Source organism: Streptomyces sp. NPDC041968 (assembly GCF_055589025.1).
Genome location: NZ_JBVJCB010000002.1, coordinates 511,593 through 566,236, shown reverse-complemented (window position 1 = coordinate 566,236; position 54,644 = coordinate 511,593). Strand labels below are relative to the sequence as shown.

Sequence of the window (54,644 nt, the reverse complement as noted above, 5' to 3'; positions counted from 1 at the left end):
CCGCCCGGTGATCCGGGGTCCCTACAGTGACGTCCTGCGACGCGCCGCCCGTGCCCGCAGCGCCAGCGCGGTGGCGAGCAACACCCAGGCCACGGCGGAATAGGCCCAGGCGGTCCCGCCCCGGACGGCACCGACGGAGCTCCACACCGCCCACAGCGCGAGCACCACGCACAGCGCCGTCCAGGCGATGTCGGCGACGCGGCCGTGCAACTGCCCGCGCTGCCGGGTCCCCGGTTCCAGAGTGCCGAGCCCGTCGTCGACGGGTGCCTTCCCCTTGTTCACGTCAGGCTCCTTCGAAGGTCGCTGCGGAGTGAACTCCGCTTACCCCGGAGGAGGTTGCGCATGCGGTGCGGGTGGCACGGGTGCGCGGGAGCGGCCCGTCCGGACCGCTCCCGCGCCGTGGTCCCGGACGCTCAGCGTCGCGAGGTCTTCTGCAGTGCCTTGTCGAGGGCGGCCTTGAAGCCGTTCACCCACAGCTGGTTCACCCGGCTGCGTTCGGCTGCGTTCGGGTAGGCGTTGGTGCAGGACGGGCCGGGACCGCCGCCCGACATCAGCTCGCTGCACGGGCCGGAGTAGTGGTCGGGGAGGCCGAGCACGTGTCCGGTCTCGTGGGCGGTCACACGGGTCGAGTCGTACTGCTGGTTCTGCCGGTAGTCGAGGAAGATGTAGCCGCGCCCGTGCCCGTCCGTGGACGCGTACGAGCCGCGCGAGTCGTTGCCCTCGCGGTACGAGAAGTCCGCTCCCGAACTCCTCTCCGCGAGCCGCACGTTGGACACGGAGCTGTTCCAGATCTGGGTGGAGCGGGATATCTGCGTGCGGAAGCTGGGCGCGCCTGCGGCGCTGTAGTAGACGGTGACGGCGGCCGCCGAGGACGGGGCCGCGGCGCGCTTCTCGGCGACGGACCTGATGACCGCCTCGAAGAACGCCCGGTTGGCGGCGGCGTCCTCGCCCGAACCGGCCGCGGGCTGGTAGCCGACCTGCGCGGCCTGGGCCGGCGCCTGGGGAGCGGCGGTGGCGGCCGGACCGGTGCCGAGCACGGCCGCGGTGAGGCCGAGTCCGACCGCGGTGGACAGCAGGGGCAGACTGATGCGCATCGATGACTCCTTGTGTGGGGGAGTGGGGAGAAGTCGTCACCGGTGAGTGTGGGGCGCCCGTGAGCCGGTGTGATGATGGCAGGAGGGGATAGGCCGGGGCTATCACCGCCGGCGTACGCGGCTGTCACCGTCCTCGTGCGGGGCCGTCAAAGTCGCGGCCCGCCACCGGAGCGTCGCGACGCGGGCCTCGCCACCGGGCGGACGCGGTCGGGAACAGCTTCTCCCGCTGTGCAGAACTCGCCCTGATGCGCCGCCTTTTGTTCACCTGGCGCAAGCAACTGTTCCGCCCTACTCTCCCTGCATGGAGCTCGAGGTGAGGCACCTACGCGCGCTGTGCGCCATCGCCGACGCCGGCAGCCTGCACCGGGCGGCACGCCGACTCGGCGTCGCGCAGCCCACCTTGAGCACGCAGTTGAGCCGCATCGAACAGGCCCTGGGCGGGCCCCTGTTCGTCCGGGAACGCACCGGCTGCCGCCCCACCCCGCTCGGCCGGACCGTCCTCGGCAGAGCCCGTCCGCTCCTCGCCGACATGAGCACCCTCGTCCGCGAGGCCCGCGCCGAGGCGACCGCCGGCGACAGCCGGCTGCGCGTCGGCTCCACGGCCAGCCGCGCCCTGGCCGGCTGGCTGCGCCGGCTCAGACGGCCCGGGCCGGAGCCGACCCTCCAGATGGACGTCTCGGCCAACGCCCTGTTGCGCGGGGTCGCGGACGGCCGGCTCGACGTCGCCTTCGTGCACGAGGTGGAGGGCTGCCCGCTGCACGTCCCCGAGGGTCTGCGGCTGCGCGTGCTCGTCGAGCGCGAACCGCAGTTCGTCATGTTGCCCGCCGACCACCCCGCGGCAGCCCGGTCCGTCGTCCGTCTCGACGACCTGGCGCAGGACCGCTGGATGGTCGACCCCACCGTCGACGGCGAGTGGGACGGGGTGCACCGCATGCTGCGCGCCGTCGGCCTCGACCCGCGCGTCCTGCACGGGGACTACCACACCGCCGCGTCACTCGTCGCCACCGGCGAGGTCGTCACCGTCTGCCAGCCCAGCTCCCAGTCCCGCCCCGACACGGCGGTACGACGCCTCTGCGGCGACCCCCTGGGCGTACGCCTGCTGCTGGCCGCGCGCACCCGGGCCGAGCTGGACGCCGTCTACCCGGCGCTGGAGGAGGCGTACTGGGAGGTGGCCCGCCAGTCCACCGCGTACCGGGAGTGGCTGGAACAGACCGGCGCCCGCACCACCGTCCCGTGCCCGCCGGGCGCCCTCCCGGGGCAGGACCGGGAGGTGTGCGTACCGGCCCGCTGAGCGGATCGGCCATTGCGGTGGTTTCCCGACCGAATCGGTATGACAAGACGGTCATACGGTTACGGAGACGTGCATGAGCTCTGTGCGACGTCTCCCGCCTCTTCGTTCGATGGCCGCCATCTGCGCCCTGGGCAGTTCCGTGCTGCTGATGACCGGCTGTTCGAACGCCGACACGACACGCTCCAGTGTCGCCGAGGCGGCTCAGACCACCCCTGCCACCAATACCGCATCCGCCACCAACACCGCCTCCCCCTCTCCTTCCGCGTCCCTGACCGAGGACCAGGCCGAGCGCAAGGCCCTGGTGCCGCTGGCGAAGGTCACCTGGGACAAGGCGGCCGACACCGCCGTCAAGGAGGTCTCCGAGGGCAAGCTCGTCGACCTCGAACTGAAGCGCACCACCGCCGAGGCCACCGCGTCGACCGGTTCGCCCAGCCCGAGCATGCCCAACCCGGCGCCCAGCCAGGGTGCCCCGGAGTGGGAGGCCAAGGTCGCCGCCTCCGACGGCACCGTGACCCGGATCGACATCGACGCCGTCTCCGGCAAGATCTTCCGCACCCAGGCCGAGGACCAGGACGCGGACGACAAGCAGCAGGTCGCCGACATGCTCGAGAAGGCGACGCAGACGCCGCAGCAGGCCGTGAAGGTCGCCACCGACAACGCCAAGGGCACCGTGACCCACGTCGAGCTCGACGAGAGCGACGACCAGAAGGTCATGTGGTCCGTCGACGTCGTGTCGACCGACAACTGGGACAAGGCGACCGTGGACGTCGACGCGACGAACGGCAAGGTCCTGCGCGAGAACGTGGACAGCGACTGAGACCACGCGTCACCGCGGCGGGCGCCGCCGCAGGCACCGCGACAAGCGCGACGGGAGCAGCGGGTGGAGTGACCCCGCTGCTCCCGTCGCGCGTGCCCGAGGGGGTCAGGCCGCCGGCTCGGGGGCCTCGGCCCGGGCACCCGTCGACGTGCGCGGCAGAGTCGCGACGGCCAGGAAGCCGAGGACGGCCACCGCCGCGAAGAAGTAGAAACCCCACGGGTGACCGATCCCCGAGGAGACCAGGGCGCCCGTGATGGACGGGCCGACGATCGAGCCGATCCGGCCGATCCCGGACGCCGAACCGAGGGCGGTGCCGCGCACCGAGGCCGGGTAGAAGTTGGTCACGTAGGCGTAGACGAGCACCTGGGCCGAGAAGACGAACACGCCCGTGAGGAACACGACGGCGTTCAGCATGAGGTCGCTCTCCATCCTGACGCTCAGGCACGCCAGCATGACCACGGAGATCGCGAACCAGCCCATCGTGGTGCCCTTGATGCCCCTGCGGTCGGCGACGAACCCGCCGAGGACCAGCCCCACGACACCGCCGACGTTGAGCACGAGGAGCTGTGTGACGGCCGTGGGCACCGGGTAGCCGGCGTCGTTCATCAGCTTCGGCAGCCAGGTGTTCAGTCCGTAGACCAGCAGCAGGCCCATGAACGAGGCGACCCAGATGCCGATGCCCGCGCGCAGGTACGCCGGCTTGAGCAGTTCCGTGAACGGCACCCGCCGGGCCCCGTCCCGCTGGGCCCGGACGAAGGCCTCCGACTCCGGCAGCTTGAACCACTGGACGACGGCGACGACGAGACCGACCACGCCGAGCAGGTAGAAGAGGATCTCCCAGGCGTCGGTCACCTGCAGGGCCAGCAGCGAGGTGATGACCGCACCGGTGTGGTAGCCGGTCATGGTCAGCGTGCTGGCCCGCGCCCGGCGGTCGGCGGGCATGTTCTCGGCCATCATCGTGAGCGAGACGGGCATGCACGCGCCCAGGCCGAGACCGGCGACGAGGCGGAGCGCGGCGAACATCGTCACGGAGTTCGCCAGCGGCACCACGAGGGTGAAGAGCGAGAACAGCACCACCGAGCCGATGAGCAGACGGCGGCGTCCCAGCCGGTCGGCGAGCGGGCCGACGCAGACGGCGCCGATGGCCACGCCCACGAGCGAGAGCGTCGCGATGGTGGTCGCGTCGCCCGCGGTCATGCCGAGGTGCTGGGTCTTGAGCAGGGTGGGGATGATGGCGCCGAGGACGACGAGGTCGTAGCCCTCCAGCAGGACGGTGATCCAGCAGAGGATCACCGTCCAGGTGCTGCTGCCGGTCCGCGCGGGTGCGCCGGACGTGGTGGCGGAAGTCATGGTGACTCTCCCCCCGGGGGACGGGTGTGAGTGAGCGGAGCCGGAACGGCGGGGCGGCCGGGACGGCCGTACGGGGCGGCCGCGGGGGCCGGGGGGTCAGAACGGGTAGTCGGCGATGTCCGGGCGGACCGTGACCCACTGGGTCTCGGTGAACGCCTCGACGTTGGCCGCGGCGCCGCCGAAACGGGACCCGGTGCCGGAGGCCTTGACCCCGCCGAAGGGAGCGTTGGGCTCGTCGCTCACGGTCTGCTCGTTGATGTGGATCTTGCCGGAGTCGATCCGGTCGGCGAGCTTCATCGCCGTCCCCACGTCCCCGAGGATGCCGACCGACAGCCCGTACTCGCAGTCGTTGACGATCCGCGCGGCCTCCTCCAGCGTGGAGAAGGCGATGACCGGGGCAACCGGACCGAAGATCTCCTCCCGCCACGCCGGCATGCCGGTGGTCAGACCGGTCAGCACGGTGGCGCGGTAGCAGGCGCCGTCGATCTCGCCGCCCGCGGCGACCTTCGCGCCCGCCGCGACGCTGTCCTGGACGATGCCGTGCACCCGCTCCAGCTGCCGGCGGTCGATGATCGGTCCGAGCGCCACGTCCTCGCGGGCCGGGTCGCCGACCGGCAGGGAGTCGGCCTTCGCGGCGAGCGCGGCGGTGTACTCCTCCACCAGTGACTCGTGCACGATGTGCCGGCCGGTCGTCATGCAGATCTGCCCCTGGTGCAGGTACGAGCCGAACGCCCCCGCCGAGGCCGCCTTGGCCACGTCCGCGTCGGGCAGCACGACCAGCGCGTTGTTCCCGCCCAGCTCCAGATGGGCCCGCTTGAGCAGCCGCCCGGCCTGCTCGCCGATGATCCGGCCGACCGGCGTGGACCCGGTGAAGGAGATCACCCGCACTTCCGGAGCCTCGACCAGCGCCTCCCCGACCGCGCCGTCGCCCGGCAGCAGGTGCAGGACACCCGCAGGGAGCCCGGCCTCCTCGAAGACCCGGGCGATGACCACACCGCCGCTCACCGCGGTGCGCGGATCCGGCTTGAGCAGCACGGCGTTGCCGAGGGCCAGGGCGGGAGCCACCGAACGCAGGCCGAGGATGAGCGGGAAGTTGAAGGGGGCGATCACGCTCACGACCCCGGCCGGTCGCCGGCGGGAGAGCGACCAGCGGGCCTCCTCGGAGGTGAGGACCTCACCCTGCGGGTGCGTCGGCAGCCCGGCGCACTCGAAGCACTCGCCGATGGCGAGCTGCGCCTCGAAGCCCGCCTTGGACCGCACCGAGCCGGCCTCGCGCACCAGCCATTCCTGGATCTCCTCGGCGTGCTCGGTGAAGAGCTCCCCCGCGCGCCGCAGTACGGCGGCCCGCCGCTGCGGCGAGGTCGCGGCCCACTCGCGCTGGGCCTCGGCGGCCCGTGCGGCGGCGCGGCCCACGTCCTCCGGCGTGACCAGTCCCACCGCGCCGAGCCGTTCGCCCGTCGCCGGCTCGGTCACCGGGTGCTCGGTGGGGGAGTCCTGCCAGCCGTCGCTGAAGAACTTCCGGCCCCAGACGTCGCTGTCCAGGAGTGTCATCGTCGTTCCCTTCCTCGGGATCCTCGGGTGCCGGGCGCGTCAGCGGCTCCGCGCGCCCGGCCGGTCGGCGGGTCGTGTGTCAGGAGGGCGTGGTCAGGGCCGTGTCCACCTGGATCAGGCGGGGGTGGCCGGGCTGCTCGGCGAGTACGGCGCGCAGTTCCTCGGCGCCGCCGACGTGCCGGGCGCGCACCCCGTAGCCCTCCGCGACGCGGGTGAAGTCCAGTCCCGGGATGTCCAGCCCCGGGGCGTCCGGCACGCCGAGCAGGCCGCCGAACCAGCGCAGCGCCCCGTACGTGCCGTTGCGCAGCAGTACGATCGTCAACGGGACCCCGTGCTGCGCGGCCGTCCACAGGGCCGTGATGCCGTAGTTGGCCGAGCCGTCCCCGATCACGCCAACGACCGGGCGGTCGGGCTGCGCCATCGCCACCCCGACGGCGCCGGGCAGCCCGAAGCCGAGCCCGCCGGCGGCCGGGAAGTAGTAGGAGCCCGGTCGGCGCAGGTCCATCTGGCGCCACCACGCGGAGGTGGTCGACGTGGACTCGACGACGTACGCGGTGTCCGCGGGCAGTCCGTCGCGCAGGGCGGCGAAGACCTGCTCGGGGTGGAGGCCCGGTCCCCGGGCGGTGAGCGGCTCGGGCGCCGGCCGGTACGGGCCCGCGGGCTCACCGGGCGCGCCGAGCGCGTTCAGCAGCAGGCCGACGACGGCGCCGGGATCGGCGACCAGCGCCTCGCCCATCGGGGCCCGCGCGGCCGCCGAGGCGTCCTCGGTCACCTGGACCAGCCGGGTGCCCTCGGGCAGATACCGGCCGGGCAGGTACTCGTGGTACCGGAAGACGGGCGCGCCCAGCACGAGCACCAGGTCGTGGCCCTCGAAGGCCTCGCAGACCGGCGCGATCCCGGCGGGCAGCACACCCCGGAACAGAGGATGCCGGTTGGGGAAGGGCAGCCGGAAGAGGGAGGGGGCGGCCCACACCGGGCAGCCCAGCCGCTCGGCCAGCCGCACGGCGTCGTCGAAGAGACCGGGCGCGTCGATGTCGCCGCCGAGCACGAGCGCGGGACGCCGGGCGGCGGCGACCCGCTCGGCGAGCCGGCGGCCCTGCGCGGCGTCGGGCACCGAGGCCCGCTCCACCCGCCGGTCGAGCACGGCCAGGGCGTTGTCGTCGACCTCGGCCGACCAGTCGTCGTACGGCACGGACAGATAGGTGGGCCGCCGCTGGAGCCGCGCCTCGAAGACGGCCTGGGCCAGCGCGCGCGGTACGTCCTCGGCGCACGCCGGCTCCGCCGCCCAGCCGACCAGCGGCTTCATGAGGGTCTGCGCGTCGACGCTGGCCAGGTTGGCCTCCGGGCCGATGGCGGGCCGGACCTGCTGCCCCGCCACCACCACGAGCGGGGTGCGCGAGGCCACGGCGTTCGTCAGCGCGCCCATCGCGTTGCCCGAACCGGAGGCCGCGTGCAGGTTGACCAGGACCGGGCGGCCCGTCGCCTGGGCGTAGCCGTCGGCCATGCCGACGACCGCGCCCTCGTGCAGCCCGAGGACGTAGCGGAAGCCGTCGGGCAGCTCGGCGAGGAAGGGCAGCTCGTTGGAGCCCGGGTTGCCGAAGACGGTGGTGAGCCCCTGGCGCTCCAGGAGAGCGTGGGAGACACGGCGCACGGATGGCACGGTCGTTCCTTTCGAAGTGACGTCCGACACGCTAGGCACCCCGCGACATGGGCACCAATAGATGTTTCGGCACCCCGATATAGAGTCCGTCGATATGGGCACCTTCGACCTCAACCTGGCCCGCGTCTTCGTCCTCCTCTACGAGACCGGGAGCGTCACGGCCACCGCCGAGACGCTCCACGTCACGCAGCCGACCGTCAGCTACAGCCTGGGCAAGCTCCGACGGCACTTCGACGACGAGCTGTTCCGCCGCAACGGGCGCGGACTGACGCCCACGGCCGGTGCCCGGCGGCTGTACGAGCCGTTGCAGCGCGCGCTCGCGGAGATCGACGGAACGGTCCGGCAGGGCGACGCCTTCGACGCCGGGACCATGTCGGGCCGGTTCACCATCGCCCTCTCCGACCTCGGCGAGGCCACCCTCCTGCCGAGGCTGCTGGCCGCGGCCCGGGAGCGGGCGCCGGGGGTCTCGTTCACCGTGCGCCCGTTCGACGTGGAGGATGCCGAGAGCCAGCTGCGCCGCGGCGACCTCGACGTGTTCGTGGCGACCCCGGTGATCACCTCGCATCTGACCGTGCGGGTCCCGCTCTTCCGGGAACGCTACGTCCTCATGGTCGCCGCGGATCACCCCCGGGTCCGCGGGGACGAGGTGTCGCTGGCGGGTCTGGCCGCCGAGCACCATGCGACGGTCTTCGGGCCGAGCGGCCATGTCGCGCCCCGGGCGGTGCTGGCCGCGCACGGGCTCCTGGAGCGGGTCGCCGTGGACGCCACCCGCTTCTCGATGCTGCCCTACCTGCTGGAGCAGACCGATCTGGTCGCCATCGTCCCCGAGTACGTCGGCGAGGTGTTCACCGCGTCCCACCGGGTCCGCCTGGTGCGGCTGCCCTTCGAGACCCAGCCGATCGAGATCGCCCTGTACGCACGCCACGAGTCCTCGCGGAGCCCGGCGCAGCGGTGGTTGGTGCAGTTCATGGCGGAGGTGCTGGGCGAGCAGGTGAGCGCGGCCCAGCTGCCGCCGACCGCGGCACCGGCGTAGGCGCTCCCGGGTGGTGCGGTGCGGGTGTCTAGGATCGCGCCCATGACGGCAACCGAACCCACCATCCTCGCCACCTCGGGAGGGCACCGCGCGGGTGGCCGGACCATGGTGGCCTTCGACTCCCTGGTGCACCACGCGGTGGACCTCTCGGGCGCCCACGGGCGGCGCCCCCGGATCCTGTACGTGGGCACGGCCATCGGGGACGCCGAACACTTCACCGCCCGGATGACGGAGGCGGCCCGCGTGGCCGGCTTCGACCTGACGCCGCTGCACCTGTTCCCCATGCCGAACGTGGAGGACGTGGAGGAGACCGTGCTCGCCCAGGACGTCGTCTGGGTGATGGGCGGCTCGGTCGCCAACCTGCTGGCGGTGTGGCGCGTGCACGGCCTGGACCGCGTCATGCGCCGGGCCTGGGAGGCCGGGGTCGTGCTCAGCGGGGTGAGCGCGGGGTCCCTGTGCTGGTTCCGGGGCGGCGCGACCGACTCCTTCGGGCCCGAACTGCGCCCGATCACCGACGCCTTGGGCTTCCTGCCCTACGGCAACGGCGTGCACTACGACGTCGACGAGGGCCGCCGCCCGCTGATCCACCGGCTCGTCGCCGACGGCACCCTGCCCTCGGCCCACTGCACGGACGACGGAGTGGGCCTCGTCTACCGCGGGACGGAGCTGGTCGAGGCGGTGACGGAGGTGCCGGGCAAGGGCGCCTACGTGGTCGTGCGCGAGGGCGGCGCCGCGGTGGAGGAACGCATCGAGCCGCGCGTGCTGCCCGCGGCGTCAAGGCCCTGACGGTGGAAGCCCGGTGAGCATTCGGGAAACATCGTGTTTGCGGCCGGAGTGAGTGGCAAAGCGGTGTCCATGAGCGATCCGAACAAGGACACGAACCAGAAGACCACCACCACACGGACCGCCGGTTCCAAGGCCCGCGACGCCGCGGACAAGGCGACGGCCCCCGCCTCGCGTGCCGGGAAGGCGGCCACGGACAAGGCCGGTGACGGCGCGTCAGCGGCCAAGGCCGGTGCCCAGCGTTCCGCGGAGGCGGCGAACGGCGCCATGCAGACGGCGGCCAAGGGCGTGGAAGCAGGCCGCAAGGCGGTCATCACCACCTCCGGGCACGTCGCGGCCGGGGCGAAGACGGCGTGGACGGTCATCGCCCACCGCAAGCTCGTCGCCGCGGGTGTGGGCGCCGGCATCACCGCTCTGAGCGCCGCGTCCTACGCGGTGGGCCGCCGGGCGGGACGTCACACGCACGGGCCCCTGACCCGACTCACCGGCGGCCGCATCTGACGCGTTCCGCACGGCCGCACCACGGCGCCCGGTCCGGCGGCCCCCGAGCCCAGGGGGAACCGCAGGCCCGGGCTCGTGGTGTGCCGCCGTCGCGACGGCGGGCCCGGCGGTGACCGTCGGGCCGTGAGCGCGCGGCGCCTCCCCCTCGGCGCCGGGTCCGGCCCGCCTCGGCCGGGGTGTCCGGTACCGCTCGCCCGGACAGGAGAAGATGGTCCCGCGAGCCAATGCCCGACAAACGCGGAGGAGTGGACGCATGCAGCACGACCGAGCCGGGAAGCCGGCCGGCCCCGAGGACCTGATCGACGTGGCCCGGCTGGTGACGGCCTACTACGCCCTGCACCCGGACCCGGCCGACCCCGGCCAGCGGGTGGCGTTCGGCACGTCCGGTCACCGGGGATCGTCCCTCGCGGCGGCGTTCAACGAGGACCACATCGCCGCCACCAGCCAGGCCATCTGCGAGTACCGCTCGGCCCAGGGCACCGACGGCCCGCTCTTCCTGGGCGCCGACACCCACGCCCTGTCCGAGCCGGCGAGGATCACCGCCCTGGAGGTGTTCGCGGCGAACGACGTGACCGTCCTCGTCGACACCGCCGCCGGCTACACCCCCACCCCCGCGGTCTCGCACGCCATCCTCACCCACAACCGCGGGCGCACCTCGGCCCTCGCGGACGGCGTGGTCGTCACGCCGTCGCACAACCCGCCCGCCGACGGCGGCTTCAAGTACAACCCGCCGAGCGGCGGCCCCGCGGGCTCGGACGCCACCTCCTGGATCCAGGACCGCGCCAACGAGATCATCGCGGCCGGCCTCAAGGACGTACGGCGCGTCCCCTACGCCCGGGCGCTCGCCGCCCCCGGCACCGGGCGCCACGACTTCCTCGGCACCTACGTCTCCGACCTGCCGAGCGTCCTCGACCTCGACGCGATCCGGTCGGCCGGCGTGCGGATCGGCGCCGACCCGCTCGGCGGCGCCTCCGTCGCCTACTGGGGCCGGATCGCCGAGCAGCACCGCCTGGACCTGACGGTGGTCAATCCGCTGACCGACCCCACCTGGCGCTTCATGACGCTGGACTGGGACGGCAAGATCCGCATGGACTGCTCGTCACCGCACGCCATGGCCTCGCTCATCGAGCAGCGCGACCGCTTCACCATCGCGACCGGCAACGACGCCGACGCCGACCGGCACGGCATCGTCACCCCGGACGCCGGGCTGATGAACCCCAACCACTACCTCGCCACCGCCATCGCCTACCTCTACGCCCACCGCTCCGAGTGGCCCGCCGACGCGGGCGTGGGCAAGACGCTGGTGTCCTCCGGCATGATCGACCGGGTGGCGGCGGACCTGGACCGGCGCCTGGTGGAAGTGCCCGTCGGCTTCAAGTGGTTCGTGGACGGACTGGCCGGCGGCACGCTCGGCTTCGGCGGCGAGGAGTCGGCCGGTGCGTCCTTCCTGCGCCGGGACGGCTCGGTGTGGACCACCGACAAGGACGGCATCATCCTGGCGCTGCTCGCCTCCGAGATCACCGCCGTCACCGGGAAGACGCCCTCCGAGCACTACGCCGCCCTCACCGCCCGCTTCGGCGCACCCGCCTACGCCCGCATCGACGCCCCGGCGACCCGGGAGGAGAAGGCCCGCCTGGCCAAGCTGTCCCCGGCCCAGGTCACCGCCGACACCCTCGCCGGTGAGCCGGTCACCGCCGTGCTCACCGAGGCACCGGGCAACGGAGCGTCGATCGGCGGGATCAAGGTGAGCACCGAGAACGCCTGGTTCGCGGCCCGGCCGTCCGGCACCGAGGACGTCTACAAGATCTACGGGGAGTCGTTCCTCGGTGCGGACCACCTCCGCCAGGTGCAGGACGAGGCCAAGCTCGTCGTCCTCGGCGCCCTGGGCGGCTGACGCCGTACCCGTGCCCCCGGGCCGGTAGACGGCCGGGCCGGGGGAGCGCCACGGTCAGTCCGCGGATCTCGTAGCCGCCGATCGCCTCCTGGAAGGCGACGCGCGGCCTGCCGGTCATGCGGACGCCGTCCAGCGCGAACAGCCTGCTGAGGAAGACGTCGGTCTCCAGCCGGTCTGCCTGCGGTGTTCCCGGTGTTCGGCTCCGTCCCGGTAGAGCACGGGCCGACGGATCCGCCGGGGGAGCTTCTCCACCTTCTCGACCCCGAGCCCGGCCTGCACGGTGCCGGGGCCGCGCAGCAGCGCCCGTGCGACGGCGACGTCGTGCACCTGCCAGGTCCCGTCCGCCGCGCGGCTGACCGGGCACCGCGGCCGGGTCCGCCCCCCCCCGGTCGGTCCTCCGCGCGGAGTGCTGCTCGTCGCTCTGTACCACGGGGCCACCCCCAAGTCCCTCGCCCAGCGGCCCCGTCGGCCCCCGGCACGATGACCTGGTCACCGGACCGGGCACGGGCACGGCACCGGCCAGCCCTCGTCCGGCCGAACCGGCGGGGACGTCACGGCCGGGCGCTGTCGTCCCGCGGATGGCAGCGCAGCGCCCACGGCGGCGTCCAGACCTCCCCGTCGAGGCGCCCGGCCGGCCGGGCGGCGAGGTGTGCGCGCAGCGCGGCCAGCGCGGGATGCGGGTTGTCGGCGTGCCAGAGCAGGGAGTGCGGATAGACGGGGGTCGGGTCGCGCAGCGGAACGCGCCGCAGATCGTGGACGGCGGGCCAGACGAGGGGGGTGTGCTCGCTGAGGAAGGTCGCGATCGACGACGACCCGGCGATCGTGTCGAGGAGGCCCTCGACACCGAAGTTGGGGCCGAGCGCGTCGATGGTCAGCCCGAACTCCGCGGCGAGCGCGTCGTAGTAGGCCGCCCATTCGGTCCCCGGCAGGTTCCCCGGCATCCAGATGCGGTGACCGGCGAGCTGGGCCGGGGCCACCGACCGTGCCGACGCGAACGGGTGGCCGGGCCCGGTGAACAGCTGGAGCGGCTCGTCGAAGACGGGCGTGGCCTCGATCCCGGCGGGGATCTCCCGGCCCGGCACGGTGACACAGCGGAAGGACGCGTCGATCGCCCCGGAGCGGATGGCGGCCGCCGCCGCGTCCGCGTCCGAGTCGAAGAGGATGACGACGTCCAGATCGACGTCGGGATGGGCCCGGTGGAAGTCGCGCAGCAGGCCGGCCGTGGCGAGCCGGCGTCCGATCACGTCGACCCTGAGCGGGCGCCGTCCGGGCCGTACCGAGGCGGCCGCCCGCTCCTCGGCGTCGAGCAGCGCACGCGCGTGCGGGAGGAAGGCCTGGCCGTCGATGGTCAGCCGCGCGCCGCGCGCCGTGCGGGTGAACAGCGGCACCCCGAGGTGCCTCTCCAGGGCCGCGATCCGCTTGGAGACGGCCTGCTGGGTGATGGTCAGCTGCGCGGCGGCGAGCTGGAACTGACCCGCCTCCGCGACGGTGACGAAGGTGCGTACGGCGACGAGGTCCACGGCGGCCATCCTAGGGGGGTGCAGCGGCCGGGAATCCGCGTGCGCCGCTCGACCGGACGTGCCACCATCCGCCGATGGACCGTCAGACGATCTCCGCACTCGCCCACGCCGATCACCCGATCGCGGCCCCGCTCGACGACGACTCGGTGAACCGGCTGCTGGAACGCGGCATCCCGCACGGCGACGCACGCGTCCTGGACCTGGGCTGCGGCGGTGCGGAGTGGCTGCTGCGCGCCCTCGCCGCACATCCGCGGCTGACGGCCGAGGGCGTCGACGTCTCGGAGCGAGCCCTGGCGCGGGCCCGTGCGGCGGCGGGCCGGAGGGGCGTGGAGGACCGACTGGTCCTGCACCGTCGAAGCGCCGCGGACTTCACCGCCCCGCACCGTTTCGACCTCGTCCTGTGCGTCGGCTCCACGCACGCGTTCGGCGGCCTGTCCGCCACCCTCGCCGCGGCGCGCGAACACCTGGCACCCGGCGGACGCGTCCTGGTCGGTGACGGCTTCTGGACGGGGACCCCGTCCGCCGAGGCCGTCGAGATGCTCGGCGACCTCACCGACCTGCCGACCACGCTGGACCGGGTCGCCGCGGACGGCTGGACCCCGGTCGGCGGGCACATCAGCACCCGAGGGGAACTCGACGGCTACGAGTGGTCATGGACCGGGTCGCTCGCCTCCTGGGCCCTGGACCACCCCACCGATCCGGACCGTGCGCAAGCGCTCGAGGCGGCCGCCGCCCACCGCGACGGGTGGCTGCGGGCCTACCGGGACGTGATGGGCTTCCTGTGCCTCGTCCTGCGCCCCACGCACCCCTGGGAGCCGCCGGCCGCCGACGTCGCGTCCACCTCCGGTGCTTCCCGGAATTCGGGGTAGACGACCGGGGTAACGGTCAAGGCTCGGGAAGAGGGCGGATCGCATGGACGAGGCTGCCCGGAACAGGGACCAGTCGGCAGAAGAGCTGGTCAGGGTGTCCGCGGAGTACGAGGGGAGCCCCGGCGACATCGCCCGGGGCCGGGAGCTGGCCCGGCGGTTCCTGGCGCGGGTACGGGCGACCCGGAACCGTCCGGTGCCGGACCGCGCGGTGGACCTGGTGCAGCTGGTGGTCAGCGAGCTCCTCACGAACGCCTGCAAGTACGCGCCCGGCCCCTCGCTGGTCGACCTGGAGCTGGCGGAGGACCGGGTGGAGGTCACCGTGTGGGACACCGACCCGGTGCTGCCGGTGGCAGAGACGGCGGACCCCGGACGGATCGGCCGGCACGGACTGGAGATCGTCATGGCCGTCTGCCAGAGCTTCGAGGTGTGCCGGGAGCCGGTGGGCAAGCGGATGCGCGCCGCGGTGCGGCTCGCCGACGACCTGGGCGGTACGGCCCTCGGTCACGCGTCCTGACCCGCGGCGCGGCGACGGAACCACCGTGGCACCCGGCCGCCGGGACCACCGGCCGAGGCCGTCACCGGCCCGCCGCCACCGCACTCATCGTCCGGCCGGCCGCCCGGCCCCGGACCGGAGCCGGTACAGGACACTGCGGCGCAGCGGCCCTTCCGGCACACCCGGGTCGTCGAAGTCGTCGGCCGGGTCGCGGGTCATGCCGAGACGGCGCATCACCGCCTGCGAGCGGAGGTTGCCGGCCGCCGTCACCGCCAGGACCTCGGCGAGTTCCAGCTCCTCGAAAGCGAAGCCCACCACCGCCCGCGCGGCTTCGGTGGCGTAGCCGTTCCCCCAGGCGGGCCGCGCCAGCCGCCAGCCCGCCTCCACTCCGGTGAAGGGCATCCCGTCCTCGACGGGATCGAGCCCCGTGAACCCGACGAACTCGCCGGTGGCGGCGACCTCCACCGCCCACCATCCCCAGCCCCGCCGGTCCAGGTCGGCCTGGAAACGGGCCGCGGAAGCCTCGCTCTGCTCCCGGGTGAGCACCCCGGGGAAGTACGCGCGGACCACCGGGTCGGCGTTCAGGGCGGCCCAGGGGGCCATGTCGGAGGCGCGCCACCCGCGGAGCACGAGACGCTCCGTTCGCAGTTCGGTCATCGGGTCAACTTAAGGCGGGCAGCCTCCACGGGTCGACCGAAAAAGCGCCGCGACCGGCACCGCGCTCGGGCCCGGGGCGTCACCGCGGGGCGCCCTGCCCGTCGATCACCTCGGAAGGCTTCGGCGCCCGCACGTCCAGCGGCTCGTCGAAGCCGGCGAAGGACGTGGACGTGTCGTAGTCGGCGCCCTCGTACACCACCTTGAGGAGGTGCGGCTCGCCCTCCGTGGCGACGGAGAAGGTGTACCTCCCGCCCTGGGCCCCTTCGTCCCTGACGGTCAGCTCGACCGCCTCCCGGCCGCCGACACGGGTGGACCTCCCCTTCTCGGCGGTGCCGAAGGAGGCGAAAGGACGCGTGCAGGACGAGAGCCCGTCACCGGGCCGCGCCGCGTCGGCGGACGTCCTGACCCACAGCTTCTGCTCGCCGGTGACGCCACCGGGCCGCCGGCTCTCCAGGTAGGCGCGGTCGGGCCGGACGTAGTCGGTCCCGCCCACCCGGATCTGCTCGAGGCTGCCGCCCTGCGAGAACGTGGCCTTCGCGGTGCACCGGCTCTTCAGGTCGGTCACCAGCCGGACCGTCACCGTACCGCCCTTCGCCGCGGAGCTGGTGGAGTCGATCCGCACGGACTTCAGCGCCCGCATCGCGGCGTTGGCGTCCTCCAGCATCTCGTCGGCGGACGGGCTCCCGCCGCCGCTGCCGCACCCCGCGACGAGGACTCCCGCCAGCACACAGGTCAGTACGGCGGTCGTGGTCGTGGTGCGCACGCGTCCCCCCTGGGCAAGATCGGCACCGAGAGCCTACCCGACCTCCCCCTTCGGCCCTGGAGCGGTTCGCCCCCGCACTACGGGGGAACCTGGCGGGGTGGACGGCATCGGAAGGCTGTGAGGGTCGTGGCAGCACGCTGGGCGGGCCACCAGGAGAGCGGCGAGGAGCCGGGGCACGGGAGCGCGGACGGCGTCCCGGACCCCGGCTTCGCCCGGGCCGTCCTGCGCGCCCTCGGCGCCGGCGTCCTCACCCTCGACCCGTCCGCCCGGATCACCTCGGTGAACCCCTGGGCCGAACGGCTGCTGGGGCGGTCGGCGCGGGACATGATCGGCCGCGACGCGCACGACCTCCTGCACCGGCACGCCGACGGCAGCCCCGTCCCGCGCGAGCGGTGCGCGCTGCGCAACCCCCTGCACGGTGCGCCCGCCGAGGAGGGCAGCGAGGAGTACTTCCTGCGGGCCGACGGGTCCACGGTCCCGATCATCTGGGCGGCCACCCCGCTGGCCGGGGACGACCGCCAGGAGGGGCTGGTGCTGGTCTTCCACGACTTCAGCCTGCACCGCAGCGCCGCCGAGGAGACCGAGGCCCGCACCACCGCCCTGGAGACGCTCTCCGCCCAGCTGCACCTGGTGGCCGAGGTCTCCACCGTCCTGATCCCCACCGAGCACACCTCCGCCACGATCCGCCGGCTCCTGCGGCTGCTGGTGCCGGAACTGGGTCAGTGGGCCGCAGTCGACGTCTACCCGGGGCAGTCCGACCTCCTGGAGCGGGTCGCCGTCCGCAGCGGCGCGCACCCGCACCGGGCCGATCGGCTGAGGGGGCTGCTGACCTCCCTGCCGGACCCGGCGCGCGCCGCGCTGGCCCGGCTGGCGGGCAGCGACCGGCCCGTCCCCATCGCCGCCGACGACGTGCTCCACGACCCGCACAGCCCCCTCGCCGCGACGCACCGGGTGCTCTTCGAACGGCTCGGCGGGCACGCGGCCGTCGTCGTGCCGCTCCGCACCCGGCAGCGGTCGTACGGAACGCTCACCGTGGCCCGCGCGGGGGAGCACCCCGCGCACTCCGAGGCCGAGGCCGCCCTGCTCGCCGACATCGGCCGCCGCGTCGGACTGGTCCTGGACAACGCCCGCCTCTACCACGAGCAGCAGAACGTCGCCGAGACCATGCAGCGCCAGCTGCTGACCCCCCTCCCGCAGGTCGACCACGTCCGCATGGCCGCCCGGTACTGGGCCGCCGAGAGCGCCATGGAGATCGGCGGCGACTGGTACGACGCCTTCCTGCTCGCCGACGGTGTGCTGGCCCTCGTCATCGGGGACGTGGTCGGACACGACCTGCAGGCCGCCGCCCACATGGCCGAGGTGCGCAACATGCTGCGCGCTTTGGCCTGGGACCACCAGGAACCGCCCAGCGTGATCATGCGGCGGCTCGACGAGGCCGTGACCAACACCAGTGACGCCCCCATGGCCACGCTCGTCTTCGCCCGGATCGAGGGCCCGGAAGGCGGCCCGTGGACCTTCCACTGGGTCAACGCCGGTCACCCGCCGCCCCTGCTGATCGCGCGGGACGGCGAGGCCCGCTTCCTGGAGGCCGGGCACGGCCCGCTCATCGGCATGAGCGCCACGCTGCGCCTGGGACTCGACTGGCCCGACGCGCACGAGGACATGCCCCCCGAGAGCATCCTCCTGCTCTACACCGACGGTCTCGTGGAGAGCCGCGACCGTCCGATCGACCTGGGCATGGCCGAGCTCCGCCACCACGCCGGGGTCCTGGCCCGCCGACTGGAGGGACGGACCATCGACGAGTTCTGCGACGAACTGCTGGCCCGGATCACCCCCCGGGGCGACGACGTCGCCCTGCTCGCCCTGCGGCTGCCCGCCGCGGGGGTCGGCGCGCCCGGCGACACCTCGCCTCCTCCGCCGCCCCAGTCCGCGCACAGCGAGGCCACCCCCGACCGGGCCGCTCCGGGCGCACGCCGTCAGGATCCGGAGGTGCGGGACCCGACGGAGACCGACCCGGGCGATTGAGGCGCGCCCCTCCGGCGGGTCCGCGCGAGCGCCCCGGCCGCCCCTCCCGGATCGCCACCCCCTGCCGCCCTCGGACCCTCAACTCCACTGCCTCGAAGCGCCCTTGGACGTGCGCCGCCGCGTCCGCACGAACAGCCGCCGAGCACCGCTCGCCGGCTCGCGGGCGGCTCCCGTCCGCCGACCGGGGGAAGCCGTTCACCCCTCGCTGGGCCCGGTTCGCGGGTCCGTCCCCCGCACGTCCCCGGCCCGTCGGCGGGGCGCGGACGGGCGAACGTTTCACCCGGCTGAGCGCCTTGAGTGGTGCGAGACGGAGGGCTGGCTGACGGTGATTCACGTCGGGGCCGGGTCCCCTCGGCTGACGAAGCACCAGCTGCCCGGCCGTGACGGAAGGAACCACAGATGCGTTCTGCTCACATGCTCCTGACCACAGCGGCGGCCTCGGCCGTCCTGGTCCTCGGTGCTCCCGGTGCCTACGCGGCCGCCGGTGGCGACTGGGACCACGACGACTCTTCCTACAGCAAGGAGCACGACAAGGCCGGCAAGCACGACGAACCCCGCGGTGGAATGCACACGGGTGGCGGTGCGCTGACCGCGGTGAACGAGGGCGACTGGGAGGGCGGCTCCAAGCAGGACTCGGAGACGACCCGGAAGGACGAGGGTGAGAAGTCGCGGGGCGGCGAGCACGAGAAGTCCCGGGGCGACGAGCACGAGAAGCCGCACGGTGGAATGCACACGGGTGGCGGTGCGCTGACCGCGGTGAACGAGGGCGACTGGGAGGGCGGCTCCAAGCAGGGCTCGGAGACCTACAAGCAGGACGAGGGCGAGAAGTCCTGGGGCGGCGAGCACGAGAAGCCGCGCGGCGGGATGCACACCGGCGGCGGCGGGCTGGACACCCCGACCACGACCGCGGGCGGGCTGGCCGTCCTGGCCGTCGCCGGCACCGGTCTGTACGCCGTCCGGCGCAGGAAGTCGGCGCACGGAGCGGCGTGAGCCGTGCCGGGCGCGATAGCAGTCGGGCCGCCGCCCAGGCATCCTGCGGCGGCCCGGCTCGCTCCCGTCCACCCCACCCCGTCCGCCCTGCCGCCGTGCCCAAGTGAGGTGGTCCACCGATGGCAGTACCCCCGACGTCCCCCACCGACGACGACCCGGCGCCGACCGGACAGGGGTCCCGGTCGAGCCTGACGGTGATGTGCGCCGTGGCCCTGCTGGTGCTGGCGGTGAGCCTGGTCGGCGGCAACGACACGTCGGCCGACACCTCCCGCCCGCCGATCGCCGCACAGCCCGGAGCGACGGCTCCGTCCTCCGCCGGCCCCACGACCCCGTCCTCCGGCACTCCGGGGGGCGCGGGCCTGCCGCGGTCGAAGCCGGTGCGCCTGCTCATCCCGGAGATCTCCGTCGACGCTCCCTTCACCGACCTCGCCATCGGCGCGAACGGGCAGCTCCAGGCCCCGCCGCCGAACGACACCAACCTCGTCGGCTGGTACGCCAAGGGCGCCTCCCCCGGGGAGCGGGGCACCTCGATCATCGCGGGGCACGTGGACACCAAGACGTCCGCCGCCGTCTTCGCGGGGCTGGGCCGACTGGACGAGGGCGACGTGTTCCACGTCGAGCGGGCCGACGGACGCAGGGCGTCCTTCGTGGTCGACGACCTGGAGACCTTCGCCAAGGACGACTTCCCCAGCAAGCGCGTGTACGGCGACACGGACCGGGCCGAGGTGCGGCTCATCACCTGCGCGGGCGACTACGACCGCAAGGCCAAGGACTACACGGAGAACCTGGTGGTCTTCGCGCACCTCACCTGAGTCCGCACGCCGTCCCGGTACGGCGCAGGTCACCCGCCCAGTGCACACCGGTCGCGCGGCACCGGGGCCGGGCACAGGATCGAGGCACGCTGGCGGCGCGCCACCGCGGCCGACGTTCAGTTCCGCCCCCGCGAAGGAGATGTGCGCAGGATGACCACCACGTCCACCCCTGCTTCGGAACCGCTGACGCGACAGGTGTCGCACCATGTCTCCCAGTCCGTGTTCGACGGCTCCAGACTCCGGGTCGTCCTGCTGGTGGAGGTCTACGACGGAGCGCAGCAGCAGTTCCTCGAGACCTACGAGCAGCTGCGCAGCCACGTCGAGTCCGTCCCCGGGCACCTCGGCGAGCAGCTGTGCCAGTCCATCGAGAACCCCTCCCAGTGGCTCATCACCAGCGAGTGGGAGAGCGCCCCGCCGTTCCTGAACTGGGTGAGCAGCGAGGAGCACGTGCGGATGGTCAAGCCGCTGCACAGCTGCGTCCGCGACACCCGGTCGCTGCGCTTCCACGTCGTCCGCGAGACGAACAACGCGTCGGCGGGCGCCGACACCGCCCGCGAAGGCCTGCAGGCCTCCCCCCGGATCGGCGACGGCGTGATCCGGCACGCGCTCACCTTCACGGTGAAGCCGGGCAGCGAGGCGGCGGTCGCCAGGCTTCTCGCCGACTACGCGTCGCCCGAACCGAGGGTCGACGACACCACACGGCTGTGCCGCACGTCCCTGTTCCTGCACGGCAACCGGGTGGTTCGGGCCATCGAGGTGCGCGGCGACCTGCTCGCGGCCCTGCGCCACGTGGCGGAGCAGCCCGAGGTGCGGGCCGTCGAGGAGGCCGTCAACCCCTACCTGGAGCAGGACCGGGACCTCGCCGACCCGGAGTCCGCCCGGGTCTTCTACACACGGGCGGCACTGCCCGCCGTCCACCACGTGACCGCGGGGGAGGAGGACCCGGCGGCCCAGCGGCACGCGTTGTCGTACCCGGCGCGGCCGGGCCGCGGCATGCGGCTGGCCCAGCTGCTCGCCGAGCGGGACGAGGCGGCCGCGGACGATCCGCGCAGTCCGGTCCTGTGCAGCACCATCTTCCAGCGCGACGACGTCGTGGTGCGGCTGGTCGACGTACGGGGCGGTATCGACCCCGCGGGTGACCCGGCGGTGGCCCTCGGCCTCCCGGACCCCGGCCAGGTGGCCGAACTGACGACCCTCCTCGACGGCGCCGCCGACGGCCCGCCCGGCTCCCCGGCGGCCGGCGACGCACTTTCCCGCGCGCTCCGGGGCGCCCGCATGGACCTGGTCACCGACCGCCGCGCGCCCGACGCCTGACCCGAGCCCCGCACGGCGCGCACGCGTCGGCCGCCGTACCCCGCGGGGTACGGCGGCCGACGCGCGTCCACCGGTCAGCTCACCGGGGCACGGTGCAGTCGAACGCGTGCAGGTAGGGGTTGACCGGGCGGATGTCGTCGATGACGAGGCCCGCTTCGGTCAGCCGGCCGACCATGCTGTCGGTGGTGTGCTTGGCACCGCCGACGTTGAGGAGCAGCAACAGGTCCATGGCGGTGCTGAACCGCATGGAGGGTGTGTCGTCGACGAGGTTCTCGATGACCACGACGCGCGTGCCGGGCCCGCCCGCCTCGATGACGTTGCGCAGGGCCCGGGCGGTGCTGTCGTCGTCCCACTCCAGGATGTTCTTGATGACGTACACGTCGGCCCGGAAGGGGATCGCCTCACGGCAGTCGCCCGGCACGATGCGCACCCGGTCCGCGAGCGATCCGCCTTCGCGCAGCCGAGGGTCGGCGTTCTCCACGACCCGCGGGAGGTCGAGCAGGGTGCCCTGCATCGTGGGGTACTTCTCCAGCAGGCTCGCCACCACGTGTCCCTGGCCGCCGCCGATGTCCGCGACCGACGAGCAGCCCGACAGGTCCAGGAGCGCCGCGACGTCCTGGGCGGACTGCCGGCTGGACGTCGTCATGGCGCGGTTGAAGACCTCGGCCGACCGGGGCGCGTCCTCGTTGAGGTAGGTGAAGAACTCCTTGCCGTACAGGCCCTCCACGACGTTGCCGCCGGTGCGCACCGCCTCGTCGAGCAGGGGCCACGCGTCCCAGGTCCACGGCTCGGTGCACCACAGCGTGATGTAGCGCAGGCTGTGCGGGTCGTCCTCGCGCAGCAGCAGGGACATGTCGGTGTGCGCGAAGCTCCCGTCCTTGCCTTCGGCGAAGACGCCGTAGCAGGTCAGGGCGCGCAGCAGCCGGCGCAGCGGCTTGGGTTCGGTCTTGACGGCGGCCGCGAGGTCCGCCACGGTCATCGGGGTGTCACCGAGAGCGTCGGCGACACCGAGCCGGGCGGCGGCGCGGAGGGCGGCGGCACATGCCGCCCCGAACACGAGCTCCCTCAACCGCATGGGCGGGGGTGGGGCGGTCTGTGCGGTCGTCATGTGCCGCTTTCCTTCCTACGTCGGTCCACTGAGGGCTGGGGTGGTGGGTCAGCACATGCCGGCGGGCCGGGAGGCGCCGCAGGTGTTGCCTTCGAAGGTGTTGCTCTTGGCGGCGTCCCCGGTCTCGGTGCTGACCAGGTCGGCGGGGGAGTTGTCCCGCAGCGTGTTGCCGCTGACCTCGTTGTTCTCGCCGGTGACGCCCACCATGCTCTTGAAGAGGACGATGCCGCCCGACAGCGGGGACGTGCCGGAGTGGCCCTCGACGGTGTTGTCCGCGACCAGCACCTTCTCGGTCCCGGTGAGCACGACGCCGGAGCCCTGGAGGGCGGGCAGCCGCTCGGTCTTCGGGCAGGACTTGTTGTTGCGCACGATGTGGTTCTCGCGCACGACCAGGTCGCCGGCCTTGGGCTTGTTCTCGTCGCCGACGACGAAGACGCCCGCGCAGTTGCCGCTGATGTGGTTGTCGGCGACGGCGAGGTTGCGCAGGCGTCGGACGGTCACGCCGATCCGGTTGTCCTCGAGGCGGTTGTCCTCGACCACGGTGCCCTCGGTGTCCGCGGCGCCTTCCTCGGCCTTGATGGTGTTGGCGAGGAAGATACCGGCGTCGCCGTTCCCGCGGACGGTGTTGTCCCGGAAGGTGCCGTGGATCGACTGCTCCTGGGCGATGCCCCAGACGCCGTTCTTCTCAGCCGTGACGTTCCGTACGGTCAGTCCGTCGGTGGCCGTGGCGGACACCCCGGCGCGGGTGAAGCCGGTGACCGTGAGGCCGGCGACGGTGACGCCCTTGACCTTGGCGTCCTTCGTCCCGGTCACGCAGATCCCGTTGCCCTCCTTGGCGCAGGTGTCGTCCTCGGCGGCCTTCTCCGTGCTCGGCCTGATCACCGTGGCGCGGCCCACGCCGCGCAGGGTGAGCCCGGGCGTGCTCACCGTCACGCTCTCGCGGTAGGTGCCGGGCGTGACGAGCACGGTGTCGCCCGACCCGGCGGCGTCCACCGCCTTCTGGATCGACTCCCCACTGTGGACCACGTGGGTCATGTGGCCGGCGGATGCCGGAGCCGCACCGAGCCCCGTGCCGATCATCGCTGCGGTGCACACCAGGTACACGACATGGCATTTCTTCATATTCCGCACGTTATGCCCGAAAGATTCGCACGCTGGTGGGATGAGCCATCCGACGGCGTGTCATGAACCGCCGGTGAACCGGTGGTTCGCGGGCAGACGGCGTGAGTGATCTTGATGTCAGCCGCAAGGGAGGAACGACACCGTGACCGTGCCCGCACGCCGCACTCGTCCGATACGTCCCGGGCGCCGCTTCGACCTCCGGGCGACGGCCATGTTCTTCGGGCTGGCCGCCCTCGTCCTGTGCGTCGTGGGCTGGGCCCTGCGCATGGCGGTCGACGTCGCGGAGCGGCGTCCCGCCTGGGCCCTCGTCCTGGTGTCCGGGCTGGCGCTGGCCGTCGTCCTCCACCGGCGCGGGCGCTCCGGGTTCACCGCGCGGAGGCTGGCACGTCGCACCACGGGTGCCTTGCGGGAGGCCACCGCGACGGCCATGGAGGTGCTGGAGGAGGACCGGGCCCCGGTCGTGCCGACGGCACCGGCGCCCGGCGCCGAGGAGGCGGCGGTCACGGTGGTGGTCGTCGATCACGGGGAACTCAGTCCCGACGAGTTCGAGCAGGCGATAGCCGACCTGTGCGTGCGGGACGGTTGCGCCGACGTGGAGGTGGTGGGCGGGGCGGGCGACCTCGGCGCCGACGTGACGGCGACCGCTCCGGACGGCCGGCGCGTCGTGATCCAGTGCAAGCGCTACGGCGACGACAACAAGGTCGGTTCCCAGGATCTCCAGCGCTTCGGCGGCACCTGTTACACCGTCCACGGGGCCGACGTCGCCGTCCTCGTCACCACCAGCGACTTCACCGAACCGGCCACGGACTACGCCGCCCAGTGCGGCATAGTCTGCGTGAACGAGGGGCGGCTGCGCGAGTGGAGCGAGGGCCGGGCGCCGGCGCCCTGGGCGGGAGTCCCCTTCGCGGGGGAGGACGTGGCGCCGCCCCCGGACCGGGTCGTCCGGTGACCTCCGCGCCCGCTGCGCCCCGCCGCCGTCGCGAAAAAGGATTCTCCCTCGTCACAGTGGCAACCTGGGTTGCATGAGCAAGACCGCGCTGATCGTCATCGACATGATCAACACCTACGACCACGAGGACGCGGAGTCGCTGATTCCGGCCGTTGAGTCCGTGCTGCCGCAGGTGACCGGCCTGCTGGAGCGGGCGCGGCGGCAGGGCGTGCCCGTGATCTACGTCAACGACAACTTCGGCGAGTGGCGTTCGCACCACGGAGAGATCCTCGACAAGGCCCTCTCGGGACCGCACGCACGGCTCGTCGAGCCCTTGCAGCCCGACGAGTCGTCCCTCTTCGTGGTCAAGGCACGCCACTCGATCTTCTTCGAGACGCCGCTGACGTACCTGCTGCACCAGCAGGGGATCGACCGACTGGTGCTGTGCGGCCAGGTGACCGAGCAGTGCGTCCTGTACTCGGCTCTCGACGCCCACATCCGCCACCTGGAGGTCATCGTGCCGCGGGACGCGGTCGCCCACATCCACGCCGACCTCGCGGACGCCGCGCTGCGCATGATGGAGCGGAACATGGGAGCCCGGGTGTGCGACAGCGGTGAACTGTGGACGTGAGGTGCCCCGCCGTGAAACGGCATTCCGATGGCCGGGGTGCGCGCGCCGCCGCCCGCCCCGTCAGCTGCGCAGGCTGCGCACGGGGAGGATGACCTGCGCCGCGCCGGAGAGCGTGGCCTCGTCGTTGGCGAAGGCGGCGACCGCCTCGCCGTCGCCGGGCTCGCCCCCGGACCAGGGGCGGGTGGCGAAGATCAGGCAGGCGTACCCGCGCTCGTCGACCGCCTTGCGCCACTCGGGCGTGGGAACGAACTGGGCGTTGACGCCCCGCATGGTGAGCGCCGCGGCGCCCGGCACGACCAGCAGGGTGACGGGCAGGCCGGTCAGGCGGGTGGCGTCGAGGACGCCGTCGCCCACGGAGATCCCGGAGTGGCGCAGCAGCCGTTCGACGGCGTCCGGGACCGCCTCCGGGCCGCCCTCGCCGTCGCCCAGGGAGCAGGCGAGGAGGAAGGGGACGTCGCCGTCGGGGGTCTCGCGGCTCCAGGACATGATGACGAGCGTGCCGAGGTCGGCGGTCCGCAGGGGGCGTGTGTCAGGTGAGATCGAGGTCACCGCGAAACCGTAAGGGCGCGCCGGGAGGTGTCCGCGCGCCGCTCACCCGACTGGGGGACGTCCTCGCCCTTCTTCACACGAACGAGGGGGCTGGCTCAGCACCGGGACGGGCGGCCGCGCCGAGGAGGAATCGTCTGCTCCGACCGGCGTAGGGACGCGACGGGCGGGGCGGCGGCCCTCCGTCACGTGGTGTAACAGTCTCAGTATGATCTGTAGACGAAATGCTCATGTGAGCGCAACGCGCAGTTCGTACGGCCGTGGTGCCCGGACCGCGCTGGTGGTCCTGTTCACCGTGACCGCACTGGCCACCACCGGCCAGGCGGCCGCCTCGCCCGCGGCCGGCCTGCGCACCGACTGGGACGCCATCGCGGCCTGCGAATCCGGCGGCAACTGGCAGGCGAACACCGGCAACGGCTACTACGGCGGACTGCAGTTCGCGCCGTCGAGCTGGGCCGCGGCGGGCGGCCACAAGTACGCAGCCCGCGCGGACCTCGCCACCCGCAGGGAGCAGATCGCCGTCGCCAAGCGCCTCGCCCGGCTGCAGGGGATGTCGGCCTGGGGCTGCGCCTGATGTTCCCGCGCCCCGGACCCGGGCAGACGTAGTCATGTGAGCCGCCCGGCCGCAGTGGGCGAAGGAGGGCTCGGCAGCCATGAGACTTTTTCCCGGCGATCACCGCCCCGCCCTCCGCGCCCGGCTCGGCGAAATGATCTTCTCCCGGGTGGCGGGGCCCGAGGGACCGGGCAACCGGGCCCGCATCCACGACACACCGGGCCCACGCTGGTTCGGGCCGGAGCGCCCGATCAGGCGGGTGCACGGGGATGCCTCCATGTTCATCGGAGGCCTGTCCGCCCTGCTGCTCCAGTCGCTCCACCCCCTGGCCATGGCCGCGGTGGCCGCGCACTCCGGCTTCCGCGGCGACCCGTGGGGGCGGCTCCAGCGGACCAGTACCTTCCTGGCCGTCACCACCTACGGCCCCGCCGACCGCGCACAGGAGGCGTGCGAGCGGGTACGCGCCGTGCACGACACCGTGCGCGGTACCACCGCCGAGGGCCAGGCGTACGCCGCCGCCGATCCGCACCTGCTGTGCTGGGTGCACGTCGCCGAGGTCGACAGCTTCCTGCGCGCCCACCAGCGCTACGGCGCCCGTCCCCTGGACGAGGAGGAATGCGACGCCTACGTGGCCGACATGGCGCGCATCGCCACCGCACTCGGCGTCCCGGACCCTCCGGTGGACCGCGCCGGTCTCGCGGAGCGCCTCGCCGCCTACCGCGGCGAACTGCGCGCGACCGCCGAGGCGCGAAGCACCGCGCGGTTCCTGCTGCTCGATCCGCCCCTGCCGCTGCTCGCCCGCCTCCCCTACGGAGCCATCGCCGCCAACGCGGTCTCCCTGCTGCCCCTCTGGGCCTCGCGGGCCTTGCGGCTACCGCGTCTGCCTCCGGCGGAGGGCGTGTGCGTACGCCCGCTCGGGGTGGCGGTGACCGCCGGGATCCGCTGGGCCCTGACCCCGCCCCGCGACGCGGCCTAGGTCAGGCGCCCGGCCCGGGGTCCGGCTCCACCGGCGTACGGATGCCCGCCCGGGCCGCCTCCAGCTGGGCCGCGAACGCGATGCCGAGGAAGAGCGCCACGGCGGTCAGGTTGGCCCACAGCAGCAGGGCGATGAAGGCCGTGAGCGGACCGTACACGGCGCCGAAGGCCCCGCTCCGTCCGACGTACAGCGCGAGCAGCCAGGTCGCCGAGATCCACAGCACCAGGTGGACCGCCGAGCCGAAGGCCAGCCAGGTGTAGCCGGGCTGGTCGCGGCGGGGCGACCAGCGCAGGATCACCGCCGACGCGACCCAGGCCAGCAGCAGCCCGGCCGGTACGTCCAGCACGGCCCACCACGCGGCCCCGCCCGTTCCGTGGCCGAGCGTGCGGGCCACGGCGTCGCCGACCGTCTCACCCGCGACGAGCACGAGGAACCCCAGGACCATCGGCAGGCCGGCCGTGAAGGCGAGCGCCAGGGCCCGGCCGTACTTGCGGACGAAGGGGCGGTCGCGCTCGATGCCGTAGATGCGGTTGGCGCCCCGCTCGATCTGCGCCATGGCCGAGGCGAGGTTCAGCACCGCGAACCCGAGGCCCAGCCAGAGCGCGACCGTGCTCCACACGTCACTGCCGGCACTGCGCCGGGTGCCCTCGAAGGCCTTCTCCACGACGTCCGCGCTGGCGCCCGGCACGATCCGGCCGAGGGTCAGCTCGATGACCCGGCCCACGCTCTCCGTGTGCACCGACGTGGCGAGACCCACGAGCACGACGGTGAAGGGGACCAGGCCGAGCACGACCTGGAAGGCGAGGGCCCGGGCGTTGGTGAAGCCGTCCGCGTAGCGGAACCGGGTGAAGGAGTCGGCCAGCAGCCTGAGGCCCCCGTACCGCCGCAGGGCGGTGAGGGCTTCGTCGCCGGAGAGTTCGTCTCCGAGCATGTCCCGGGTCTGCGGGACGTGGACGGCGGTTCCCACGATGCGGCTGCTCCTCGTGTCGGGGGCGGGCGAGGACGGGGTCCTCCACCCGTGCGCATGCCCCGTCAACGAGACCGCAGCGCGCAGGGGACGGCTTTCGGTGTGGAGACCGGTGCGGTCCGCGTGCGGGTCCCTGCCGACGTCCGGGTCCGAACCCGCGTGCGCCGCCGCCGTGTTGACCGGGGTAACCCGTGGGTGTGGACCTGCGCCCGGCCGTCGTTCCGCTCGTTTTCCGCGTGGGGCGGGTGGGCAGTCCCCTGGGCGGGGGAGCCGGGGGGCGGCCCCGGACGGTCCGTTCGCCGACCCGTCCGGGGCCGCCCCCCGCACCGCGTCCTCCGGGCCTACGTCGCCGCCTGTCCCCGGTCCCGGGCGGAGAGTTCGTGCAGACGGGCCAGTTCGGCGGCGTGCTCGCTGACCCGCACGCCCAGCAGTCCGTAGGTGAGCAGCGCCGCGCCCGCCACGGACACCGGGACCGAGACACCGAGCAGGGCCAGAGCCTCGGGCCAGTCCCGTGCGTCACCGCACGGGTCCTTCGACGAACCCTCGTTCGCGGTCCCGTCGTCGGTGGACAACCGGGGCTCGCACTCCACCGCACGGGCGAAGTGCACCCGGTCGACCTCGTAGGGGGCGGTCAGCAGGACCGCGCACCACCCCCACAGGAGGGCCGCGACGGCCAGCAGGCCGAAGCCCCAGCTCATCGTCCGGCGGCCACGCTCACGGAACCGGGTGTCGAACACGTGTGGATGCACGGGAGCCGAACCTAGCAGCAGGAGCGGGACCGGTCCCCCGGGCCGGCCGGACCGCGGCCGGCCGGGGCAGACCGTAGTGCTGGCGCAACGTGTCGCCCTCGTACGCGGTGCGGAACAGGCCCCTCGCCCGCAGGAGGGGCACCACCTGGTCGGCGAACAGGTCGAATCCGCCGGTCAGCCAGGGCGGCATGATGTTGAACCCGTCGGCCGCGCCGTGCTCGAACCACTCCTGGATCCGGTCGGCGACCTGCTCGGGCGTGCCGGCCACGACACGGTGACCGCGGGCGCCCGCGAGACGGTGCAACAGCTCCCGGACCGTGGGCTGTTCGCGGTCGATGATGTCCAGGACGAGTCGGAAGCGGCTCCCGTTGCCGCGCTCGCCCCTGGTCTCGATGAGCCGGCGGGGCACGGGACCGTCCAGCTCGTCGGCGCTCAGCTCCAGTCCCAGCAGGCGCTGGAGCAGGTGGAGCGAGTACTCGGGCTGGGTGAGTTCGTCGAACTCGCGGTGCAGGGCGCGCGCCTTTGCCTCGGTCGAGCCGATGAAGGGGCTGATGCCCGGCAGGACGAGGAGCTGGTCCGGGTCACGGCCCAGCGCCGCGGCCCGCGTCTTGAGGTCGGCGTAGAACTCCTGGGCGCTGCCCAGGGTCTGGTGCGCGGTGAAGACGGCCTCGGCGTACGCGGCGGCGAAGGCGCGGCCGTCCTCGGACGATCCGGCCTGGACGTGGACGGGGCGGCCCTGCGGGGAGCGCGGGAGGTTCAACGGGCCGCGCACCTTCAGGTGGCGGCCCGCGTGGTTGATCTCGTGGATGCGGTCGGTGTCCGCGAACACGCCGGCCCGCTGGTCGACGACGAGTGCCTCGTCCTCCCAGCTGTCCCACAGCTGGTTCACGACGTCGACGAACTCGTGGGCGCGGTCGTACCGCTCGGCGTGCACCGGGTGCTCGTCGAGACCGAAGTTCCCGGCCGCCTGGGGGGCGCCGGTGGTGACGATGTTCCAGCCGGCCCGGCCGCCGCTGAGGTGGTCCAGCGAGGCGAGGAGGCGGGCGAGGTTGTACGGCTCGGTGTAGGTGGTCGAGGCGGTGGCGATCAGGCCGATGCGTTCGGTGGCCGCGGCGATGGCGGACAGCCAGGTGAAGGGCTCGAGCCGGAAGCGGCTGGCGTAGCGGACGTTGTCCGCGAGGGAGGGGCCGTCGGCGAAGAACACGGCGTCGAAGGCGGCCGCCTCCGCCCGGCGGGCGAGATCCTGGTAGAAGCGGATGTCCAGGAGCCGACCGGGGTCGGTGTGGGGGTGGCGCCATGCCGCTTCGTGGTGGCCGCCCGGGTACACGAACAGGTTCAGGTGCAGCTTCCGAGTGCTCATGCCGCCTTCTCCTCGCCGGTGATCCGGGGACCCCGCTCGGTGGTGGTCCCGGCGGTGCCGGGGGTAGCGGGGGTCTCCGGGGTCGCGTCGGAGTCCACCCCCAGCCGGGCGAGCAGGCGGCCGCGCAGCGCCGAGTACGCGGTGCTGCCCTGGCGGCGCGGTGCCGGCACGTCCACCGGCAGGTCGGCCGCGATCCGGCCCCGGTCCAGCACGACGATCCGGTCCGCCAGCGCGATGGCCTCGTCGACGTCGTGCGTGACCAGCAGCACGGCGGGACGGTGCCGCTCGCAGAGCCGCCGCAGCAGGGCGTGCATCCTAAGCCGGGTCAGCGCGTCCAGCGCGCCGAACGGCTCGTCCGCCAGCAGCAGTTGCGGCTCGCGTACGAGGGACCGGGCGAGCGACACGCGCTGCTGCTCGCCGCCCGAGAGCTCCACCGGCCACCCCCGTTCGCGCCCGGCGAGGCCGACCTCGGCGAGCGCGGCCCGGCCCCGCTCCTCGGCGAAGGGGCCGGACAGCCCGAGGACGACATTGTCGAGGAGCCGCTTCCAGGGGAGCAGCCGTGCGTCCTGGAAGACGACGGACACGTGGTCGGGGGCGGTCAGGTCGCCGCTGCCCGCCACCTCGTGGTCGAGTCCGGCCAGCGCCCGCAGCAGCGTGCTCTTTCCCGAGCCGCTGCGCCCCAGCAGCGCCACGAACTCGCCCGGCGCGATCGACAGGTCCAGCCCGTCCAGCACCGTGCGCCCGTCGAAGGAGCGCACCAGGTTCTCAATGCGGACCGCCGTGCGGTCCTCGGTCGTGTTCAGCCCGCCAGAGTGCGTCGCCATGACAGGGCCCTCCTCTCCACGAGTCGTACCAGGGCGTCGGAGACGAGTCCGAGCAGGCCGTACACGACCAGGCCGACGATGATGACGTCGGTCTGCCCGTAGGTCCGCGCGAGTTCCATCATGTAGCCGATGCCGCTGGTGGCGTTGACCTGTTCCACGACGACCAGGGCGAGCCAGGCGCCGGTGACCGCGAAGCGCATGCCCAGCAGGAAGCCGGGAAGCGCCCCGGGGAGGACGACGTGCCGGACGAAGGCGAGCCGGCCCAGGCGCACCGTCTCGGCGAGTTCCGCGTAACGGCTGTCGATGGAGCGCAGTCCGTTGTGCGTGTGGATGTAGACCGGCACGAAGACCCCGAGCGCGATCGTGATGACCTTCATGGTCTCACCGATGCCGAACCAGAGGATCAGCAGCGGGATCAACGCCAGCGAGGGAATGGCCCGTTTGATCTGCACTGGACCGTCGATCACCGCCTCGCCGACGCGGCTCAGCCCGGCGACGAGCGCGAGGAGCAGTCCCCCCGCGACGCCGAACAGCAGGCCGAGCACCGCGCGTTGGGCGGAAGTGGCCAGATGGGAGGGGAGTCTGCCGTTGTCGATCAGTCGGCCCGCGGTGTCGGCGATGGTCCACGGTGCGGGCAGACTGCGGACGTCGATCAGGCCGAGCCCGGTGCCCGCCGTCCAGAGCACGAGGAGCAGCACCGGGCCGATCGCCCAGCCGTAGGGGACGGGCCGGCCGGGACCCAGACGCCTGCGGCGCGGCCGGGCGCGGCGGGCCGTGACGGGCCGGGGCTTCGCCGCCGTCGCCGCGGCCGCCTGTTCGTCGAAGACGGTGGTGCTCATGAGGACGTCCCTTCGCCGGCCACGGCCTCGGCGGCCACGGTCTCGTAGCGGCGGTCGAAGAGCAGATCCGCCTCGAACGGCTCCCGGTCCTGCTCCCGGGCCAGCAGGTCGATGGTGGCCTGCTGGCGTCGGATGGCGTCGGTCCAGTCCGCCGGCAGGTCCGGGTGGCCCGTGCGCCGGACGAGGTACTCGCCGTCCGCCCGGCTGAGTCCCTGGTCCTTGACGTAATAGCCCGCGACCCATTCCTTCGGGTGCTTGTCGATCCATATCTGGGCCCGCGCCCAGAACTTCACGAGTTCCCGGATGGCGGACGACTTTCCCGCGTCGGCGACGCTTTCCGTCAGGGCCCACAGATGCGCGGGATCGTCCCGGAGACCGTGTTTGACGGTGGCGCCGCCCTCTTTTCCGTAACGCGCGAGATAACGCTTGATGTTGACGTCCGCGATGGGGGCGGCGTCGACCTGCCGATTCCCGAGCGCCGTGGGATAGACGTCTCCGGTGCTCGCGAGTTCCACCAGTTCGACGTCCTGCTGGCTGAGGCCGGCCTTCTCGAGGATGCGCAGGACCAGCGCGCCCTGGGCCTGGCCCGGGCTGTAGGCGATCTTCTTGCCCCGCAGGTCGGCCAAGGTACGGATGCCGGAGCCGGGGGCGGTGCCCAGCTCGTAGATGGGGTTGCCGAGGGGGTTCGAGCGGAACTTCACCGCCACGAGCTTCGTGTCCAGGCCCGTCCAGTGCGCGTTGATCGACGGGATGTCGGCGGCCGAGCAGACGTCGAGGGCGTCGGCACGGAAGGCCTCGGAGCACTGCGGGCCGCCGCTGATGTTGGCCCACTTCACCTTGAAGGGCAGGTCGTCGATCTGCCCCGACAGCTCCAGGGCGACCTCGAGGTCCGGTGCGCCGACGGTGAGCGTCGTGTCGGCGGAGACGGCGGCCGGGATCTTCTCGCCGGAGACGTCCTTGCTGCTCGCGGTGGACTGCGGTGGGGCCACGCAGGCGGTGAGGAGGAGGGGGAGGGCCATTACGGCCGACACGGCCGACAGGGAAATGCTGCGGAGTCCGGGCATGCGTGTGCGAGGGGTCATTGCGACCTTCACGGGAAGGGGAGGAAAGGGCAGTGGGGCGGTGGAGGCTTAGCTACACACCGCGGTGGCGACGCGCATCAGATCGATGGCCCGCCTCTTGGTGAACTGCCGGAATTTCCGCATGCCGTGGACGCTATCGGGGGGCAAATGGGGGGTCAAGGCCCGTCGGTGGGCTGCGCCGGTGCTGCAACGGCGCATTCGTCGGGTGTCACGTTGCGGAAACACGTCATGTTTCCGCAACGGACGGCACCGGCGCGTCCCGGCCGGGCTAGCCGCGGCCGCGGAGTCCCGAGTAGGCCGACCAGCGGCCGTCGCGCCGTACCACCGTGATGTCCCGGCCGAAGCAGGCCGTCAGGAGCGGGTCGGTGAGGACGCCGTCCACGGCACCGCGGGACAGGACCCGGCCCTCGCGCAGCAGCAGGGCGTGGCTGACGGCGGGGAACAGCTCCTCCAGGTGATGGGTGACCGTCACCGTGGCCAACCGCGGCCGGTTGTCCGCCAGGTGGTTCATGGCCTCGACGAGGTCCTCGCGGGACGGCAGGTCCAGGGCGTTGAACGGCTCGTCCAGGAGCAGCAGGGCCGGATCGGCCATCAGCGCCCTGGCGATGAGCACGCGGGCCCGCTGCCCGCCCGAGCAGACGCCGTAGGGCCGGTCGGCCAGTTCCTTGACGCCGAGTTCGGTCAGGAGGTCGCGGGCACGGAGCCGGACCTCGGCGCCGTACGTCCGCCACAGGGGCTGAACGGTGCCGCTGTGGCCGGTGAGCACGACCGCGTGGGCCGTCAGTTCCCGCGGCACGCGCTGGGCGGAGGTGACGTGGCCGATGCGCGCCCTCAGCTCGCGCACGTCCACCCGGCCGAGCCGGCTGCCGAGGATCTCCACCGTGCCGCTCGTGGGGTGCATGAGGGCGCCGAGCAGCCGCAGCACAGTGGTCTTCCCCGCGCCGTTGGCCCCCAGCAGGGCCCAGTGCTCGCCCGGTCGGACCGTCCAGTCGATCCCGTCGAGGATCAGCTGGTCCGTCGTGTGGCGGCGGACGGTCGCGTCCCGGAGCCGGAGAACGGCCGTCTCGCGTCCGTTCTCCGGTTGCTCGGCTGTCTGCCCGGTCATACCGGACCTCCTTCGCGCGGCTGCCGTTCGTTCCCGGTGAACGGTAGATGCAACCACCACGCGCTTGCCGGACGGTCCGGGTCGTGGACGGCGGCCCGCTCTGTCCACCGAGGCCCGCGTACGTCCGGTCCCGCGCACGTCCGTCTCCGCAGGGAAGTGACGGACGCGCGCGGGACCGGAGCGTGGGGCGGTCGCGGGGGAGAGGGATCAGACGCCCGCGACCGACTGGATCCAGGAGCGGTAGGCGGTCACGTTCGTGTAAGCCGTGGTGGTCTGGCGGTCGCTGGTGGAGGCGACGCCCACCTGGACGCCGTCGGCCATCATCGGGCCGCCGGAGTCGCCGCCCGCCGTGATGCCGTCCACGGCGCGGGCACAGATCGCCGAGCCGTTGTAGGCGTCGCGGCACCCCTGGGTCACGCTGACGTTCGCGACCTTCAGATAGCGGGACTGGCAGTTGATCTCCGAACCGCACCGGGAGGTGGCGCCCCAGCCGTAGACCTGCACGGTCTGGCCGACCCGTACCGTGCCCGGTTGTCCGAGGGGCGCGTAGGTGGCGGAGACGGAGCGGTCGAGCCGGACCAGCGCGAGGTCCGAGGAGGAGTGGGCGACGGTCTGGACGCCGCCCGCCACGGTGCCGCCGGACTGCTGGTCGAGACTGCCGACGCGGAAGGACAGCCCTCCTCCGGTCACGCAGTGCTTCGCGGTCAGGATCCAGGTGGGGGAGATGATGGTCGAGCTGCAGGTCTGGGTGCCGTTGGAGAACAGTCGCGCGGCCCAGGGGGCGTTCTGCGCGTAACCGCCGCCGATGATCGGCTGGGGGCCGCCGCCACCGGGCCGGGGTTCTGCCGCGGAGGTGCTCGGTGCCAGTGCGAGGGCGGACAGCAGGGCGGCCATGAGGGCGGCCGCCAGGGTGGGGACGGGTCTGGATATGCGCAAGGCTCCTCGATTCCGACGACGCGCGTCGCGGCGCGTGCGGGTGTGGGGGCGCTCAGCATGTCCGGAGGCGGGACGCTGCCACCAGTCCCGCTCGGGCATAACACGCCGTTATGCCCGACGGCCCGGGCCGGCCGTACGGTCCACCGCCGGCCCGGCACGTCGGCTCAACCGGTGGACGGGCTCCGCGGCTCGGTCCTGTCGCGCACGGTCATCCGCAGGGTCCGGGGGCGGACCGTGGCCGCGGCGACGGGTCGCACCGTCCGGCCGGGGGCGAGGTCCAGGCGCACCCGCCGGGTGATCGTGGCGATGGCGGTGAGGAGTTCGGTGAGGGCGTACCGGTCACCGATGCACTTGTGCTTGCCCGCCCCGAAGGGCAGGAAGGCGTGTGTGGGCCGGGGCCGGTCGCCGTCCAGCCAGCGATCGGGGTCGAAGGCCAGGGGGTCGGGGAACAGCGCGGGGTCGCGGTGCAGAGCGTGCTGGCAGTAGGCGAGTTCGGTGCCGGCGGGCACGGTCCAGGGGCCCAGCCGGGTCTCGGTGACGGTACGGCGGGTGACGAGCCACCCGGTGTGGTGCAGCCGCAGCGTCTCGTCGATCACCCGCCTCAGGTACGGGAGCCGGCCGAGGTCGTCGAACGTCACCGGACGGTCGCCGAGGGCCTCGTCGAGCTCGGCCAGCATCCGGGCCCGGACCTCCGGGTGCCGGGCCAGTTCGTACAGCACCCAGGACAGTACCGAGGCGGTGGTCTCGGTGCCGGCCACGGCCAGGGTGAGGATCTCGGAGGAGATCTGGTGCCCCGTCAGCGGACGGCCGGTCTCCTCGTCGGTGGTGCGCAGGAGCAGGGACAGCATGTCGCCGGTGTCGTGGCCGGAGACCCGCAGGTCGGTCACGGCCCGGTCGATGGTCGCCCGTACGGCGTCGCGTGCCGCGGTGAAGCGGCGGTTGACCGGCAGCGGCAGCCGCTCGGCCCAGTCGGGCAGCATGACACGGGCGCCGACGCCGTTCATCACCACCGACAGGTCCGCGCGCAGCCGGCGGAAGGTGGCCGCGTCGAGGCTGCCGGAGAACACGGTCTTGGCCAGCATGTTCAGACTGAGCCCCACCATGGCTTCGCGGACGTCGATCTCCCGTCCCCGGGTCCAGCCGTCGACGGCCGTCTCGGTCTCGCCGCGCATGGTGTCGACGTAGCGGGCGATCTCCTCGCGGCCGAAGGCCGGTTGGAGCTGGCGGCGCTTGCGGACGTGGGTCTGGCCGGCGGCGGTGACGACGGAGTCGCCCAGCAACTGGCCCATCTTCTCGAAGAACCGGCCCTTGTCGAGGCTCGGCCCCAGTTCGGTCAGCATGGTGCGGATGAGGTCCGGGTCCTGCACGACGAGGGTGCGGGTGCCGGGCTGGAGGGTGATCTCGACGAGCGGTCCGTAGTGGGCGCGGAGCGAGGCGATGAAGCCGAGGTTGTCGCGCAGGAGCTGTACCGCGTGACCCAGCAGCGGCAGCGAGCCCGCTGCCCTGGGTATGGGGGGAGGCGCTACGAGCGTCACGAGGGCGGTTCCCTTCGATTCGATCTTGGGCGCCTCCATGGCTTCCCTGATCACGCCCGCCGGCAATCCGGGCGGGAGCGTGGCGTATCCCACGTGCGCCCTCGGCCCGGACCGGTGTGGAAGAGGGAGCGGCGGGGAAGATTCCGCTTCCGTCGCGGCCTTGAACCCGGGCTCAGCGCAGCAGCAGTTGCACCAGGGCGACCGTCCCCACGGCCACCACCAGTGTCCGCAGCACCGCGGGGCTGAAGCGGCGGCCCACCTTGGCCCCCGCGTAACCGCCGAGCGCCGAACCGGCGGCGATGAGGGCGACGGCCGTCCAGTCGAAGTCCGCGGCGAAGAGGAAGAAGAGCGCGGCGACCGTGTTGACGAGGGCGGAGAGGACGTTCTTCACGGCGTTCAGGCGCTGCAGCGGTTCGTCGAGCAGCGTGCCCATGAGGGAGAGGTAGATGATGCCCTGCGCGGCGGCGAAGTAGCCGCCGTAGACGCTGGCGAGGGCGAGGCCGGTGAAGAGCAGGGGGCCGCCGTCGCGACGCGGGGAGGTGCCGGTGCGTTCGCGGCGCCGCTGCACCAGCCGGTTGATGCGGGGCTGGAAGGCGACCAGGACCAGGGCGAGGCCCACCAGGACGGGCACGATCGTCTCGAAGGCGTCGGCCGGCAGGGACAGCAGCAGGGTGGCGCCCGCGAGGCCGCCCAGCAGCGCGCCGACGCTCAATCTGAGGACCCGCCGGCGCTGGCCGCGCAGTTCCTTCCGGTAGCCGACGGCCCCGCTGACGGACCCGGGGATGAGCCCGAGCGCGTTGGAGACGGTGGCGGTGACGGGGGACAGCCCGGTCGCCAGCAGCACCGGAAAGGTGATCAGCGTCCCGGAGCCGACGACGCTGTTGATGGCACCGGCCCCGAACCCCGCGGTGAACACCGCCGCCATGGCCTCGGGCGTCACACCGAGCCGTCCCGGGCCGGCCGCGCACCCGGCGGGAAGGTGTCTTGTGCATCGTTCACGGGGCCGACTGTACCCACCGCCGTAGCGTGTCCCGACTCCGGTCTCAACCGGTCTTGTATGAACGGTTCTTGACGTCAATTCACCTGATCATGCGGTGATACGATCACCGCGTTTGCGGAGCGGGCGGATGGGTGAAAGACGGCATCCCCGACTTCAGGGACAGCCCGGGCAGCAACCCCGGTGCGGGCGGTCCACCGGACCGCCCGCGTAGACGGACATGCGGCACGCCGGCCGTCAGTCGCCTGAAGAGAGTCTTATGACGGAATACTTGGGGAACCCACTGCTCTGGGTCCTTGTCGTCGCCCTGGTCGCCGCCGCCGCGCTCATCGGGCGCCAGCGCCGGGCGGCACGATCCCTGCGGCAGGAGATCAAGGGGCTCAAGGACCACTACACGGAGCTGGAGAACGACTACGGGAAGTCCGTGCTGGCCGCTCAGGAACGGGCCGAGGACGAGACGAAGACCGTTCTGAAGTCAGCCATGCGAACCCTGCAGGGCCTCGCCGCCGAACAGCAGCTGGTGCTGACCCGGCTGCAGACCAAGTACGGCGACTCCGCCCTCCTGCAGGACCTGCTGGAGATCGACCACACCAACTCGCAGTTCGGGCGTCGGGCCCAGTCCATCGCGGTGCTGTGCGACGGCTGGCTGGGCGGCCGGCGCGACACCGCCTCGGTGTACGACGTGGTCCGCAGCGCCCAGGGCCGCATCCGGCACTTCCGCCGGGTGGAGATCCTCTCCCAGGTCGACTTCGGCATCACCAGCCGCGCCGTCGAACCCGTCGCCCTGGCCCTCGCCGAACTCCTCGACAACGCCACCAGCTACTCCAGCCCGGACACCGTCGTCGAGATCAACATCCGGACCGTGCCGAAGGGCATCTGCGTCGTCGTCGACGACGCCGGCGTCGGCATGAGCGACGAGGAGCGCGCCCGCGCCGACCGGCTGCTCGCCACCGAGCGCGCCTCGGGCGTGGCGGGCCTCGGCAACCCACCGCAGTTCGGCTTCGCGGTCATCGGGCTGCTGTGCGAGCGCTTCGGCTTCGAGGTGTCGGTGGACTCCTCCTCCCCCTACGGAGGTGTGCGCGCGGTGGTCCTCCTTCCGCACGAACTGCTCACCGCCATGCCGGAGCGGAAGGCACCCTCCCCGGCCGGCCACACCGCGGCCCGCCCGGCCCCGGACGGAGGGCCGGAGGCGTCGCCCGCCCCGTCCCGGACCGGCGACGGCCTGCCCCGGCGGCGCCGCAAGCGGCCGATGGCCATCGTGCCCGGCAGTGCCTCCACCCCGCGCTCCGCCGGCCGCTCCGACTCCGAGCAGGCCCAGATCATGGCCGCCTTCCAACGGGGCACGCAGACCGGCCGCGTCACCCGGCCCGAGGACCCGGACCGGACGAGCAGAACACCCGGTGCAAGCAGAGAAGGACATGAGGACTCGTGAACGACGATCTGTCATGGATGCTCGACAGCGCCCTGGAGATTCCCGGGGCCCTGCACGCGGTCCTGATTTCGGCCGACGGACTGCTGATGGCCCGGACGCAGGACTTCGACAAGGACGACGCGGACCGCGTCGCGGCCGCGATGAGCGGCGTGCAGTCGCTCAGCCGCACCCTCGCCTTCTTCTGTGAGGACCCGCACCAGGCGTGGCGGCAGACCCTGGTCGAGTTCGACGGCGGCTGGGTCTTCCTGATCTCCGCCGGCGAGGGCGCCTACCTCGGTGTCTCCGCCTCCCCGGAGGTCGACATGGCGGACATCACCTTCCGGATGCAGCAGCTCGTCGCCCAGCTCGGCAAGCGGCTGACGACGCCGCCGCGCGAGAACCTCGGCACCCGCTCATGACCGGCCACGACGGCTGGGAGCCGGAGGCCGCCGAGTTAGTACGGCCGTACGTCATCACCAAGGGCCGCGGCCTGCCCGACGAGGAGCACCTGTCCCTCATCACCCTGGTGACCGCGGCCGCCGGGAACCCGCAGCGGCCGCCCCGGCTGTCCCCCGAGGAACAGAGCCTGCTGGACCTCTGCTCCGCCGGCTACCTCTCGGTCGCCGAGATCGCCGGACACACCCACTTCCCGCTGGGCGTGGTGCGGATCCTGCTGGCCTCCCTCATGGAAGGCGGGCACCTCATGACCCGCCCGCCGGTGGCCCGCGCCCGCCTCGCGGACAAGGAGATCCTGGAGGAGGTGCTCAATGGTCTCCGCGCCAAGTTTGGATGAGCAGGACTACGTACGCGGTGGAGCGACCCAGACCGCGGTGAAGATCCTCGTCGTCGGGCACTTCGCGGTGGGCAAGACCACCCTCATCGGCTCCATCTCGGAGATCGAGCCGCTGTCCACCGAGGAGACGATGACGCAGGCCGCCGAGTCGGTCGACGACCTCAAGGGGGTCCAGGGCAAGACCACCACCACGGTCGCCATGGACTTCGGGCGCCTGACCATCAGCGACCGCGTCGTGCTCTACCTGTTCGGGACACCCGGTCAGCAGCGCTTCGTCCAGATGTGGGAGGACATGGCCCGCGGCGCGCTCGGCGCCCTGGTGCTGGTCGACCCCGAGCGGCTGGCCGACTCCTTCCCCGTCATCGACCTCATCGAGCAGTACGGCCTCGACTACGCCATCGCGGTCAACCACTTCGACGGGGCACCGCTGCGCGACGAGCGGGCGCTGCGCGAGGCACTGGACCTGCTCGACGACACGCCCGTCGTCACCTGCGACGCCCGCGACGAGAAGTCGTCGGCAGCCGCACTGACCACCCTCGTCCGCTACTTGCTGGACCGCACCCGCTAGGAGCTGGGAGCAGACATGAACCCCCACGACACCTTCCCGGTGCCGCCACCCGGGTGCCCCGCCCACGGCTCCGGTGCCCGAGTGCCCCTGCACGGACCGGAGTTCGCCGCCGATCCGCAGGCCTACTACGAGTACCTGCGCCACTACGGGGCCGCCGCCCCGGTCGAGCTGGCCCCGGGCGTCGAGGCGACGCTGGTGACGGACTACTCGGCGGCCCTCCAACTGCTCCAGGACTCCGGTACGTTCCGTAAGGACGCGCGGCGGTGGCGGGCCTTCAACGAGGGCAAGGTGGGGCCGGACAGCCCGGTCGCACCGCTGCTGGCCTACCGGCCCAACTGCATGTTCGCCGACGGCGCCGACCACCTCAGGCTGCGGCAGGCGGTCACCGACAGCATGGCGCGGGTGGACACCCGGCGGCTGACCCGGAGCACCGAGCAGATCTCCGGCTACCTCATCTCGCAGTTCGGCGGACGGGGTTCGGCCGACCTGCTGAGCGACTACGCACGGCAGTTGCCGCTGTTCGTGTTCAACGAGCTCTTCGGCTGCCCCGCCGACATCGGCGACCGGGTGCTCTTCGGGATCTCCGGGATGTTCGACGGGATCAACGCCGACAAGGCCACCGCCGTGCTGTTCCAGGCGGTGGGGGAGCTGGTCGCGCTCAAGCGGAGCAAGCCCGGCGACGACGTCACCTCCTGGCTGATGCGGCACGAGGCGGACCTCAGCGACGAGGAGATGGTCCACCAGCTGGCCCTGCTGCTGGGCGCGGGCGCCGAACCGCTGCGCAACCTCATCGGCAACACCCTGCACCGGCTCCTCACCCACGAGCGGTACGCCCGGGAGGGCGGCCTGATCGACGAGGCGCTCGACGACACGCTGTGGGAGAACCCGCCCATGGCCAACTACGCGCCGCACTACCCGGCCGCCGACACCGAACTCGCCGGGCAGCAGCTGCACTCCGGCGACCTGGTCCTGGTCAGCTTCGCCGCCGCCAACACCGGGCCGGCCCTCAAGGCCTCCCGCCAGGCCGGCAGCAACCGCGCGCACCTCGCCTGGAGCGCGGGGCCGCACGCCTGCCCCTCCAAGGAACCGGCCCGGCACATCACCGTCACCGCCATCGAGCACCTGTTCAACGAACTGCCCGACGTCGCACTGGCCGTCCCCGAGGACAGCCTGACCTGGCGGCCCGGCCCCTTCAACCGGGCCCTGGCCACGCTGCCCGCCCGCTTCACGCCCGCGCGGACCGGGCGCCGCTCCACGGCGCAGCCGGACGCCGCGGCACCCGAGCGGGAACAGGCGCCGAACCCGGCCCGCCCGGCCGAACGAGGAGGCATGTGGAGCCAGTTCCTCAACTGGCTCACACGGTGACCTGCGCAACATCCGCCCAACCTGCCCCTTTCGCATGAAGGATGAACGGCACGGGTAGTGAGCAACGCGGCATCCAAGTTGCTCACGAGGAGAAGGAGGTGTCGTGGACCACATATCCACGAACGCCGCTCTGCCGCCGCCGATCCCGCCGATACCCGCCTCCCCAGGCGGGTATCTCTCTGTGCGGCCCGGGCGAGGGACCGGCCGGTGACCGCAGTACGGATCGGCGCGGAACCGGGGGGCGCACCGACCCTCGGCGCCCATACCGGCGGCCAGTTGCGAAGACTCGGCGCGGTCGCCGGTCTCCGTGAAGCCGACATCGAGACCTATGCCCGTGTCCTGACCGACACACTGGGCCCGGTGGCCGCGCGCCCGCTGCACCTGCCGCCCCCCACCCGGTCCTTCCTGTCCGACGACCACACCCCCGTCGAGTTCTCGTTCTCCTTGCAGGCCGACGCGGCCCCCGTCCTGCGGGTGCTCCTGGAGCCGGGCTGCGGCGCAGACAGCCTGGCTCTCGGCGGGCGGGCGGGACTCGAGACGGTCCGGGGGATGGCGCGTCGCTGGGACTTCACCACCGGTGCGCTCGACGCAGTCGAGGACCTCTTCCTCCCGCCCGCTCCGCAGGGCCCCCTGGCCCTGTGGAGCGCCCTGGAGCTGAGGCCCGGCGGAGTGCCCAAGGTCAAGGTCTACCTGAACCCGGCCGCGAACGGGGCGGAACGTTCCGCCGCGACGGTGCGCGAGGCCCTGCGCCGACTGGGCCACCGGCGGGCCTACGACAGCCTGCCGCGTGGCAGCGGTCATCCGTTCCTCGCCCTGGACCTGGGGGACTGGGAGACCCCCCGGGTGAAGGTCTACGTGCGCCACGACAACCTCACGGCCCGCCAGGCGGGTCTGCTGCCGCGCACGGGGGCGGGGCCCGGACCCGCGGCGGTCGAGGACTTCTTCCGGGCGGCGGTGGGCGTCGGTCCGGACCGGGCGGTGCTCGGCAGACGGCCCGGCCTGAGCTGCCACTCCTTCACCGACACCGGGTCCGGACGGCCCAGCGGCTTCACCCTGCACATCCCCGTCAGGGACTACGCCCGGCACGACGGTGAGGCGCTGGAGCGCGCCGCGAGCGTGTTGCGCCACCACGGGATGGACGCGGACGTGCTGCCCCGGGCCTTCGCCGCCCTGACCCGGCGGCGGCCCGAGGACGGCGTCGGGCTGGTCGCCTACCTCGCGCTGGCCCATCAGCGGGGCCGCCCGCCGCGGGTGACGGCGTACCTCTCCTCGGAGGCGTACGCGGTCAGGCCGCCGGCCGTCGCGGCCGTCCGCCACCCGGTGGCGGCGCGCTGAGCGGACCGTCCCGCCACCGCGGGGCTCCCGGCGCGTGCCACCGGGAGCCCCGGGCGGGGAAGCGGCCCGGCGCCCGGCCGGGGCCGCCGGGCGGAGCGCCCTACACGGCCAGCGACTCCCGGAACTCCGCCAGGTACGGGCCCACGTCGACCTGGATGGAGGCGCCCTGGGTGCGCCCGTAACGCTCGACCACGCCGGCGAGGTACGTGCCGATCTCCTCGCGCATCTCCTCGGCCGGGGGCAGCGCGGCCGCGCCGTCGATGATGCGCGCCACCCACTGGGCCTGGGCCTCCACCAGCCGGGTGATCGCGCCCACGGGCCGGACCAGCCCGACGAAGTACAGGCCCGGCCGGTCCGCGGGGACCACTCGCCGGTACAGCTCGACCGAACCGTCCGCCGCCACCGGGCACCCGGCGGGCAGGAACGGGAAGGTCATGCGGAAGCCGGTGCAGTAGACGACCGCGTCCGCGGCAGTGGAGGTGCCGTCGGTGAAGACGACGCGGTCGCCGTCGAACGCGGTGATCGCCGGCTTGGGGGTGACCGCGCCGTGGCGTATCCGGCTGAGGATCTCGTCCGAGAGGGTCACCGCCGAGGAGAAGACCGGATGGTCCGGCTCGGGCAGGCCGTAGTCGGCCAGTCTGCCGCGCGCGACGAGCAGCGCCTGCTCCACCCACGCGCGCCGCTCGGCGAAGGACATCTCGTTCCACCAGGGGGCTTCGGCGATCTCGTCGACCGACATGCCGAACAGCTGCTTGGGCACGATGTGCAGCCCCCGGCGCACCGACAGCACGGTCTGCGCGGCGTGCCGGGAGAGGTCCGCGGCGATGTCCACCGCCGAGGCGCCCAGGCCGACCACGACGACGCGCCGGCCCGCGAAGTCGCCCCCGTCGTGGTAGTCGAGGGAGTGCAGGATCCGCCCGGTGAAGGAGTCGGCGCCCGCCGGGAGCGGGTCGGGCAGCGCGGGGTCGGTGTGGTGCCCCGAGGCGACGATCACCTGCTCGAACCGCCGGGCCGACACGGCGCCGTGCGCGTCCCGGCTGACGACCGACCACATCCCGTCCGCCTCGCGCCGCACCGCCACCACCTCGGTCCGCAGCTCGACGTGGTCCAGCACACCGGACCGCTCGGCGAAGGACCGCAGGTAGGCGGCGACCTGGTCGTGCCGGGGGTAGAGCGGGTAGGAGTCCGACATCGGCCAGCCGGTGTATCCCGTCAGCTGCTTGGCGGTGTTGAGGTGCAGGGACAGGTATCCCGGGCCCCGCTCGCCGGCCCCCGGCCCGCGCCAGATCCCGCCGACGTCGGGCGCCTTCTCCAGGCAGACGAAGCCGATGCCGCGCTCCCTGAGGGCGTGGGCCACCGCCAGTCCGGACAGCCCTGCACCGATCACGCACACACGCACGGATTTCCCCCCCAGGACGTACTCGACCTCCCCCGATCACGCATTCCCTGCCCACCCGTGTCACCGCGCACACCAGCACGAGGGGCGAACGGACGTGTCCGTGCTCACGTTTCGCCCCGTGCGGCGCTCAGGTACCGCGCAGGTCCCTGACCCGGCGGAGCTTGCCGAGGGAGCGCTCCAGCGTCTCCGGCTCGACGATCTCCACCTCGACCGTGACTCCCACACCGTCCTTGACGCCCTGGCCGATCGCCCTGGCGGCGGCCTCCCGGCGCTCCGGCCCCGCGTCGGGGCGGGCCTCGACCCGCACCACCATGTGGTCCATGCGGCCCTGCGCGGTGAGCAGGATCTGGAAATGCGGGGAGACGCCGGGCGTGCGCAGCACGATCTCCTCGATCTGGGTGGGGAAGACGTTGACCCCGCGCAGGATGATCATGTCGTCGCAGCGGCCGGTCACCTTCTGCATCCGGCGGAAGGCGGGCCGGGCGGTGCCCGGCAGCAGCCGGGACAGGTCGCGCGTGCGGTAGCGGACGACCGGCAGCGCCTCCTTGGTGAGGGAGGTGAAGACGACCTCGCCCTCCTCGCCCTCGCCCAGCACGGCGTCCGTGAGCGGGTCGACCACCTCCGGGTAGAAGTGGTCCTCCCACACGTGCAGCCCGTCCTTGGTCTCCACGCACTCCTGCGCCACGCCCGGGCCGATCACCTCCGAGAGGCCGTATATGTCCACGGCGTGGATGCCCGTGCGCTGCTCGATCTCCCGGCGCATCTCCTCGGTCCACGGCTCGGCGCCGAAGACGCCGACCTCCAGGGAGGTGGAGCGCGGGTCGACGCCCTGCCGCTCGAACTCGTCGAGCAGGGTGAGCATGTAGGACGGGGTGACCATGATGATCTCGGGCCGGAAGTCCTGGATGATCTGCACCTGCCGCGCCGTCATGCCGCCGGAGGCCGGGATCACGGTGCACCCGGCGCGTTCGGCGCCGTAGTGGGCGCCGAGGCCTCCGGTGAACAGGCCGTAGCCGTAGGAGACGTGCACCTTGTGGCCGGGCCGGGCGCCCGCCGCGCGCAGGGAGCGGGCGACGACGTCCGCCCACATGGACAGGTCGCGGTCGGTGTACCCGACGACGGTGGGGCGGCCGGTGGTGCCGCTGGAGGCGTGGACGCGCCGCACGTCGGCCATCGGGACGGCGAACATGCCGAAGGGGTAGGTGTCCCGCAGGTCGGCCTTGGTGGTGAAGGGGAACCGGGACAGGTCCGCCAGGCTGCGGCAGTCGTCGGGCTTCACCCCGGCGGCGTCGAACTTCTTCCGGTACAGCTCCACGTTCTCGTACGCGTGCCGCAGCGTCGTGCGCAGCCGGTCGAGCTGGAGCTCCTGGAGCTGCTCCCGGGACAGGCGCTCGGCGTCGTCCAGCAGGTGGCGGGGGAGGGGCTCGCCCCGGCGGGGTGCCGGAGCCGCTCCGGTCGTCGGCTCGCTGCTCATCGCGACTCCTTCGTCGTCGTGTCCGGCGTCTCGCGCGCCGTGCCGTCCCGGACGCTGCGGCTGCGTCCGCGGAACTCCGCGATCACTTCGCCGTCGCGCCGTCCGCTCACGTCGTACACGCCGCTGCGGCCGAACCGGGCCCGTTCCTCGGCGCGCGCCACGAGCACGTCGCCCTCGCGGGCCGGCGCGACGAACACGATGTCGGCGCCCGCCGCCACGGTCACCGGGCCGTGGCTGTTGCACGCGCACGCGAAGGCCGTGTCGGCCAGCAGGAACAGGTAGCCGCCGTGGGCGATCCCGTGTCCGTTCACCATCGCCGGGGTCACGGTCATGCGGAGCACGGCGGTGCCCGCGCCGTGCTCGACCAGTTCGATGCCCAGCCCCCGGGACGCCTCGTCCGCGGCGAGCATGGTCTCCGTGGGCGCCGGCTCAGTGGTCCGAGACACCTTCCCACCACCTCGTTTCCCGACCGACCATTCGGTCAGCTCCTCGCACGGCCCAGTAATCCAGGCACGGGGCGGCGCTGTCAAGGGTGCGCGCGCCAGGTGCGCGGGGGTCTTGCCCGGCGCCCGGAAAGGCGTCACACTGATACCGAACGAATGGTCGGTTGGGAAGCTGGTGACGATGACCACGACACACGCCGCCGAGGCGCCGCCCCCGCCGGGGCTGCAGGAGCACTTCGACGCGACGATCGCGCACGACCAGCGCGTCGAGCCGCGCGACTGGATGCCGGACGGCTACCGGAAGACGCTGATCCGGCAGATCGCCCAGCACGCGCACTCGGAGATCATCGGCATGCAGCCGGAGGGCGAGTGGATCACGCGGGCGCCGTCCCTGCGCCGCAAGGCGATCCTGTTCGCCAAGGTCCAGGACGAGGCCGGCCACGGGCTCTACCTCTACTCGGCGGCCGAGACCCTCGGCGCGGACCGCGACGACCTCACCGAGCGGCTGATCGAGGGGCGCCAGAAGTACTCGTCCATCTTCAACTACCCGACGCTGAGCTTCGCGGACGTCGGCGTGATCGGCTGGTTCGTGGACGGCGCGGCGATCTGCAACCAGGTGCCGCTGTGCCGCAGCTCCTACGGGCCCTACGCGCGCGCGATGGTGCGCATCTGCAAGGAGGAGTCCTTCCACCAGCGACAGGGCTACGAGCTGCTGATGACGATGATGCGCGGCACCGACGCCCAGCGCGACATGGTCCAGGACGCCGTGAACCGCTGGTGGTGGCCCTCCCTGATGATGTTCGGCCCGCCCGACGACGCCTCGCCCAACTCGGCGCGGTCCATGGCCTGGAAGATCAAGCGGCACAGCAACGACGAGCTGCGCCGCCGCTTCGTCGACATGACCGTCCCGCAGGCCGAGAAGCTCGGCGTCACCCTGCCCGACCCGGAGCTGCGCTGGAACGAGGAGACCGGGCACCACGACTTCGGCACCCCGGACTGGGACGAGCTGATGCGCGTCATCAAGGGCGACGGCCCGTGCAACGAGCAGCGGATGGAGCGGCGGCGGACCGCCCACGAGGAGGGCGCCTGGGTGCGCGAGGCGGCCACCGCCCACGCCGCCAAGCAGGCCGCCCGCGCGCGGAAGGGAACGGCGGCATGACCTCCGACAAGCAGGGCTGGCCGCTCTACGAGGTGTTCGTGCGCGGCAAGCGGGGCCTCAACCACGTCCACGTCGGCTCGCTGCACGCCGCCGACGACGCGATGGCTCTCACCCACGCCCGCGACCTGTACACCCGGCGCAACGAGGGCGTGAGCATCTGGGTCGTGCGCTCCGAGCACATCGCCGCCTCCACCCGCGACGAGAAGGACCCCTTCTTCGCCCCCAGCGCGGACAAGGTCTACCGCCATCCGACCTTCTACGACATCCCCGAAGACGTCCCCCACATCTAGGAGCAGGGCATGAGTGACGACCACGTCTACCTGAGCCTGGCCGAGGGGCACGAGGACGACACCCGCTGGGCCTACGGCACCGGCTTCGAGGACCCGCTGCACGGCGTCGACACCACCGTGCCCGAGGGCGTCGACGCGGGCGAACTGGCCGCTCAGTGCGTGGCGCTCGCCGACGACGCCCTGGTCTCGGCGCAGCGGCTCGCCGAGTGGGTCACCCGGGCACCGGAGCTGGAGGAGGAGGTGGCGCTGGCCAACATCGGCCTCGACCTCCTCGGCCAGGCCCGCCTGCTCTACTCGCGGGCGGGCCAGGTCGACGGCACCGGCCGGGGCGAGGACGCCTACGCCTACTTCCGGGACGCCACCGACTTCCGCAACGTCACCCTGGCCGAACTGCCCGGCGGGGACTTCGCCTTCGCCGTCGTGCGGCTGCTGGTCCTCTCCAGCTGGCGCCTCGCCCACTTCCAGCGGCTGGCGTCCCACCCCGACCCGGTTCTCGCGGCGGTCGCGGCCAAGGGCGTCAAGGAACTGACGTACCACCGGCAGTACGCGGCCGAGTGGGCCGTGCGCCTCGGCGACGGCACGGACGAGTCGCACCGCAGGATGCGCGAGGCGTTGGAGCGGGTCGCCCCGTACCTCGGCGAGCTGCACACGGCGTACGACGCCCGGGACGAGGTCGCCGACGTGCTGCGCCAGGTCACCGAGGCGGCCGGACTGCCCATGCCGGTGTACCGGCCGCTGCCCGGATCGGGCCGCGCCGGTGAGCACACCGAACACCTCGCGCCGCTCCTCGCCGAGTTGCAGGGCGTCGCCCGCGCCCACCCGGAGGCGACATGGTGACCGCTCCCCTGGACGCCCGCCGGGCCCGGCGCGTCGCCGAGCGGGTCCCCGACCCGGAGCTGCCCATGCTGACCCTGGCCGACCTCGGCGTGCTGCGCGCCGTCGAGGTGACCGGCGACGGCACCGTGGTGGCGAGCCTGACCCCGACCTACTCCGGATGCCCGGCCATGGCCGAGATGCGGGCGGACGTCGCCGCGCGGCTGCGGGAGGCGGGGTACGCGCGCGTGGAGATCCGTACGGTCCTCGACCCGCCCTGGACCAGTGACTGGATCACCGAGTCCGGCCGCCGCAAACTGACCGCACACGGCATCGCCCCACCCGGCGCCGCACCTCGCGGCCCGGTCCCCCTGGTGCTCTCGCCCACCCGGCCCGTGGTGCCCTGCCCCCGGTGCGGCTCGGCGGACACCGAGGAGACGTCCCGGTTCGCCGCCACGTCCTGCAAGGCGCTGTGGCGCTGCCGTGCCTGCCGTGAGCCGTTCGAGTACGTCAAGGAGATCTGATGGCCCCGACCGCCCCCGCCTCGGCGCCGCCGGCGCGCATCCGCCGCCGCCCGGCCTTCCACCGTCTGCGGGTCGCCGCCGTCGAGCGGCTGTGCGCCGACGCGGCGGCCGTGAGCTTCGAGATCCCGGACGAGCTGGCCGGGGAGTTCGCCTTCTCGCCCGGTCAGTCGCTCACCCTGCGGCGCGAGATCGACGGCCGGGACGAGCGCCGCTCGTATTCCATCTGCGCACCGGCCGGTTCGCTCCCGCGGATCGGTGTCCGCGTCGTGCCGGGTGGCCTGTTCTCGTCGTGGCTGGTGAACGGGGTGCGTCCGGGCGACACGGTCGAGGTGATGGCCCCCACCGGCTTCTTCACGCCCGACCTGACCACGCCGGGTCACCATGTGCTGATCGCGGCCGGCTCGGGCATCACGCCCATGGTGTCCATCGCCGAGTCGGTGCTGGCCGCCGACGACCGCTCGGCCGTCACGCTGTTCTACGGCAACCGCCGCACCGACACGGTGATGTTCGCCGACGAACTGGCCGACCTGAAGGACCTCCACCCGGCCCGCTTCCAGCTCGCCCACGTGCTCTCCCGTGAACCCCGCGAGGCCGAGGTGCTCTCCGGCCGCCTGGACGCCGATCGGCTCGCGGCGCTCGTGGACTCGCTGGTGGACGTGGAGCGTGCGGACCACTGGTGGCTGTGCGGTCCGCAGGGCATGGTCGCCGACGCCCAGCAGGTCCTGGCCGGCCTCGGCGTCCCGGCGGAACGCGTCCACCGCGAGCTGTTCTTCGCCGAGGACGAGCCCGTGCGGGAGGTGCGCCACGAGGAGGCCGGCCCGCAGGGGCCCGTCAGCGAGGTCGTCATCACCCTGGACGGCCGCTCCACGACCTCCTCCCTGTCCCGGGAGCGGACCATCCTGGACGGGGCCCAGCAGACCAGGCCCGACCTTCCCTTCGCCTGCAAGGGCGGCGTCTGCGGCACCTGCCGGGCCCTGGTCACGGACGGCCGTGCGGACATGCGCCGCAACTTCGCCCTCGAAGCGGCCGAGGTCGACGCCGGCTACGTCCTGACCTGCCAGTCGTACCCCGTCTCCGAGAAGCTGGCCGTGGACTACGACTGCTGAGGGGCGTCACCCCGGTGGCGGGCTCAGGCCGGGTTGTCGCCGTGGGTCAGGGTCTCCCAGGCGACGAAGAGGTTGTTCGTGCCGGACGGGCGGGTGCGCTCGGTCAGCGCCTGGGTGTTGGTCATGGCGAAGCCGAGGCGGTGGTGCAGGGCGTTGTAGCCGACCTCGGTGACCGGCCCGAGGCCGAGGTGGACCGAGCCCCCGCACAGCCAGTCGGGCACGGCCGCCCCCTGTTCGTACGTCGCCTGGAAGCCGAGGGCGTGCCGCAGCCGCTCGCCCACGTCGGTGCCGTACAGGTCCTGCCCCTGGATGCGGCTGGTCTCGGCGATGTGCGAGATGGAGGAGATGCCGTATCCGGTGTGGGTGAAGTCCCGGCAGGTCTCCTGGGTGAGGCCGGTGACGAAGGTGGTCTGGCCCTGCCAGTACTTGACGATCTTGTCCCGGGTGTCGAGGTTCTGGCTCGGCACCGTCTTCGGCAAAGCCCCGTCGGAGGCCAGGTACACGTAGGCGGCCGTACGGGTGCGGAACCTGGCCATCGCCTTGTCGTAGGAGGCCTTGTCCTCCAGGAAGACGGAGATCCCGACGGCCGCCTCCATCATCGTGAGTTCCCAGTTGCCGTTGGAGTTCGAGCCGTTGACGACCTCGGGCAGGTAGACGTCCCGGAGCATGGTGGCGAAGCGGCCGGAGCCGGCCCATGAGCCCGGGTACGCGTGCTTGATGATCTCCGCCGCCTTGGGCCAGGAGGAGCCGGCCCACCCGGTCTGCAGGGGCGCGTTGCTGTTGGTGTGGTCCCTGATCACGGCGGACCAGGCGTCCATCAGCTCGATGGCCTTGCGCGCGTACCGCTCCTCACGGGTCATGTACCAGGCCAGGGCGTTGGTGTAGGCCGCGATCGCGTCCTCGCGCTCGTCGGTGCAGCCGTTGTTCGGGTTCGAGTAGGAGCCGCACTCCACCACCGCCCGCGGCTTGGGGACGCGGTGCGGGTCGGCGTACCTGCTCGCCGTCATCCGGTCGAAGGCACCCTTCCAGGGCTGGGCGCCGACGGCGACCTTGGCGCGGGCGAAGTCGAGTTGGTTCCGGGAGACGGTGACACCCGGGTGGGTGAACGCGGCGGGCGCGGCCTCGGCCCGGGGAGCGGTCGCTCCGGGGCCCGCGAGGAGGGTGCCGACCATCGCGGTGGTGAGGCTGGCGAGGAGGACGGCGCGGGATCTGCGGTGGCGAGGTCGGGAAGCAGAGGACATGTGGGGGGTCCATCCGTTCGTCTATGTGAACGTTGAGTTGTGTTCTGAACGCTCGACTGCTCGGTGACGATAGGTAGAGACCAATGGGGCGTCAAGGGTCCGCGCACCGGGCCCATCACGGCGTCGCGTTCGGTGCCCGCCCGGCCGACGAGGAACGGCGGGGAACACTATGAACGCAATGATCGAAGGGGTGGCCCCGGCTCCGGCCGGTTCCTAGCATCCCCGCTCGCGGCGCACTCCGCGCAGCGCACGCAGCACCCCCAGGAGCCGCACCTTGTCCCCCTTCGACGCTCCCTCGCCCGCCGTCCGGCCCCGGTCGCGCCGACGCCGCCCGGCCGTGGTCGTGGCCGCGCTCGCGGCCGTGCTCCTCGGCGCGCCCGGTACCGTGTCCGCCACTTCCGCACGGCCCGCCGGGCCGCCGGGGGCCGCCGCCTGCCCGCCCGTCCTGGCCGGGAAGGCGCGGTGCTTCACCGGCCAGGACGCCCACGGTGCCCCCTACACGATGGCCGTGCCGACCCGGTGGAACGGTTCCCTCGTCGTGCACGCCCACGGCGGGCCCGACCTCGGTGACACCCCCGACCCGTCCCGTTCCACCGAGGACCTGGAGCGCTGGGCCGTGATGGTGGACCAGGGGTACGCGTGGGCGGGCTCCGCCTACCGGCGCGGCGGCTACGGCGCCCGGATGGCCGCCGCCGACACGGAGAACGTGCGCCGGCTGTTCGCCGAGCGCTTCGGCCGGCCGCAACGGACCTACCTCCACGGGCAGTCGTGGGGCGGCAACGTCGCCGCCAAGGCCGCGGAGACCTACGGAGGACGGCACGGTGCCTACGACGGAGTCCTGCTGACCAACGGGGTCCTGGGCGGCGGTTCGCGCGGCTACGACCACCGGGTCGACCTGCGGGTCGTCTACCAGTACTACTGCCGCAACCACCCGCGCCCGACCGAACCCCAGTACGCGCTGTGGCAGGGACTGCGGCCGGACTCCACCATGACGACGGCCGGACTCCGCGCCCGCCTCCAGGAGTGCACGGGCTTCGCCTCCGCCCCCGCGGACCGGACCGCGTCGCAGCAGCGCAACCTGGACGACATCCTCGCCGTCACCCGCGTTCCGGAGCACACGCTGGAGTCGCATCTGCGGTTCGCGACCTTCACGTTCCGCGACATCGTCGCGAAACGGCTGGACGGCCGCAACCCCTTCGGCAACCGGGGCGTCCGCTACGCGGGTTCCCACGACGACAAGGCGCTCAACGCGGGTGTGGAGCGCTTCTCGGCCGACCCCACCGCGCGGCGTGACCTCTCCTACGACAGCGACCTCACCGGTCGGGTCTCCCTCCCCGTCCTGACCCTGCACGCCATCGACGACCCGACGGCCTTCGTGGAGCACGAGGCGGCGTACCGGGCCACGCTCCGCGGCGCCGGCCGCGGCGGGAACCTCGTCCAGACGTTCACGAGGGAGAGCGAGCACAGCGCTCTGAGCGACGCCGAGTACGCCACCTCCCTCTCCGCTCTGGACGCCTGGGTCCGCTCCGGCCGCAAGCCGACCCCGCGTTCGATCGCGGGGGCCTGCGGCGCCTTCGACGCGGCCTACGGCGGCGGTTGCTTCTACGACCCCCACTACCGCCCCGCGCCGTACGCCTCGCGCGTACGCCCACGGCCGGGGGGCCTGCGCTGGCCCGCCATGACCGCGGCGCGGGAACGGGCCTGGAGCAGGATCGACGGGGTGGGGATCGCGCCCTAGGAAGTGCCCCCGCTCAGGATGTCTCCGCGAGCACCTCCCGCACGACGTGGCGGGCGTTGCCGGCCATCGCGGGGTTGGTGTCCCGGTAGTACGGGAGGGCGGTGACGGCCTGGGAGAGGGTCCGGGCCCGGCCGCGCCGCCAGGTCGCCTCGTCCACGCCGAGGGACTCGCGGAAGACCTCGCGGGCCCCGGCCGGCAGCAGGTTCCAGGCCGGGAAGAGGTCGCAGGCCGGGTCGCCCACGCCCATGCAGCCGAAGTCGATCACCGAGGACAGCCTGCCGCCGGTCACCAGCAGATTGCCCGGCATCAGGTCGGCGTGCAGCCAGACCGGCGGTCCGGCCCACTCCGGGGCCCGCAGCGCGTCCTCCCACACGGCGATCAGGGCGTCGCGGTCGACGCCCTCCTCCGGGAGGCCCCGCAGTTCCTCGATCGCGGCCCGGGTCGCCTCGTCGAGCGTGGCGAGCGGGCCGCCGCGATGGGCGCCGGGCGCGCCCGGCAGGGTGACGGCCCGCATCGCCCGTACGAAGGCGGCCAGATCCCCGGCCAGCAGGGCGGGGTCGGTGAGCGCTCCGGCCTCGGGGAGCTCACCGGGCAGCCAGCGGTACACGGACCACGGCCACGGGTACCCCTCGCCGGGCTCACCCACTCCGAGCACCTCGGGAACCGTGGCGGGCAGCAGGGGCGACAGCCGGGGCAGCCACTCCCGCTCCGCCGCCACGTCCCCGGCACCGCCCTCGATCAGCGGCATCCGCACGACCATGTCGTGGCCCAGCCGGTACATCGCGTTGACCGTGCCGCCCGACGGGAAGCGCTCGATCGGCAGGTCCGACCATCGCGGGAACTGCCGTGCGAGCAGGCGCCGTACGAGACGGCCGTCCACGAGGAGCGAACCAGGACGGGGCTGCCCAGAGGTCATGGGCGCCATCCGATCCCCCGACGCCGACGGCCGTCAAACGCTTTCCCGTCCGACGGACGGCGAGGCCGTCCGGGCTCAGACGCCGAACTCCGAGGGGGACACGCCCAGGGCCGTGCAGGCCTCGCGGATCGCGTACTGCTCGGACGGCTCGAAGACCCCGTCGGCGCCGGCGATGACCATGCCGGTCTGGATGACCGCGCGGGCCTCCGCGGGCTTCTTGGCGGCCTTGGCGATGACCTGCAGCGCCTCGCTCTTGCCCAGCTCGAAGTTGGCGACGAGCCGGTCCACGTGCTGGTTGAACCGCTGGCGGAGCTGGTCCGCGGGGAAGTTCTGCAACACCTCGTTGGAGACGATCAGCTCTTCCACGCGCTGCCGCTCGGCCGGCTCCACCTGA

57 protein-coding genes (2 of these 57 cut by a window edge) are annotated in these 54,644 nt (G+C 73.0%); 29 read left to right on the top strand and 28 right to left on the bottom strand.

The window, feature by feature from the left end; translation table 11 throughout:
- A protein-coding gene (locus tag ACZ6EG_RS07665; protein ID WP_469602529.1) for an adenosylcobinamide amidohydrolase crosses the window boundary here: on the top strand, positions 1-11 show its end. It extends 673 nt beyond the left edge of the window; the window shows 11 of its 684 coding nt (coding positions 674-684); its start codon lies beyond the left edge, outside the window; it ends in the stop codon at positions 9-11.
- A gap of 10 nt (positions 12-21) precedes the next feature.
- Here the strand turns inward: ACZ6EG_RS07665 and ACZ6EG_RS07660 are convergent, their stop codons facing one another.
- Both ACZ6EG_RS07660 and snpA read right to left on the bottom strand, forming a co-directional pair.
- Entirely contained in the window at positions 22-282 is a 261-nt protein-coding gene (locus tag ACZ6EG_RS07660; protein ID WP_356609629.1) for a hypothetical protein, read from the bottom strand.
- Positions 283-413: 131 nt separating this feature from the next.
- A complete protein-coding gene (gene snpA / locus ACZ6EG_RS07655) occupies positions 414-1,094 on the bottom strand; it encodes a snapalysin (protein WP_391969034.1) in 681 nt (226 codons plus the stop codon).
- Positions 1,095-1,395: 301 nt separating this feature from the next.
- On the opposite strand from snpA, the gene ACZ6EG_RS07650 reads away from it, so the two are divergent.
- The gene (locus ACZ6EG_RS07650) at positions 1,396-2,385 is read left to right on the top strand and encodes a LysR family transcriptional regulator (protein ID WP_469602525.1); all 990 of its coding nucleotides are present in this window, start codon (positions 1,396-1,398) and stop codon (positions 2,383-2,385) included.
- 73 nt (positions 2,386-2,458) lie between these two features.
- Positions 2,459-3,202, top strand: a complete 744-nt coding sequence (locus ACZ6EG_RS07645; protein WP_391969032.1) for a PepSY domain-containing protein — start codon at positions 2,459-2,461, stop codon at positions 3,200-3,202.
- A 105-nt stretch (positions 3,203-3,307) separates the two neighbouring features.
- Here ACZ6EG_RS07645 and ACZ6EG_RS07640 read toward each other — a convergent pair whose 3' ends face one another.
- The 3 genes from ACZ6EG_RS07640 to mdlC form a co-directional block, all read right to left on the bottom strand.
- Entirely contained in the window at positions 3,308-4,552 is a 1,245-nt protein-coding gene (locus ACZ6EG_RS07640) for an MFS transporter (RefSeq protein WP_391969031.1), read from the bottom strand.
- 96 nt (positions 4,553-4,648) lie between these two features.
- Entirely contained in the window at positions 4,649-6,103 is a 1,455-nt protein-coding gene (locus ACZ6EG_RS07635; protein ID WP_391969030.1) for a benzaldehyde dehydrogenase, read from the bottom strand.
- A gap of 79 nt (positions 6,104-6,182) precedes the next feature.
- Positions 6,183-7,763 carry a benzoylformate decarboxylase gene (gene mdlC / locus ACZ6EG_RS07630; protein ID WP_469602521.1) on the bottom strand — a complete coding sequence of 527 codons (1,581 nt, stop codon included), beginning with the start codon at positions 7,761-7,763 and terminating at the stop codon, positions 6,183-6,185.
- A 94-nt stretch (positions 7,764-7,857) separates the two neighbouring features.
- On the opposite strand from mdlC, the gene ACZ6EG_RS07625 reads away from it, so the two are divergent.
- The 4 genes from ACZ6EG_RS07625 to pgm all read left to right on the top strand — a co-directional run bounded on the left by ACZ6EG_RS07625 (position 7,858) and on the right by pgm (position 11,974).
- Positions 7,858-8,796 carry a LysR family transcriptional regulator gene (locus tag ACZ6EG_RS07625; RefSeq protein WP_383648678.1) on the top strand — a complete coding sequence of 313 codons (939 nt, stop codon included), beginning with the start codon at positions 7,858-7,860 and terminating at the stop codon, positions 8,794-8,796.
- Between the two features lie 42 nt (positions 8,797-8,838).
- Entirely contained in the window at positions 8,839-9,582 is a 744-nt protein-coding gene (locus tag ACZ6EG_RS07620) for a Type 1 glutamine amidotransferase-like domain-containing protein (protein ID WP_391969028.1), read from the top strand.
- 69 nt (positions 9,583-9,651) lie between these two features.
- The gene (locus tag ACZ6EG_RS07615) at positions 9,652-10,080 is read left to right on the top strand and encodes a hypothetical protein (RefSeq protein ID WP_391969027.1); all 429 of its coding nucleotides are present in this window, start codon (positions 9,652-9,654) and stop codon (positions 10,078-10,080) included.
- Positions 10,081-10,333: 253 nt separating this feature from the next.
- On the top strand, positions 10,334-11,974 hold the full coding sequence (gene pgm / locus ACZ6EG_RS07610) for a phosphoglucomutase (alpha-D-glucose-1,6-bisphosphate-dependent) (protein WP_469602515.1): 1,641 nt from the start codon (positions 10,334-10,336) through the stop codon (positions 11,972-11,974).
- Between the two features lie 551 nt (positions 11,975-12,525).
- On the opposite strand, the gene ACZ6EG_RS07605 is transcribed toward pgm, so the two are convergent.
- On the bottom strand, positions 12,526-13,503 hold the full coding sequence (locus ACZ6EG_RS07605; protein ID WP_391969025.1) for a LysR family transcriptional regulator: 978 nt from the start codon (positions 13,501-13,503) through the stop codon (positions 12,526-12,528).
- Positions 13,504-13,568: 65 nt separating this feature from the next.
- On the opposite strand from ACZ6EG_RS07605, the gene ACZ6EG_RS07600 reads away from it, so the two are divergent.
- Together ACZ6EG_RS07600 and ACZ6EG_RS07595 are read left to right on the top strand one after the other, a co-directional pair.
- The gene (locus ACZ6EG_RS07600; RefSeq protein WP_469602512.1) at positions 13,569-14,363 is read left to right on the top strand and encodes an SAM-dependent methyltransferase; all 795 of its coding nucleotides are present in this window, start codon (positions 13,569-13,571) and stop codon (positions 14,361-14,363) included.
- Between the two features lie 43 nt (positions 14,364-14,406).
- A complete protein-coding gene (locus ACZ6EG_RS07595; RefSeq protein WP_391969023.1) occupies positions 14,407-14,877 on the top strand; it encodes an ATP-binding protein in 471 nt (156 codons plus the stop codon).
- A gap of 84 nt (positions 14,878-14,961) precedes the next feature.
- Here ACZ6EG_RS07595 and ACZ6EG_RS07590 read toward each other — a convergent pair whose 3' ends face one another.
- Together ACZ6EG_RS07590 and ACZ6EG_RS07585 are read right to left on the bottom strand one after the other, a co-directional pair.
- Positions 14,962-15,513 carry a GNAT family N-acetyltransferase gene (locus tag ACZ6EG_RS07590; RefSeq protein ID WP_391969022.1) on the bottom strand — a complete coding sequence of 184 codons (552 nt, stop codon included), beginning with the start codon at positions 15,511-15,513 and terminating at the stop codon, positions 14,962-14,964.
- 79 nt (positions 15,514-15,592) lie between these two features.
- Positions 15,593-16,276, bottom strand: coding sequence for a hypothetical protein (locus tag ACZ6EG_RS07585; RefSeq protein WP_469602508.1), 684 nt, complete (start codon positions 16,274-16,276; stop codon positions 15,593-15,595).
- A 126-nt stretch (positions 16,277-16,402) separates the two neighbouring features.
- Here ACZ6EG_RS07585 and ACZ6EG_RS07580 point away from each other — a divergent pair, with 126 nt between their 5' ends.
- The 4 genes from ACZ6EG_RS07580 (at position 16,403) to ACZ6EG_RS07565 (ending at position 21,417) form a co-directional block, all read left to right on the top strand.
- A complete protein-coding gene (locus ACZ6EG_RS07580) occupies positions 16,403-18,301 on the top strand; it encodes a SpoIIE family protein phosphatase (protein ID WP_469602505.1) in 1,899 nt (632 codons plus the stop codon).
- 399 nt (positions 18,302-18,700) lie between these two features.
- Positions 18,701-19,291, top strand: coding sequence for a hypothetical protein (locus tag ACZ6EG_RS07575; protein WP_391969019.1), 591 nt, complete (start codon positions 18,701-18,703; stop codon positions 19,289-19,291).
- A 119-nt stretch (positions 19,292-19,410) separates the two neighbouring features.
- A complete protein-coding gene (locus ACZ6EG_RS07570) occupies positions 19,411-20,103 on the top strand; it encodes a class F sortase (RefSeq protein WP_469602501.1) in 693 nt (230 codons plus the stop codon).
- Positions 20,104-20,253: 150 nt separating this feature from the next.
- Positions 20,254-21,417 carry a SchA/CurD-like domain-containing protein gene (locus ACZ6EG_RS07565; protein WP_391969017.1) on the top strand — a complete coding sequence of 388 codons (1,164 nt, stop codon included), beginning with the start codon at positions 20,254-20,256 and terminating at the stop codon, positions 21,415-21,417.
- A gap of 79 nt (positions 21,418-21,496) precedes the next feature.
- On the opposite strand, the gene ACZ6EG_RS07560 is transcribed toward ACZ6EG_RS07565, so the two are convergent.
- Positions 21,497-22,525, bottom strand: coding sequence for a methyltransferase (locus ACZ6EG_RS07560; RefSeq protein ID WP_391969016.1), 1,029 nt, complete (start codon positions 22,523-22,525; stop codon positions 21,497-21,499).
- A gap of 48 nt (positions 22,526-22,573) precedes the next feature.
- On the bottom strand, positions 22,574-23,647 hold the full coding sequence (locus ACZ6EG_RS07555) for a right-handed parallel beta-helix repeat-containing protein (RefSeq protein WP_391969015.1): 1,074 nt from the start codon (positions 23,645-23,647) through the stop codon (positions 22,574-22,576).
- Between the two features lie 142 nt (positions 23,648-23,789).
- On the opposite strand from ACZ6EG_RS07555, the gene ACZ6EG_RS07550 reads away from it, so the two are divergent.
- Together ACZ6EG_RS07550 and ACZ6EG_RS07545 are read left to right on the top strand one after the other, a co-directional pair.
- Positions 23,790-24,596, top strand: coding sequence for a restriction endonuclease (locus ACZ6EG_RS07550; protein ID WP_391969014.1), 807 nt, complete (start codon positions 23,790-23,792; stop codon positions 24,594-24,596).
- Between the two features lie 73 nt (positions 24,597-24,669).
- The gene (locus tag ACZ6EG_RS07545; protein WP_383647947.1) at positions 24,670-25,206 is read left to right on the top strand and encodes a cysteine hydrolase family protein; all 537 of its coding nucleotides are present in this window, start codon (positions 24,670-24,672) and stop codon (positions 25,204-25,206) included.
- Positions 25,207-25,266: 60 nt separating this feature from the next.
- Here the strand turns inward: ACZ6EG_RS07545 and ACZ6EG_RS07540 are convergent, their stop codons facing one another.
- Positions 25,267-25,755, bottom strand: coding sequence for a DUF5949 family protein (locus ACZ6EG_RS07540; RefSeq protein ID WP_391969013.1), 489 nt, complete (start codon positions 25,753-25,755; stop codon positions 25,267-25,269).
- A gap of 205 nt (positions 25,756-25,960) precedes the next feature.
- On the opposite strand from ACZ6EG_RS07540, the gene ACZ6EG_RS07535 reads away from it, so the two are divergent.
- Together ACZ6EG_RS07535 and ACZ6EG_RS07530 are read left to right on the top strand one after the other, a co-directional pair.
- A complete protein-coding gene (locus ACZ6EG_RS07535) occupies positions 25,961-26,326 on the top strand; it encodes a transglycosylase family protein (protein WP_469602495.1) in 366 nt (121 codons plus the stop codon).
- Between the two features lie 79 nt (positions 26,327-26,405).
- Entirely contained in the window at positions 26,406-27,281 is an 876-nt protein-coding gene (locus ACZ6EG_RS07530; protein WP_469602492.1) for an oxygenase MpaB family protein, read from the top strand.
- Position 27,282: 1 nt separating this feature from the next.
- Here ACZ6EG_RS07530 and ACZ6EG_RS07525 read toward each other — a convergent pair whose 3' ends face one another.
- From ACZ6EG_RS07525 to ACZ6EG_RS07475, 11 genes are all read right to left on the bottom strand, one after another.
- On the bottom strand, positions 27,283-28,248 hold the full coding sequence (locus ACZ6EG_RS07525) for a YihY/virulence factor BrkB family protein (protein ID WP_365420176.1): 966 nt from the start codon (positions 28,246-28,248) through the stop codon (positions 27,283-27,285).
- A gap of 341 nt (positions 28,249-28,589) precedes the next feature.
- Positions 28,590-28,997 (bottom strand): hypothetical protein, encoded by a 408-nt coding sequence (locus tag ACZ6EG_RS07520; RefSeq protein WP_469602489.1) that lies wholly within the window; start codon positions 28,995-28,997, stop codon positions 28,590-28,592.
- Positions 28,963-30,357, bottom strand: a complete 1,395-nt coding sequence (locus ACZ6EG_RS07515; RefSeq protein WP_469602486.1) for an LLM class flavin-dependent oxidoreductase — start codon at positions 30,355-30,357, stop codon at positions 28,963-28,965. The genes ACZ6EG_RS07520 and ACZ6EG_RS07515 overlap by 35 nt, the downstream gene beginning before the upstream one ends.
- Positions 30,354-31,181: an ABC transporter ATP-binding protein gene (locus ACZ6EG_RS07510; RefSeq protein ID WP_391969008.1), complete on the bottom strand. Its 828-nt coding sequence runs from the start codon at positions 31,179-31,181 to the stop codon at positions 30,354-30,356. Before ACZ6EG_RS07510 ends, ACZ6EG_RS07515 begins: the two co-directional genes overlap by 4 nt.
- The gene (locus tag ACZ6EG_RS07505; RefSeq protein ID WP_469602482.1) at positions 31,157-32,020 is read right to left on the bottom strand and encodes an ABC transporter permease; all 864 of its coding nucleotides are present in this window, start codon (positions 32,018-32,020) and stop codon (positions 31,157-31,159) included. The genes ACZ6EG_RS07510 and ACZ6EG_RS07505 overlap by 25 nt, the downstream gene beginning before the upstream one ends.
- Entirely contained in the window at positions 32,017-33,051 is a 1,035-nt protein-coding gene (locus tag ACZ6EG_RS07500; protein ID WP_469602479.1) for an ABC transporter substrate-binding protein, read from the bottom strand. The genes ACZ6EG_RS07505 and ACZ6EG_RS07500 overlap by 4 nt, the downstream gene beginning before the upstream one ends.
- 99 nt (positions 33,052-33,150) lie before the next feature.
- Complete coding sequence (locus ACZ6EG_RS07495; RefSeq protein WP_356609822.1) at positions 33,151-33,225, bottom strand: putative leader peptide; 75 nt, start codon at positions 33,223-33,225, stop codon at positions 33,151-33,153.
- A gap of 145 nt (positions 33,226-33,370) precedes the next feature.
- Entirely contained in the window at positions 33,371-34,207 is an 837-nt protein-coding gene (locus ACZ6EG_RS07490) for an ABC transporter ATP-binding protein (protein ID WP_469602476.1), read from the bottom strand.
- A gap of 207 nt (positions 34,208-34,414) precedes the next feature.
- Positions 34,415-35,143 (bottom strand): S1 family peptidase, encoded by a 729-nt coding sequence (locus ACZ6EG_RS07485; RefSeq protein WP_469602473.1) that lies wholly within the window; start codon positions 35,141-35,143, stop codon positions 34,415-34,417.
- A gap of 164 nt (positions 35,144-35,307) precedes the next feature.
- Positions 35,308-36,678: a cytochrome P450 gene (locus ACZ6EG_RS07480; RefSeq protein ID WP_391969003.1), complete on the bottom strand. Its 1,371-nt coding sequence runs from the start codon at positions 36,676-36,678 to the stop codon at positions 35,308-35,310.
- Positions 36,679-36,850: 172 nt separating this feature from the next.
- Complete coding sequence (locus tag ACZ6EG_RS07475; RefSeq protein ID WP_469602670.1) at positions 36,851-37,603, bottom strand: sulfite exporter TauE/SafE family protein; 753 nt, start codon at positions 37,601-37,603, stop codon at positions 36,851-36,853.
- Between the two features lie 331 nt (positions 37,604-37,934).
- On the opposite strand from ACZ6EG_RS07475, the gene ACZ6EG_RS07470 reads away from it, so the two are divergent.
- From ACZ6EG_RS07470 to ACZ6EG_RS07445, 6 genes are all read left to right on the top strand, one after another.
- Complete coding sequence (locus ACZ6EG_RS07470) at positions 37,935-39,107, top strand: sensor histidine kinase (RefSeq protein ID WP_391969002.1); 1,173 nt, start codon at positions 37,935-37,937, stop codon at positions 39,105-39,107.
- Positions 39,104-39,505 carry a roadblock/LC7 domain-containing protein gene (locus ACZ6EG_RS07465; RefSeq protein ID WP_053126708.1) on the top strand — a complete coding sequence of 134 codons (402 nt, stop codon included), beginning with the start codon at positions 39,104-39,106 and terminating at the stop codon, positions 39,503-39,505. The genes ACZ6EG_RS07470 and ACZ6EG_RS07465 overlap by 4 nt, the downstream gene beginning before the upstream one ends.
- Positions 39,502-39,879 (top strand): DUF742 domain-containing protein, encoded by a 378-nt coding sequence (locus ACZ6EG_RS07460; protein WP_391969001.1) that lies wholly within the window; start codon positions 39,502-39,504, stop codon positions 39,877-39,879. The genes ACZ6EG_RS07465 and ACZ6EG_RS07460 overlap by 4 nt, the downstream gene beginning before the upstream one ends.
- Positions 39,854-40,447, top strand: coding sequence for a GTP-binding protein (locus ACZ6EG_RS07455; RefSeq protein WP_356609704.1), 594 nt, complete (start codon positions 39,854-39,856; stop codon positions 40,445-40,447). Before ACZ6EG_RS07460 ends, ACZ6EG_RS07455 begins: the two co-directional genes overlap by 26 nt.
- Before the next feature lie 15 nt (positions 40,448-40,462).
- Positions 40,463-41,812, top strand: a complete 1,350-nt coding sequence (locus tag ACZ6EG_RS07450) for a cytochrome P450 (protein WP_469602467.1) — start codon at positions 40,463-40,465, stop codon at positions 41,810-41,812.
- Between the two features lie 207 nt (positions 41,813-42,019).
- On the top strand, positions 42,020-43,147 hold the full coding sequence (locus tag ACZ6EG_RS07445) for a tryptophan dimethylallyltransferase family protein (protein ID WP_391968999.1): 1,128 nt from the start codon (positions 42,020-42,022) through the stop codon (positions 43,145-43,147).
- Between the two features lie 100 nt (positions 43,148-43,247).
- On the opposite strand, the gene ACZ6EG_RS07440 is transcribed toward ACZ6EG_RS07445, so the two are convergent.
- The 3 genes from ACZ6EG_RS07440 to paaI all read right to left on the bottom strand — a co-directional run bounded on the left by ACZ6EG_RS07440 (position 43,248) and on the right by paaI (position 46,430).
- Positions 43,248-44,546 (bottom strand): flavin-containing monooxygenase, encoded by a 1,299-nt coding sequence (locus ACZ6EG_RS07440; protein ID WP_469602464.1) that lies wholly within the window; start codon positions 44,544-44,546, stop codon positions 43,248-43,250.
- Between the two features lie 127 nt (positions 44,547-44,673).
- Positions 44,674-46,020: a phenylacetate--CoA ligase PaaK gene (gene paaK, locus ACZ6EG_RS07435; protein ID WP_391968997.1), complete on the bottom strand. Its 1,347-nt coding sequence runs from the start codon at positions 46,018-46,020 to the stop codon at positions 44,674-44,676.
- Positions 46,017-46,430, bottom strand: coding sequence for a hydroxyphenylacetyl-CoA thioesterase PaaI (gene paaI / locus ACZ6EG_RS07430; protein ID WP_469602667.1), 414 nt, complete (start codon positions 46,428-46,430; stop codon positions 46,017-46,019). The genes paaK and paaI overlap by 4 nt, the downstream gene beginning before the upstream one ends.
- Positions 46,431-46,644: 214 nt before the next feature.
- Between paaI and paaA the strand changes: the two genes are divergently transcribed.
- The 5 genes from paaA to paaE are packed head-to-tail and all read left to right on the top strand — an operon-like array spanning position 46,645 to position 50,355.
- The gene (gene paaA / locus ACZ6EG_RS07425) at positions 46,645-47,622 is read left to right on the top strand and encodes a 1,2-phenylacetyl-CoA epoxidase subunit PaaA (protein WP_356609714.1); all 978 of its coding nucleotides are present in this window, start codon (positions 46,645-46,647) and stop codon (positions 47,620-47,622) included.
- Positions 47,619-47,912, top strand: coding sequence for a 1,2-phenylacetyl-CoA epoxidase subunit PaaB (paaB, locus tag ACZ6EG_RS07420; protein ID WP_356609716.1), 294 nt, complete (start codon positions 47,619-47,621; stop codon positions 47,910-47,912). The genes paaA and paaB overlap by 4 nt, the downstream gene beginning before the upstream one ends.
- Positions 47,913-47,921: 9 nt before the next feature.
- Complete coding sequence (gene paaC / locus ACZ6EG_RS07415) at positions 47,922-48,749, top strand: 1,2-phenylacetyl-CoA epoxidase subunit PaaC (RefSeq protein ID WP_469602460.1); 828 nt, start codon at positions 47,922-47,924, stop codon at positions 48,747-48,749.
- Positions 48,743-49,249, top strand: a complete 507-nt coding sequence (gene paaD / locus ACZ6EG_RS07410) for a 1,2-phenylacetyl-CoA epoxidase subunit PaaD (RefSeq protein WP_361015297.1) — start codon at positions 48,743-48,745, stop codon at positions 49,247-49,249. The genes paaC and paaD overlap by 7 nt, the downstream gene beginning before the upstream one ends.
- Positions 49,249-50,355, top strand: a complete 1,107-nt coding sequence (paaE, locus tag ACZ6EG_RS07405; RefSeq protein ID WP_469602457.1) for a 1,2-phenylacetyl-CoA epoxidase subunit PaaE — start codon at positions 49,249-49,251, stop codon at positions 50,353-50,355. Before paaD ends, paaE begins: the two co-directional genes overlap by 1 nt.
- Before the next feature lie 23 nt (positions 50,356-50,378).
- On the opposite strand, the gene ACZ6EG_RS07400 is transcribed toward paaE, so the two are convergent.
- Positions 50,379-51,596: an alginate lyase family protein gene (locus ACZ6EG_RS07400; protein WP_469602454.1), complete on the bottom strand. Its 1,218-nt coding sequence runs from the start codon at positions 51,594-51,596 to the stop codon at positions 50,379-50,381.
- Positions 51,597-51,870: 274 nt separating this feature from the next.
- Between ACZ6EG_RS07400 and ACZ6EG_RS07395 the strand changes: the two genes are divergently transcribed.
- Positions 51,871-53,334 (top strand): alpha/beta hydrolase, encoded by a 1,464-nt coding sequence (locus tag ACZ6EG_RS07395; RefSeq protein WP_469602451.1) that lies wholly within the window; start codon positions 51,871-51,873, stop codon positions 53,332-53,334.
- A gap of 13 nt (positions 53,335-53,347) precedes the next feature.
- Here the strand turns inward: ACZ6EG_RS07395 and ACZ6EG_RS07390 are convergent, their stop codons facing one another.
- Both ACZ6EG_RS07390 and ACZ6EG_RS07385 read right to left on the bottom strand, forming a co-directional pair.
- Positions 53,348-54,250, bottom strand: coding sequence for an aminoglycoside phosphotransferase family protein (locus ACZ6EG_RS07390; protein ID WP_469602448.1), 903 nt, complete (start codon positions 54,248-54,250; stop codon positions 53,348-53,350).
- Between the two features lie 75 nt (positions 54,251-54,325).
- A protein-coding gene (locus ACZ6EG_RS07385) for a tellurite resistance TerB family protein (RefSeq protein ID WP_469602664.1) crosses the window boundary here: on the bottom strand, positions 54,326-54,644 show its 3' portion. The gene runs 266 nt beyond the window's last position; only the last 319 of its 585 coding nucleotides appear in the window; its start codon lies beyond the right edge, outside the window; its stop codon occupies positions 54,326-54,328.

Bases quoted from the DNA above. Each gene is read 5' to 3' on its own strand.
- snpA (WP_391969034.1), bottom strand. From the start codon at position 1,094: ATGCGCATCAGTCTGCCCCTGCTGTCCACCGCGGTCGGACTCGGCCTC.
- ACZ6EG_RS07650 (WP_469602525.1), top strand. From the start codon at position 1,396: ATGGAGCTCGAGGTGAGGCACCTACGCGCGCTGTGCGCCATCGCCGAC.
- ACZ6EG_RS07645 (WP_391969032.1), top strand. From the start codon at position 2,459: ATGAGCTCTGTGCGACGTCTCCCGCCTCTTCGTTCGATGGCCGCCATC.
- ACZ6EG_RS07640 (WP_391969031.1), bottom strand. From the start codon at position 4,552: ATGACTTCCGCCACCACGTCCGGCGCACCCGCGCGGACCGGCAGCAGC.
- ACZ6EG_RS07635 (WP_391969030.1), bottom strand. From the start codon at position 6,103: ATGACACTCCTGGACAGCGACGTCTGGGGCCGGAAGTTCTTCAGCGAC.
- ACZ6EG_RS07625 (WP_383648678.1), top strand. From the start codon at position 7,858: ATGGGCACCTTCGACCTCAACCTGGCCCGCGTCTTCGTCCTCCTCTAC.
- ACZ6EG_RS07620 (WP_391969028.1), top strand. From the start codon at position 8,839: ATGACGGCAACCGAACCCACCATCCTCGCCACCTCGGGAGGGCACCGC.
- ACZ6EG_RS07615 (WP_391969027.1), top strand. From the start codon at position 9,652: ATGAGCGATCCGAACAAGGACACGAACCAGAAGACCACCACCACACGG.
- pgm (WP_469602515.1), top strand. From the start codon at position 10,334: ATGCAGCACGACCGAGCCGGGAAGCCGGCCGGCCCCGAGGACCTGATC.
- ACZ6EG_RS07605 (WP_391969025.1), bottom strand. From the start codon at position 13,503: ATGGCCGCCGTGGACCTCGTCGCCGTACGCACCTTCGTCACCGTCGCG.
- ACZ6EG_RS07600 (WP_469602512.1), top strand. From the start codon at position 13,569: ATGGACCGTCAGACGATCTCCGCACTCGCCCACGCCGATCACCCGATC.
- ACZ6EG_RS07595 (WP_391969023.1), top strand. From the start codon at position 14,407: ATGGACGAGGCTGCCCGGAACAGGGACCAGTCGGCAGAAGAGCTGGTC.
- ACZ6EG_RS07590 (WP_391969022.1), bottom strand. From the start codon at position 15,513: ATGACCGAACTGCGAACGGAGCGTCTCGTGCTCCGCGGGTGGCGCGCC.
- ACZ6EG_RS07575 (WP_391969019.1), top strand. From the start codon at position 18,701: ATGCGTTCTGCTCACATGCTCCTGACCACAGCGGCGGCCTCGGCCGTC.
- ACZ6EG_RS07570 (WP_469602501.1), top strand. From the start codon at position 19,411: ATGGCAGTACCCCCGACGTCCCCCACCGACGACGACCCGGCGCCGACC.
- ACZ6EG_RS07565 (WP_391969017.1), top strand. From the start codon at position 20,254: ATGACCACCACGTCCACCCCTGCTTCGGAACCGCTGACGCGACAGGTG.
- ACZ6EG_RS07560 (WP_391969016.1), bottom strand. From the start codon at position 22,525: ATGACGACCGCACAGACCGCCCCACCCCCGCCCATGCGGTTGAGGGAG.
- ACZ6EG_RS07555 (WP_391969015.1), bottom strand. From the start codon at position 23,647: ATGAAGAAATGCCATGTCGTGTACCTGGTGTGCACCGCAGCGATGATC.
- ACZ6EG_RS07545 (WP_383647947.1), top strand. From the start codon at position 24,670: ATGAGCAAGACCGCGCTGATCGTCATCGACATGATCAACACCTACGAC.
- ACZ6EG_RS07535 (WP_469602495.1), top strand. From the start codon at position 25,961: ATGATCTGTAGACGAAATGCTCATGTGAGCGCAACGCGCAGTTCGTAC.
- ACZ6EG_RS07530 (WP_469602492.1), top strand. From the start codon at position 26,406: ATGAGACTTTTTCCCGGCGATCACCGCCCCGCCCTCCGCGCCCGGCTC.
- ACZ6EG_RS07515 (WP_469602486.1), bottom strand. From the start codon at position 30,357: ATGAGCACTCGGAAGCTGCACCTGAACCTGTTCGTGTACCCGGGCGGC.
- ACZ6EG_RS07510 (WP_391969008.1), bottom strand. From the start codon at position 31,181: ATGGCGACGCACTCTGGCGGGCTGAACACGACCGAGGACCGCACGGCG.
- ACZ6EG_RS07505 (WP_469602482.1), bottom strand. From the start codon at position 32,020: ATGAGCACCACCGTCTTCGACGAACAGGCGGCCGCGGCGACGGCGGCG.
- ACZ6EG_RS07490 (WP_469602476.1), bottom strand. From the start codon at position 34,207: ATGACCGGGCAGACAGCCGAGCAACCGGAGAACGGACGCGAGACGGCC.
- ACZ6EG_RS07475 (WP_469602670.1), bottom strand. From the start codon at position 37,603: ATGGCGGCGGTGTTCACCGCGGGGTTCGGGGCCGGTGCCATCAACAGC.
- ACZ6EG_RS07470 (WP_391969002.1), top strand. From the start codon at position 37,935: ATGACGGAATACTTGGGGAACCCACTGCTCTGGGTCCTTGTCGTCGCC.
- ACZ6EG_RS07460 (WP_391969001.1), top strand. From the start codon at position 39,502: ATGACCGGCCACGACGGCTGGGAGCCGGAGGCCGCCGAGTTAGTACGG.
- ACZ6EG_RS07455 (WP_356609704.1), top strand. From the start codon at position 39,854: ATGGTCTCCGCGCCAAGTTTGGATGAGCAGGACTACGTACGCGGTGGA.
- ACZ6EG_RS07450 (WP_469602467.1), top strand. From the start codon at position 40,463: ATGAACCCCCACGACACCTTCCCGGTGCCGCCACCCGGGTGCCCCGCC.
- paaK (WP_391968997.1), bottom strand. From the start codon at position 46,020: ATGAGCAGCGAGCCGACGACCGGAGCGGCTCCGGCACCCCGCCGGGGC.
- paaI (WP_469602667.1), bottom strand. From the start codon at position 46,430: ATGCTCGCCGCGGACGAGGCGTCCCGGGGGCTGGGCATCGAACTGGTC.
- paaA (WP_356609714.1), top strand. From the start codon at position 46,645: ATGACCACGACACACGCCGCCGAGGCGCCGCCCCCGCCGGGGCTGCAG.
- paaB (WP_356609716.1), top strand. From the start codon at position 47,619: ATGACCTCCGACAAGCAGGGCTGGCCGCTCTACGAGGTGTTCGTGCGC.
- paaC (WP_469602460.1), top strand. From the start codon at position 47,922: ATGAGTGACGACCACGTCTACCTGAGCCTGGCCGAGGGGCACGAGGAC.
- paaD (WP_361015297.1), top strand. From the start codon at position 48,743: ATGGTGACCGCTCCCCTGGACGCCCGCCGGGCCCGGCGCGTCGCCGAG.
- paaE (WP_469602457.1), top strand. From the start codon at position 49,249: ATGGCCCCGACCGCCCCCGCCTCGGCGCCGCCGGCGCGCATCCGCCGC.
- ACZ6EG_RS07400 (WP_469602454.1), bottom strand. From the start codon at position 51,596: ATGTCCTCTGCTTCCCGACCTCGCCACCGCAGATCCCGCGCCGTCCTC.
- ACZ6EG_RS07390 (WP_469602448.1), bottom strand. From the start codon at position 54,250: ATGACCTCTGGGCAGCCCCGTCCTGGTTCGCTCCTCGTGGACGGCCGT.